At 34.3% G+C, this 57671-nt stretch carries 53 protein-coding genes, 1 tRNA gene and 2 pseudogenes; 23 read left to right on the top strand and 33 right to left on the bottom strand.

All coding sequences use genetic code 11. The features are described 5' to 3' along the window. Positions 1 to 180 precede the first annotated feature (180 nt). The 4 genes from lysA to A9G08_RS10915 are packed head-to-tail and all read left to right on the top strand — an operon-like array spanning position 181 to position 5604. Positions 181 to 1578, top strand: a complete 1398-nt coding sequence (gene lysA / locus A9G08_RS10930; protein WP_065563732.1) for a diaminopimelate decarboxylase — start codon at positions 181 to 183, stop codon at positions 1576 to 1578. Positions 1579 to 1631: 53 nt separating this feature from the next. Further along, positions 1632 to 3038 (top strand): APC family permease, encoded by a 1407-nt coding sequence (locus A9G08_RS10925; protein WP_065563731.1) that lies wholly within the window; start codon positions 1632 to 1634, stop codon positions 3036 to 3038. A gap of 19 nt (positions 3039 to 3057) precedes the next feature. After that, on the top strand, positions 3058 to 4164 hold the full coding sequence (locus A9G08_RS10920) for an alanine/ornithine racemase family PLP-dependent enzyme (RefSeq protein ID WP_065563730.1): 1107 nt from the start codon (positions 3058 to 3060) through the stop codon (positions 4162 to 4164). Positions 4165 to 4218: 54 nt separating this feature from the next. Beyond that, positions 4219 to 5604 (top strand): amino acid permease, encoded by a 1386-nt coding sequence (locus A9G08_RS10915; RefSeq protein ID WP_065563729.1) that lies wholly within the window; start codon positions 4219 to 4221, stop codon positions 5602 to 5604. Positions 5605 to 5697: 93 nt separating this feature from the next. On the opposite strand, the gene A9G08_RS10910 is transcribed toward A9G08_RS10915, so the two are convergent. The 13 genes and pseudogenes from A9G08_RS10910 to aas all read right to left on the bottom strand — a co-directional run bounded on the left by A9G08_RS10910 (position 5698) and on the right by aas (position 16332). Further along, positions 5698 to 6300 (bottom strand): MarC family protein, encoded by a 603-nt coding sequence (locus tag A9G08_RS10910; protein WP_065563728.1) that lies wholly within the window; start codon positions 6298 to 6300, stop codon positions 5698 to 5700. A 151-nt stretch (positions 6301 to 6451) separates the two neighbouring features. Next, positions 6452 to 6802, bottom strand: a complete 351-nt coding sequence (gene rplS / locus A9G08_RS10905) for a 50S ribosomal protein L19 (RefSeq protein WP_065563727.1) — start codon at positions 6800 to 6802, stop codon at positions 6452 to 6454. Positions 6803 to 6833: 31 nt separating this feature from the next. Beyond that, entirely contained in the window at positions 6834 to 7586 is a 753-nt protein-coding gene (gene trmD / locus A9G08_RS10900; RefSeq protein ID WP_065563726.1) for a tRNA (guanosine(37)-N1)-methyltransferase TrmD, read from the bottom strand. 16 nt (positions 7587 to 7602) lie between these two features. Beyond that, on the bottom strand, positions 7603 to 8130 hold the full coding sequence (gene rimM / locus A9G08_RS10895; protein WP_065563725.1) for a ribosome maturation factor RimM: 528 nt from the start codon (positions 8128 to 8130) through the stop codon (positions 7603 to 7605). An 18-nt stretch (positions 8131 to 8148) separates the two neighbouring features. Further along, positions 8149 to 8397 carry a 30S ribosomal protein S16 gene (rpsP, locus tag A9G08_RS10890; protein WP_065563724.1) on the bottom strand — a complete coding sequence of 83 codons (249 nt, stop codon included), beginning with the start codon at positions 8395 to 8397 and terminating at the stop codon, positions 8149 to 8151. A gap of 262 nt (positions 8398 to 8659) precedes the next feature. Continuing rightward, the gene (locus A9G08_RS10885; RefSeq protein WP_065563723.1) at positions 8660 to 9028 is read right to left on the bottom strand and encodes a DUF956 family protein; all 369 of its coding nucleotides are present in this window, start codon (positions 9026 to 9028) and stop codon (positions 8660 to 8662) included. Positions 9029 to 9178: 150 nt separating this feature from the next. Continuing rightward, positions 9179 to 10090, bottom strand: coding sequence for a PTS system mannose/fructose/sorbose family transporter subunit IID (locus tag A9G08_RS10880; RefSeq protein WP_065563722.1), 912 nt, complete (start codon positions 10088 to 10090; stop codon positions 9179 to 9181). A 16-nt stretch (positions 10091 to 10106) separates the two neighbouring features. Then, positions 10107 to 10907: a PTS mannose/fructose/sorbose transporter subunit IIC gene (locus A9G08_RS10875; protein ID WP_065563721.1), complete on the bottom strand. Its 801-nt coding sequence runs from the start codon at positions 10905 to 10907 to the stop codon at positions 10107 to 10109. A 21-nt stretch (positions 10908 to 10928) separates the two neighbouring features. Next, positions 10929 to 11471, bottom strand: a pseudogene (locus tag A9G08_RS11945) (PTS system mannose/fructose/N-acetylgalactosamine-transporter subunit IIB); the annotation flags it as partial. A gap of 59 nt (positions 11472 to 11530) precedes the next feature. Next, positions 11531 to 11903, bottom strand: a pseudogene (locus tag A9G08_RS11940) (PTS sugar transporter subunit IIA); the annotation flags it as partial. 186 nt (positions 11904 to 12089) lie between these two features. Beyond that, entirely contained in the window at positions 12090 to 13001 is a 912-nt protein-coding gene (gene murQ / locus A9G08_RS10865) for an N-acetylmuramic acid 6-phosphate etherase (RefSeq protein ID WP_065563719.1), read from the bottom strand. After that, positions 12988 to 14175, bottom strand: a complete 1188-nt coding sequence (gene lplT, locus A9G08_RS10860) for a lysophospholipid transporter LplT (protein ID WP_065563718.1) — start codon at positions 14173 to 14175, stop codon at positions 12988 to 12990. Before lplT ends, murQ begins: the two co-directional genes overlap by 14 nt. Positions 14176 to 14190: 15 nt before the next feature. Next, entirely contained in the window at positions 14191 to 16332 is a 2142-nt protein-coding gene (gene aas, locus A9G08_RS10855) for a bifunctional acyl-ACP--phospholipid O-acyltransferase/long-chain-fatty-acid--ACP ligase (protein ID WP_065563717.1), read from the bottom strand. 177 nt (positions 16333 to 16509) lie between these two features. On the opposite strand from aas, the gene A9G08_RS10850 reads away from it, so the two are divergent. After that, on the top strand, positions 16510 to 17484 hold the full coding sequence (locus tag A9G08_RS10850; protein WP_065563716.1) for an ornithine cyclodeaminase family protein: 975 nt from the start codon (positions 16510 to 16512) through the stop codon (positions 17482 to 17484). A gap of 147 nt (positions 17485 to 17631) precedes the next feature. On the opposite strand, the gene gpsA is transcribed toward A9G08_RS10850, so the two are convergent. The 3 genes from gpsA to A9G08_RS10835 are packed head-to-tail and all read right to left on the bottom strand — an operon-like array spanning position 17632 to position 19613. Next, positions 17632 to 18651 carry an NAD(P)H-dependent glycerol-3-phosphate dehydrogenase gene (gpsA, locus tag A9G08_RS10845; protein ID WP_065563715.1) on the bottom strand — a complete coding sequence of 340 codons (1020 nt, stop codon included), beginning with the start codon at positions 18649 to 18651 and terminating at the stop codon, positions 17632 to 17634. Between the two features lie 25 nt (positions 18652 to 18676). Next, positions 18677 to 19147, bottom strand: coding sequence for a protein-export chaperone SecB (gene secB, locus A9G08_RS10840; protein ID WP_065563714.1), 471 nt, complete (start codon positions 19145 to 19147; stop codon positions 18677 to 18679). A gap of 25 nt (positions 19148 to 19172) precedes the next feature. Continuing rightward, positions 19173 to 19613 carry a rhodanese-like domain-containing protein gene (locus tag A9G08_RS10835; RefSeq protein WP_065563713.1) on the bottom strand — a complete coding sequence of 147 codons (441 nt, stop codon included), beginning with the start codon at positions 19611 to 19613 and terminating at the stop codon, positions 19173 to 19175. A 130-nt stretch (positions 19614 to 19743) separates the two neighbouring features. Between A9G08_RS10835 and A9G08_RS10830 the strand changes: the two genes are divergently transcribed. The 12 genes from A9G08_RS10830 (at position 19744) to fruA (ending at position 33591) form a co-directional block, all read left to right on the top strand. After that, the gene (locus tag A9G08_RS10830; RefSeq protein ID WP_065563712.1) at positions 19744 to 20247 is read left to right on the top strand and encodes a DUF4952 domain-containing protein; all 504 of its coding nucleotides are present in this window, start codon (positions 19744 to 19746) and stop codon (positions 20245 to 20247) included. A gap of 269 nt (positions 20248 to 20516) precedes the next feature. After that, complete coding sequence (gene glnA / locus A9G08_RS10825; protein ID WP_065563711.1) at positions 20517 to 21926, top strand: glutamate--ammonia ligase; 1410 nt, start codon at positions 20517 to 20519, stop codon at positions 21924 to 21926. A gap of 74 nt (positions 21927 to 22000) precedes the next feature. After that, positions 22001 to 23050, top strand: a complete 1050-nt coding sequence (glnL, locus tag A9G08_RS10820) for a nitrogen regulation protein NR(II) (protein ID WP_065563710.1) — start codon at positions 22001 to 22003, stop codon at positions 23048 to 23050. A gap of 11 nt (positions 23051 to 23061) precedes the next feature. Beyond that, positions 23062 to 24495, top strand: coding sequence for a nitrogen regulation protein NR(I) (gene glnG / locus A9G08_RS10815; RefSeq protein WP_218058480.1), 1434 nt, complete (start codon positions 23062 to 23064; stop codon positions 24493 to 24495). Between the two features lie 200 nt (positions 24496 to 24695). Then, entirely contained in the window at positions 24696 to 25652 is a 957-nt protein-coding gene (locus tag A9G08_RS10810) for a siderophore ABC transporter substrate-binding protein (protein ID WP_065563708.1), read from the top strand. A gap of 8 nt (positions 25653 to 25660) precedes the next feature. Further along, the gene (locus A9G08_RS10805) at positions 25661 to 26620 is read left to right on the top strand and encodes an ABC transporter permease (RefSeq protein ID WP_065563707.1); all 960 of its coding nucleotides are present in this window, start codon (positions 25661 to 25663) and stop codon (positions 26618 to 26620) included. Further along, positions 26610 to 27581: an iron chelate uptake ABC transporter family permease subunit gene (locus tag A9G08_RS10800; RefSeq protein ID WP_065563706.1), complete on the top strand. Its 972-nt coding sequence runs from the start codon at positions 26610 to 26612 to the stop codon at positions 27579 to 27581. The genes A9G08_RS10805 and A9G08_RS10800 overlap by 11 nt, the downstream gene beginning before the upstream one ends. Further along, complete coding sequence (locus tag A9G08_RS10795) at positions 27578 to 28333, top strand: iron ABC transporter ATP-binding protein (RefSeq protein WP_065563705.1); 756 nt, start codon at positions 27578 to 27580, stop codon at positions 28331 to 28333. The genes A9G08_RS10800 and A9G08_RS10795 overlap by 4 nt, the downstream gene beginning before the upstream one ends. A 145-nt stretch (positions 28334 to 28478) precedes the next feature. After that, a complete protein-coding gene (gene cra, locus A9G08_RS10790; RefSeq protein WP_065563704.1) occupies positions 28479 to 29516 on the top strand; it encodes a catabolite repressor/activator in 1038 nt (345 codons plus the stop codon). 189 nt (positions 29517 to 29705) lie between these two features. Continuing rightward, a complete protein-coding gene (gene fruB, locus A9G08_RS10785) occupies positions 29706 to 30902 on the top strand; it encodes a fused PTS fructose transporter subunit IIA/HPr protein (protein ID WP_065563703.1) in 1197 nt (398 codons plus the stop codon). Positions 30903 to 30904: 2 nt separating this feature from the next. Then, positions 30905 to 31840 (top strand): 1-phosphofructokinase, encoded by a 936-nt coding sequence (gene fruK, locus A9G08_RS10780; RefSeq protein WP_065563702.1) that lies wholly within the window; start codon positions 30905 to 30907, stop codon positions 31838 to 31840. A gap of 8 nt (positions 31841 to 31848) precedes the next feature. After that, a complete protein-coding gene (gene fruA, locus A9G08_RS10775) occupies positions 31849 to 33591 on the top strand; it encodes a PTS fructose transporter subunit IIBC (protein WP_065563701.1) in 1743 nt (580 codons plus the stop codon). Between the two features lie 51 nt (positions 33592 to 33642). Here fruA and A9G08_RS10770 read toward each other — a convergent pair whose 3' ends face one another. Continuing rightward, positions 33643 to 34215: a TIGR00730 family Rossman fold protein gene (locus A9G08_RS10770; protein WP_065563700.1), complete on the bottom strand. Its 573-nt coding sequence runs from the start codon at positions 34213 to 34215 to the stop codon at positions 33643 to 33645. 142 nt (positions 34216 to 34357) lie between these two features. Between A9G08_RS10770 and A9G08_RS10765 the strand changes: the two genes are divergently transcribed. Then, positions 34358 to 34433, top strand: a tRNA-Asn gene (locus A9G08_RS10765). Between the two features lie 289 nt (positions 34434 to 34722). Here the strand turns inward: A9G08_RS10765 and A9G08_RS10760 are convergent. The 10 genes from A9G08_RS10760 to A9G08_RS10715 all read right to left on the bottom strand — a co-directional run bounded on the left by A9G08_RS10760 (position 34723) and on the right by A9G08_RS10715 (position 44347). Beyond that, positions 34723 to 36399 (bottom strand): toxin-antitoxin system YwqK family antitoxin, encoded by a 1677-nt coding sequence (locus tag A9G08_RS10760; RefSeq protein ID WP_065563699.1) that lies wholly within the window; start codon positions 36397 to 36399, stop codon positions 34723 to 34725. A 7-nt stretch (positions 36400 to 36406) separates the two neighbouring features. Next, positions 36407 to 36934 (bottom strand): N-acetylmuramoyl-L-alanine amidase, encoded by a 528-nt coding sequence (locus tag A9G08_RS10755; protein ID WP_141673975.1) that lies wholly within the window; start codon positions 36932 to 36934, stop codon positions 36407 to 36409. Positions 36935 to 37294: 360 nt separating this feature from the next. Continuing rightward, a complete protein-coding gene (locus tag A9G08_RS10750; protein WP_065563697.1) occupies positions 37295 to 37852 on the bottom strand; it encodes a hypothetical protein in 558 nt (185 codons plus the stop codon). Positions 37853 to 38019: 167 nt separating this feature from the next. Beyond that, entirely contained in the window at positions 38020 to 39012 is a 993-nt protein-coding gene (locus tag A9G08_RS10745) for a hypothetical protein (RefSeq protein WP_065563696.1), read from the bottom strand. A gap of 339 nt (positions 39013 to 39351) precedes the next feature. Beyond that, entirely contained in the window at positions 39352 to 40068 is a 717-nt protein-coding gene (locus A9G08_RS10740) for a hypothetical protein (protein ID WP_141673974.1), read from the bottom strand. A gap of 78 nt (positions 40069 to 40146) precedes the next feature. Further along, positions 40147 to 40683 carry a hypothetical protein gene (locus tag A9G08_RS10735; protein ID WP_065563694.1) on the bottom strand — a complete coding sequence of 179 codons (537 nt, stop codon included), beginning with the start codon at positions 40681 to 40683 and terminating at the stop codon, positions 40147 to 40149. 82 nt (positions 40684 to 40765) lie between these two features. After that, positions 40766 to 41767 carry a hypothetical protein gene (locus A9G08_RS10730; RefSeq protein ID WP_065563693.1) on the bottom strand — a complete coding sequence of 334 codons (1002 nt, stop codon included), beginning with the start codon at positions 41765 to 41767 and terminating at the stop codon, positions 40766 to 40768. Between the two features lie 278 nt (positions 41768 to 42045). After that, entirely contained in the window at positions 42046 to 43023 is a 978-nt protein-coding gene (locus tag A9G08_RS10725; RefSeq protein ID WP_065563692.1) for a hypothetical protein, read from the bottom strand. 109 nt (positions 43024 to 43132) lie between these two features. Then, positions 43133 to 43855: a hypothetical protein gene (locus tag A9G08_RS10720; RefSeq protein ID WP_065563691.1), complete on the bottom strand. Its 723-nt coding sequence runs from the start codon at positions 43853 to 43855 to the stop codon at positions 43133 to 43135. Positions 43856 to 43915: 60 nt separating this feature from the next. After that, positions 43916 to 44347: a hypothetical protein gene (locus A9G08_RS10715; protein WP_065563690.1), complete on the bottom strand. Its 432-nt coding sequence runs from the start codon at positions 44345 to 44347 to the stop codon at positions 43916 to 43918. A gap of 235 nt (positions 44348 to 44582) precedes the next feature. Between A9G08_RS10715 and A9G08_RS10710 the strand changes: the two genes are divergently transcribed. The 4 genes from A9G08_RS10710 to A9G08_RS10695 all read left to right on the top strand — a co-directional run bounded on the left by A9G08_RS10710 (position 44583) and on the right by A9G08_RS10695 (position 47526). After that, positions 44583 to 45143: a hypothetical protein gene (locus A9G08_RS10710; protein ID WP_065563689.1), complete on the top strand. Its 561-nt coding sequence runs from the start codon at positions 44583 to 44585 to the stop codon at positions 45141 to 45143. A gap of 116 nt (positions 45144 to 45259) precedes the next feature. Beyond that, positions 45260 to 45619 (top strand): hypothetical protein, encoded by a 360-nt coding sequence (locus A9G08_RS10705; RefSeq protein WP_176701548.1) that lies wholly within the window; start codon positions 45260 to 45262, stop codon positions 45617 to 45619. Between the two features lie 65 nt (positions 45620 to 45684). After that, the gene (locus A9G08_RS10700; RefSeq protein WP_141673972.1) at positions 45685 to 46332 is read left to right on the top strand and encodes a hypothetical protein; all 648 of its coding nucleotides are present in this window, start codon (positions 45685 to 45687) and stop codon (positions 46330 to 46332) included. 456 nt (positions 46333 to 46788) lie between these two features. Beyond that, complete coding sequence (locus tag A9G08_RS10695; protein ID WP_065563686.1) at positions 46789 to 47526, top strand: carbonic anhydrase; 738 nt, start codon at positions 46789 to 46791, stop codon at positions 47524 to 47526. Positions 47527 to 47808: 282 nt separating this feature from the next. Here A9G08_RS10695 and A9G08_RS11575 read toward each other — a convergent pair whose 3' ends face one another. Then, the gene (locus tag A9G08_RS11575; protein ID WP_081299577.1) at positions 47809 to 47976 is read right to left on the bottom strand and encodes a hypothetical protein; all 168 of its coding nucleotides are present in this window, start codon (positions 47974 to 47976) and stop codon (positions 47809 to 47811) included. Between the two features lie 144 nt (positions 47977 to 48120). Between A9G08_RS11575 and A9G08_RS10690 the strand changes: the two genes are divergently transcribed. Continuing rightward, positions 48121 to 49029, top strand: coding sequence for a DUF5655 domain-containing protein (locus A9G08_RS10690; protein WP_065563685.1), 909 nt, complete (start codon positions 48121 to 48123; stop codon positions 49027 to 49029). Between the two features lie 31 nt (positions 49030 to 49060). Here A9G08_RS10690 and A9G08_RS10685 read toward each other — a convergent pair whose 3' ends face one another. The 5 genes from A9G08_RS10685 to A9G08_RS10665 all read right to left on the bottom strand — a co-directional run bounded on the left by A9G08_RS10685 (position 49061) and on the right by A9G08_RS10665 (position 57523). Next, positions 49061 to 49849, bottom strand: a complete 789-nt coding sequence (locus A9G08_RS10685) for a hypothetical protein (RefSeq protein WP_065563684.1) — start codon at positions 49847 to 49849, stop codon at positions 49061 to 49063. A 210-nt stretch (positions 49850 to 50059) separates the two neighbouring features. Further along, positions 50060 to 53101 (bottom strand): type I restriction endonuclease subunit R, encoded by a 3042-nt coding sequence (locus tag A9G08_RS10680; protein WP_065563683.1) that lies wholly within the window; start codon positions 53099 to 53101, stop codon positions 50060 to 50062. 20 nt (positions 53102 to 53121) lie between these two features. Beyond that, positions 53122 to 54456 (bottom strand): restriction endonuclease subunit S, encoded by a 1335-nt coding sequence (locus A9G08_RS10675; protein WP_218058479.1) that lies wholly within the window; start codon positions 54454 to 54456, stop codon positions 53122 to 53124. A gap of 5 nt (positions 54457 to 54461) precedes the next feature. After that, entirely contained in the window at positions 54462 to 56843 is a 2382-nt protein-coding gene (locus tag A9G08_RS10670) for a type I restriction-modification system subunit M (protein WP_065563682.1), read from the bottom strand. 434 nt (positions 56844 to 57277) lie between these two features. Beyond that, on the bottom strand, positions 57278 to 57523 hold the full coding sequence (locus tag A9G08_RS10665; protein ID WP_065563681.1) for a helix-turn-helix domain-containing protein: 246 nt from the start codon (positions 57521 to 57523) through the stop codon (positions 57278 to 57280). Positions 57524 to 57671: the final 148 nt, after the last annotated feature.

Here is a 57671-nt window from a genome sequence, read left to right as displayed (position 1 = left end):
AAAAAAGTGACAAATTTTTGTCATAAAAACATATTTTTTACTAAATGACTAATATTAAATTTGTAATTATTCTGTTAAACAATTGATTGTTTGTGTTTTTTTAAGTTGGCACGTTGATTGCATTGTAAGTGAGTAATCTTTTTACTTACCTTTTTTATGTACTAATTAACTGGAGGTCATATGTCCGACACAATTATGTCAAATTATAACAAAATACGCACAGATCTTATAACTAAAGATCGTCGTTTCAGTGCTCAAGGCGGCAAACTTTGTTTTGATGGTGTGAATTTGGAAGAATTAGCAAAGAAATATCCAACACCTTTTTACGTATTTTCTGAAAAAGAAATTGACCGTAATATTCAGGAGATCAAAGATTCGTTTAAAGCTCATCCAAATACTAAGATTTTCTATGCGTCAAAAACATGTTCAGTAATGGGTGTGCTTAAAGCGATTAAAGATGCGGGTATCTATGCAGAAGCTAACTCAATGTTTGAAGTTCGTAAATGTTTAGAAATCGGTTTCCCAGGTAGCCAAATTGTTTTCAACGGTGTGGTTAAAAAACCGGTTGATTTAGAATTTGCTATCCAAAACGATCTTTACATCATCAACGTAGATAGCCTATATGAGCTTGATATTATTGATGAGATTTCTCGACGTTTGAAAAAAGTTGCAAATGTTTGTGTGCGTGTTGAACCAAATGTACCGTCAGCAACTCACGCAGAATTAGTAACCGCTTATCACGCTAAATCTGGTATCGACTTAGAACAAGCTGAAGAGACTTGCCGTCGTATTCTTGAAATGCCTTATGTTCATTTACGTGGTTTACATATGCACGTAGGGGATCAAGTACCAGAAGCAGAACCTTTTGCAAAAGCGACTAAAGTATTAGTTGATGAATCACGCCGTTTAGAAGAAGTTCTTGGCATTAAATTTGATTTAATCAACGTTGGTGGTGGTATTCCTGTTCCATATAAATATGACGAAGAAAATGGTAATCCATTAGAAGACAATATGTATGCTGGTATTACTGCACAAGATTTCGCCGATGCGGTAATCAGTGAAGTACATAAATGGCGTACTGACGTTGAAATTTGTATCGAACCAGGTCGTAAAGTAACCGGTTCAGCTGGTGTGCTTTTAACTGAAGTTGCTTGTGAAAAACGTAAAACTAACTACGATTTAGACGGTAACATCGAAGAACATGTTGAATGGAAATTTGTTGATGCGGGTTACAGCGTATTATCTGACAGTCAACACTTTGATTGGTTCTTCTATGTTTATGATGCATCAAGAATCACTGAGCAACATGATGAGTACATTAAATTAGCGGGTCCATTATGTGACGGTGGTGACTATTTCCATGTGGGTGTTAAAGGTGAAGAATTCTTATTACCTAAAGACACACAAATTGGCGATATCATTGCTTTCCTTGATGCCGGTGCTTATACCATCGAAAGCCAAACAGTTTATAACAACCGCCCACGTACTGCTGTTGTTATGATTGATAAAGAAGGCAAAGATCGATTGATTCGCCGTGAAGACACTTACGAGGATATGGTTGGATACGACGTGTATTAATCATGAACTGGCTGGGGCAATAACTGCCCCAGTTGTTATTATGTGAGGTTATTATGAGTGATTCTAAAGATTCAAGTTTACTTGGTATTAAAGACATTGTGTTTATGAATGTCATTGCAATATTGAGTTTACGTCAAATTCCTAATGTTGCTCCTTACGGAGCGTCAGCAATGGTGCTTTGGCTACTTGCTGCATTTTGTTTGTTTTTTCCATTAGCCATGGTTTGTGGTGAGCTTTCAACAGGCTGGCCAAAAGATGGTGGGATCTTTGTATGGGTAAAAGAAGCATTTGGTAAACGTGTCGGTTGGATAGTGGTTGTTTGCTTCCTGTTTTCATGTGTGCTTTTCTTCCCATTAATGTTGCAGTTTGGTTTTACTGCAATTGGTTATATGTTTAGCCCTGAACTTGCTCAGAATCAAGTATTTATTGGTGTTGGCTCCATGGCAGTATTCTGGATCTTAACGTTAATGAATATCAAAGGCATGAAATGGACTAAAATCATTAACAGTGTTAGTGCATGGTTAGGTGTATTTATTCCTGCTGCTATTATCGTGTTATTAGCTATTGTATGGTTAATGACTGGTCATCCAATGGCAACTGATTATAGCCATGTTAGTGATTGGATTCCGGATTTAAGTAGCTGGGATACTATTGTATTTTTATCAAGCATGATGTTTGCTTTTGCTGGGCTAGAAGTTGCACCAATGATTGCTGGTCGTACTCGTGATCCACAACGTGACTTCCCTAAAGCGATGGCGGTATCTGCAGTTGTTATCGTTGGTATCTATATGATTGGTACTTGGGCAATTAATACCTTATTACCAGCTGCTGATACTGATATTGTTGCCGGTGTAATGCAAGCGATGGAAGCTGCTGCTAAAGAGCTACACATGCCTTGGTTATTACCAGTAATGGCAATTTGTTTGTTCTTTGGTGCATTAGGTCAAATTAACTCATGGTTAGTTGGTCCTATCTATATGTTACAAGAAGCATCGAAAGAAGATAACTTACTTGGTGAACGTATTGGTCGATTACATCCTGTATATCAAACACCAGCATTTGCTTTAGTTATCCAAGCAATAATTGTAACGGTACTTTGTTTCTCAACATTCGTATCACCAAGTATTGCTGCTGCATATTGGATGTTAACTGCATTAACAACCATTTGTTACTTTATTCCTTATTTAGTGATGTTTATTGCGTACTATCGCTTACGTATTACTCAACCAGATGTACCACGTAGCTTCAAGATTCCTGGTAAAGTTTTACCAATTATTTTACCTGGTTTAGGTTTCTTATCTACGCTATTTGCGGTGATCTTAGTCTTTATTCCACCAGCACAAATTGATATGGGTGGATATGTTGAGTACATCGCTAAAATTGTTGGTGGTGCAGTGCTTGCAATTGTGTTAGCTGAATGGATATACCATCGCGCACAAAGACGTAACCGCTTGCAATAAGATATAGAGGAGTAAATTTATGTACAAACCTATATTGGAAATTGATTTAGGTAAATTAAAAGACAATGCCCGTGTTGAAAAAGAGCTTCTTGCTAAACACGGCATTGAAGTGATGGCGGTAAATAAAGTCTTTGATGGCTGTGTTGAAACCGCCAAAGCGGTGCTTGATGGTGGTATTGATGTTATAGCTGAATCAAGGACCTACAATTTGAAGAAACTTAAAGATGCTTTAAATTGTAAAACTTGTTTATTACGTAGTCCTTGTTTAAGTGAGATCAGTGAAGTAGTGAAATACGCAGATATTAGCTTAAACAGTGAAAAACAAGTTATCCAAGCACTTTCTGATGAAGCGGTAAAACAACAAAAAGTCCATCAAGTACTTTTAATGGTTGATATGGGCGATTTACGTGAAGGTATTTGGTTTGAACATGTCGATGATATCATCGAAACAGTCAAACTAATCTTATCTTTACCGGGTGTTGAGCTTTATGGGCTTGGGACCAACTTCAACTGCTATGGTACTGTTCTACCAACTGTTAAAAATGGTGTGGATTTTTTACACATAGCGCGTAAAGTAGAAAAAGCTTGTAATATCAAGATCAAGTATCTATCAGCTGGTAATTGTACAAGTTACCATCTGCTTGATAAAGGGATCTGGCCAGAAGGGCTTAATCACATTCGAATTGGTGGTTTACATGAGTTTGGTATTGAGTATGTGGATATGAAATATCTTGATGAGTTTCATCACTCAAACAAACCTGTAGAAAAAGCTTGTAGTGACATGTATAAATTGTATGCACAAATCATCGAGCTTAATAGTAAACCAACCGTTCCTGTTGGAGAATTAGGTGTTGATGCCTTTTTGAACAGCAAAACTTTTGTTGATCATGGTACTCGTAAACGCGCGCTTCTCGCTTTTGGCCGTCAAGATGTGCCAGCAGAAAGCTGTATACCGATTAATGACAACATTACGGTCTTAGGTCAAACCAGCGATCATACTATTGTTGATATTGAAGATGTTTCTGAAACATTACGTGTTGGCGATATGATTGGGTTTGAGCTTGATTATACAGCCCTACTTATGGCTTGCCAAACCAATGGTGTAGAAAAACGGTTTGTTTATTAATATCTATCAGCTGCTGGGCAACCAGCAGCTATTATTGATTACTAGGCGGTTTACATGGCAACATCAGAATCTCAAGAAAGTCCTTATCCCAGTACTTTAAAGAAAAACTTAAAAAATCGTCATTTATTGATGATTTCGTTAGGTGGCTCAATAGGAACTGGATTATTTATTGGTATTGCAGCACCACTTAGCACGGTTGGACCATTAGGAACGATTATCGCATATCTACTTGCGGGTAGTATTATGCTGTCGACCATGCTTTGCTTAGGTGAACTTTCTTGTGCATTCCCACATGCGGGTTCTTTTCAGCATTATGCACTAATGTTTATTCCACATCCTATTTGGAGTTATACCATTGGCTGGTTATATTGGTTAAGCTGGGTACTGTCTATGGCTGCTGACTTAACTGCAGCTTCGATGATCGCTCACCAAGTTTTTTCCTCTATTCCCATCTATATTCTTAGTCTAATTATTTTAACCGTTATTACTTGTGTCCATTTAACGTCTGTTAGAGCTTTTGGCGAAAGTGAATACTGGTTTTCAACGATAAAAGTATTGGCCATTATTGCATTTATAGCTGTTGGTATTTATTTACTCTATCATCAATATAATCAAACACATGTATTACCAACACTTAAAACCGAACAAGGTTGGTTTCCTAGTGGATTTTTATCAATTTTTGTTTGTATGACAATTGTTACTTATTCATTTCAGGGCGTCGAATTAATAGGTAGTGCAGCTGGTGAAGCGCAATCACCTCAAAGCGTATTGCCAAAAATTATCACTGGTGTGGCTTTTCGTATTATCTTGTTTTATGTGTTAGCGATTGCGGTGTTAGCACTAGTTTACCCTTATGGAGCAACCCATAATGAAATTAGCCCATTTGTTTGGGTATTCAATAAAGCCGGGATTACCTTTGCTTCATATGTGATGCTATTTGTTATCTTTTGTGCTGCAATATCGGCCGCTAATTCGGCTGTTTATGCCAGCTCGAGAATGCTATGGTCGATGGCTCAAGATGATTTAGCACCAAAATACTTTTCAGAAGTCAATAAACGAGGCGTGCCAACTAAAGGAATATTATTTATCGCAATTATTGCGTTAGTTTCGCTGTTTTCTAAATATATTGCTGCTGAAAAATTATACCTCTATCTGGTAGCGAGTACTGGACAAGTTGGTTGTTTTGCTTGGATTATTATTGCTTGGTGTCAATATCAATTTCGTAAGGGAGTGAATGAAGGCAAATACTCTGAAGATATGATCAAATTTAAATCTCCGCTATTTCCTTGGTTAGCGATGATTTCTATTACTGTTAACATTATTATTATTGTTGGGGTATGGTTTGGTGAATCAGGGCATTTTATTCTATTATCTGAGGTAATCTTAATTTTCGTAATTTTAGCTTCATATTACTTTTTCAAAAAACGTAAATCCGATTAACTTTATTATCAGTTTATGTAATCACCTTAACTATCAATTATAGGTGATTACTTACTGTTAGAATTGAACTTTTAATTATCAGAATTATAAAACTTATTTTAAAAATGCAGAGACGCCAGTAAATACAACTTGAGCGGCAATAGCTGATATTAATAACCCAGTAAGTTTTGACAAAATTGCAATACCAGTATTTTTTAAAACTTTAGCAATGCTTTTTGCGCATAGTAACATGGCATAAATACCGCTTGAGGCAATCAATAGCGAAAGGGCGCCAATCAGGTTTTGCATACCTACCGAACTTGTCCCCATAACAATAATCGTACCAATGGAGGCTGGTCCCATACATAAAGGTATTGCAAGAGGAACCACACTAATATCATCATCATCAGTATGAATTTTATTTTTTTCAGGTGAATCATTCATCAATGAAACAGCGGTAATAAATAGTAATGCTCCCGACCCAATTCTAAAAGCATCGAGTGTAAAACCAAACACACTAAACATGGCGTTACCAAAAAAGAATAACACAATACCAATAATAAAAACGGCACACGATGTTTTAAGTGCAGTCTTTCGGCGTTGTTGTTCATCATATTGTTTAGTACCACTTAAGAATGCACTTAGCACTGCTGGTGGTGTCATTAAAGCGAATAACTTGGTTGTGGTGGCGAGAATTTCAACAAGATAGTTATCCATAGTATTACCCTTTATAGCTTTAGATATTGCTTGAAATCTGTCAACAATTGTTGGCGGGAATCAACTATACACATAAAAACGGTCACCATAAAGGTGACCATATTTAATTGGATATAATTTTAATAGTTTATTAAATATTAACCAATTTGAATTAGTTAAGGCGCTCTTTAATACGAGCCGCTTTACCACGAAGTTCGCGTAAGTAGTAAAGTTTAGCTTGACGTACTTGACCACGACGTTTCACAGTAATTGAATCAACAGTTGGTGAGTGAGTTTGGAATACTCGTTCAACACCTTCGCCATTCGAAATTTTACGTACTGTAAATGCAGAATGTAAACCACGATTGCGAATTGCAATAACCACACCTTCATATGCTTGAAGACGTTTTTTGTTACCTTCAACAACCCATACTTTAACTTCTACCGTATCACCCGGACGAAAAGACGGGATGTCTTTTTTCATTTGTTCTTGTTCTAATTGCTGAATAATTGCATTTTTCATAATTTTGTCTCTTACTAGTTATACTGAAATATTAATGGCTCGGTTTATCACGATATTCACATTGGAATTCAGTGAGTAAACGTTGCTCTTCATCAGTCAGAGCTAGATTTTCAAGAAGATCTTCTCTTCTCAACCAAGTTCGTCCTAGTGATTGTTTCAATCGCCAGCGACGAATCGCTTCATGGTGACCAGACATTAACACATCAGGCACCGCCATTCCATCTAACACCTCAGGTCTGGTATAGTGTGGACAATCAAGTAAACCGTTTGCAAAAGAGTCTTCTTCTGCTGATGATTCATGATTCAATACACCTGGAATAAACCTTGCTAATGCATCAATCATTGTCATCGCCGGTAACTCACCGCCACTTAACACGTAATCCCCAATTGACCATTCTTCATCAATTTCGGTTTGGATAACGCGTTCATCTATACCTTCATATCGACCACAAATCAAAATCAATTTTTGATATTGTGACAACTCGCAAACACCTTGTTGGTTTAATTTGCGCCCTTGTGGGGAAAGATAGATTACTTTTGTATTTTCACCTGCTACTGCTTTCGCAGCATGAATCGCATCTCTAAGTGGTTGTACCATCATTAACATGCCGGGACCACCACCATAAGGCCTATCATCGACAGTCTTATGCTTATCATGCGCAAAATCGCGCGGGTTCCAATATTCTACTGTTAACAGTCCGTTTTTTACTGCTCGACCAGTTACACCATAACAGGTAATAGCTTGGAACATTTCGGGAAAAAGGCTAATTACGCCAATCCACATATTCTTACCTTACCGATTAAAATGCGGGATCCCAATCGACCACAATCATTTTTGTTGTTAAATCAACTTGTTTAATAAATTGTTCTTCAACAAAAGGAATTAAACGTTCTGTTGCTCCAAATGCATCTTTTAGATTTGCTTTAACAACCAACACATCATTAGAACCGGTTTCCATTAAATCAGTTACTTGACCTAAATCATAACCGTTAATTGTTTTCACTCTACAGCCAATCAAATCTTTCCAATAGAAATCGCCTTGATTAAGCTCAGGCAATTCTTCTGCATCAACGAATACTTCAGCATTAGTTAACGCATTGGCTTGATCTCGATCATCAACGCCTTTGAGTTTGACAATCATATCTTGATTATGAGGTTTAAAGCTCTCAACGATTACTTCCTGCCATTTTCCAGCACGCTGGATATACCAAGGTTTGTAATCAAAAATACTATCTGGAAATTCTGTAAACGAAAAAATCCTGAGCCATCCACGAATGCCGTAGCTTGAACCAAGTTTACCAACAACGATTAGATTCTCAGTATTCATCTTTACACTATTACTTAATTAAGCAGCTTTTTGTGCTTGTTTGATCAATGTATTAACACGATCAGAAATAGTAGCACCTAAACCAACCCAATAATTTACGCGATCAAGATCTAAACGTAATTCTTCTGCTTTACCTTGTGCAATTGGATTAAAAAAGCCAACGCGCTCAATAAAACGACCATCACGTGGGTTACGGCTATCAGTGACAACTACTTGATAAAAAGGGCGCTTTTTAGAGCCACCACGAGCTAAACGAATAGTTACCATAACATCCTCTTAAATTAAAAAATAATCTTTCTTTTGCCCAACACGGACAAAATCAAAGCCCCAAAATTATACTCTTTCTAGCAAAAAGTGCAATGGCTGATTGTGTGTGAAAAAGTTAGGTAGCATCAGTTATCGACAAGCTTAGTTATAAATGAACATAAATTCATCTTTTTAACTAGTTATATTATAAATAATTAGCTTCATTGATAATGGTGAGCTTGCTTGCTATATAATGATATATTTTAAAAGTGATGGTTGATCTTTAAGACTTTTTCCGGAACAAAGCTCGTTTTAACACGTCAAAAAATCCTAACGCTTTGACCATTTTTTTGCTATCAACATAGACACGTATTGCTTTTAATACTTTTTTCGGCTCTTTGGACGCAAAAGCGAACGTACCGTCTTTTTTTGTTTGTATGGAGTAACGAGATATCCACTTACCTTTAAAAAATACCGATGCGATAACATAATCGACCTCTTCCCAAGGAATTTGAATATATTTCCGAGGATCGCGTTGATGATAGAATTCGAACGCCTTATCACCAATCATAATCTGGCCATATTCTGAAAAACCTGAAAAAGCAGTCGCTTTTACTGTTAAATCTACTTTGGTATTTAATGATTGAACCATTCAGCTACTTATATCCATTATTTTAATCTGAGTTGCTAAGGCACCCTTTTCTCATTATTTATAAAGAAAAGGGTGATTTTTGTTTGAGGCAAAACAGCAATTTTGTTTAAAAAGTGCGCTCCTCAACTTTTTTAGTCAACATTGTTGGCTTTATAAAAGACCAATAACATGACCAGTAACACCGACTAAGAATAGTGCAAGAATAATTATAATAGGTGATACTTTTTTACGAAGTAACCACATACAGAAGAACGTTAATAGTAATGGTACAAGTCCAGGAATTAGCTGATCTAAGTTATTTTGTAAAGTCGTTACTTTGTCTTGACTAAGTGCGAGCCCATCTTGCATTTGTATCAATGCTTTTTGTATACCTTCGGCACCAGCAGGTAGGGAATTCCAATCAATAAATGCACCATTATCTAATTTTACTGTGGATACGACTGGTTGGAATTTTATTGATACCCACCTTTGTACTAAAGCTGCCAGAACAAACATCCCCAAGATAGATGCACCTTTAGTGATTTTTTGGAGTAAACCTCCACCTAAGTTATCGGTAATTTTAGAACCAGTACGGTAACCAAATTCTTGGGTAAACCACATAAAGCTCATGCGAATTATGTTCCAAAGCAGAAAGAATAGAATTGGCCCTAAAATATTACCACTCAAGGCAAGTGAGGCGCCTAGTGCACCAAGCATAGGACGAACGGTAAACCAGAATACTGGATCACCAACCCCAGCTAAAGGTCCCATCATTCCCACTTTTACCCCTTGAATAGTGACATCATCAACAGGCGCACCATTAGCACGTTCTTCTTCTAGGGCTAAAGTCACACCAAGTACAGGCGATGCTAAATAAGGATGTGTATTGAAAAATTCTAAATGGCGTTTAAGTGCAGCCGAACGATCTTCTTTTGTGGTATATAATTTTTTGATAGCAGGAATCATTGAATAAACCAAGCCACCATTTTGCATACGTTCGTAGTTCCAAGAACCTTGAAGGAAAGTTGAACGCCAAGCTACCGATAAACGGTCTTTTTTCGATAAATGAATTCGATCTGTCATGTTCTTCTCCAAGTTCTTAGTAATCATTTAAAATATCATCAAGTGGATCGCCTTTACTACCACCATTTGATGAATTGCCACGTTCAGAAAGATTTAGATAAATTAGTGCTAGAGCAATACCTAGAGCACCAATTGCAATCAAGGTTAATTGTGATATCGCGGCAACAACAAAACCGATAATGAAAAATGGCCAAACTTCACGATTTGCCATCATATTAATTACCATTGCATAACCAACAGCCACTACCATGCCTCCACCAATAGCCATACCTTCTGATAGCCATTTAGGCATTGAATTTAATGCGTCTTTTACCACTTCAGCAGGAATAAATAACAGCGCTGCTGCTGGTATTGCAATACGTAAACCTTGTAAACAAACCCCTAATATTTGTAACCATTCGATTCTACGGATATTACCTTGCTCTGCTGCAGCATCCATTAAATGCACTAATGGGACGGCAATAGTTCGCACAATCATCGTTAAAAATAAGCCAGCAACTGCTAGTGGGATGGCAATAGCGATAGCTGTCGATACACCAGCTTCACCTTGTCCACCAAGAACTAAAATAATAGATGAAGCAACAGCAGCAAGCGCGGCATCAGGTGCAACCGCTGCGCCAATATTTGCCCAGCCTAATGCTATCATCTGTAATGAACCACCTAACATTACGCCAGCTTCTAGATTTCCTGTTACTAAACCAATTAGTGAACAAGCAACTAGTGGTTGATGGAATTGGAATTGGTCTAAAATACCTTCCATTCCAGCTAAGAACGCAATAACTATCACTAAAATGATAGCAATAATTGATAAAGTCATAATAATAACCCCTTAATTAAACTAATTCTTTTGTTCAGCTAATTCTTGTTTCGCTTTCTTTAATAATTCATCCATATTATCCTCAGAATCATTAGGTACTTTGCGAATGTCGAATTTCACATTTTTCGCTTTTAATTTCTCGAATGTATCAACATCTTCAGCGCTCATTGACAGCACTTTGTTGACCATTACCTTGCCGACAGAATGCGCCATTGAACCAACATTTAATGTTTGAATATCGACACCGCCATCTATAGCGCGAAGTACATCTTCAGGGTTTTCGAAAAGTAATAAAGCTTTGGTGTTACCAAAACGGGGATCATGCGCAACTTCAATAATTTTTTTAATTGGCACGACATTGGCTTTAACGCCGGGAGGTGCGGCTTCTTCAATCAGTTTTTTCCTTAATTCATCTTTGGCAACTGAGTCTGAAACCACAATAATACGATTAGGGTTAGTCGTTTTAGTCCAAGATGTTGCCACTTGTCCATGTAACAAGCGTGAATCAACGCGAGCTAATACAATTTTCAATTTACCATCACCTAAAACAGTACCTTCAGGGATAGTGCTTGTTTGTTGATTGTTTTGCGTTGGTTTAGTTGCCACTTCAACCGTTGTTCTAATACCATCTTGGGCTGATTCAATAATGGCGGCAGCCACTTCTTTGGCGGTCTCCATCGATAAACGTGATGAGTATGCCTCAATCAACATTGGAAGATTCAAACCTGCAACGATAGCCCAATTTGGATGTTCACCACAGAGTGTATTGGCTTGGTTAAATGGTGTTCCACCCCATAAATCGACTAAAAAAAGCACTTCATTTTGATCATCGAAAGTAGCAATTGCTGCCAGCATCCGTTCCTTTAAGCTTTCAGGACTATCACTTGGATGCAAAGTAACGGCTTTAACGTTTTCTTGCTCTCCAAATATCATCGTCCCTGATTGTAAAATACCTTCAGCAAACTCACCATGAGTTGCCAAGATTATTCCAACCATAACGTACCTCCTAGTTTTTTATATTATTGCTAATATAAAGTTAATAAAATAAATCTATTTTTTTATTTTAGTTAACAATATGATTTATAAATTCGATCTTCATCAAGGTTTGATAAAATATATTGCTAAATTTTAGAATAATCTTTCTTTATCAGAACAGTAACATTTGTACGATGCTAAGAAAGATTATTTATTGCTTTGTTCTAATGCTTTACGGATAAAACCGTTATTTTGTTGTAATGCTGTTTTTGCTTGCTGAGCTGTTAACCCAGCAAGAATCATTAAAATAGCTGTTTTACAATTTTTGTTACATTGACTTAGTGTTGAAATAGCCGTCTCCCGGTTACAATCGGTTGCTTGCATGACAATTGATATTTGGCGTTCTACGAGTTTAGCATTAGTGGCCTCAACATCAACCATTAAATTACCGTAAACCTTACCCATTTTAATCATGCTGGCTGTGGTTAACATATTAAGTACTAATTTTTGTGCTGTACCGGCTTTCATTCTTGATGAACCGCTAACTACTTCTGCGCCAACAATTGGGGTAATGGCAATATTAGCTAAGTTAATCATAGGTGCATTGAGGTTGCAACATAAGCTAATTACTGTTGAACCCAGTGATTGAGCATATTGCATACCGCCGATAACATAAGGTGTGCGTCCACTTGCTGCGATACCTACTAAAATATCTTTTTTGCTAAAATTGATATTTTTTAGATCATTAACTGCTAGCTCTGGTGAATCTTCTGCATTTTCAACCGCTTTAAATATGGCAGGGTGCCCGCCTGCAATCAACCCAACGACTTGTTCTGGAGGCGTTCCGTAAGTAGGTGGGCACTCGCTCGCATCTAAAATACCTAATCGCCCAGAAGTGCCGGCACCAAGGTAAATTAAACGGCCATGATTTAAGAAAGCATCGCTAATTGCATCTACCGCATTGGCTATATTAGCTAATTGTTTTTCGACTGCGATTGCCACTTTTTTATCTTCATTATTGATAATTTGAAGTATTTCAAGGGTGGATGCGCAGTCGATGTTCTCGCTCGCACTATTGCGATTTTCGGTGATCATTGCCGATAAATTAATGTTTGACATGTGATTTTAAACCTAACCATACAAACCCGATAAGAATGGCAAATAGCATACCAAAACCTACACCGATAGTAATAACAGATAATCCACAAGCAATAGCTAACGTATAAGCACTGAGCATAATCATCATTGCACTATATTCGCTTAAGTTTTGTATTGAAATTACACTACCAGCACCAATAAGCTCTTTTCCCATTTTTTGAATTAACGCATTTAGTGGGACTAAAAAATAACCACCTAAAGCACCAATAATCACTAATAGAATATAAGAACTCGTCATATTGCTTTGTAAGGTAAATGCAATGACGGCAAACCCCATTAATATTCCTGCTGGAATACACCGTAATGTATTGGATATTGAAACCATAGCACTAGCAAGGCCAGCACCAACAACAATACCTATTGCCACAACGGCATTTAGATTTGTTGGGGTTGAGTTGTCAGTAATACCTAACACAATTGGCACCCAGCTAATTAATAAAAAGCGCAAGGTAATACCCGCTCCCCAAAATAGGCTAGTGCCGAGTAAAGTATAAAGTGCTTGTTTATTATTGAAAATAATTTTAAAGGTTTTAGCAAAATCCTTTATCATACTCATAAACTTCCACTCAATGTCTTTTCGAGCGACAGGAAGTTTAGGAATAAAAATATTTGCTATAACAGCTAGGCCATACATTATTACACAAGTAAGTAATGCAAATGTGATGTTTAAGTCAGCAATATGGCCTCCAGCAAGTGAGCCTAGTAAAATAGCTGCAATTGTTGATGCTTCAATTAAACCATTTGCTTTCACTAAATTATCGCCTGAGGTTAGCTCACCTAAAATACCATATTTTGCTGGTGAATAACCGGCTGCTCCCACACCAACTAGAAAATAACCTAAAAATGGATTGATATTTAGGCAAATAACAGCAGCACCTAATAATTTAATACCATTTGAGATCATCATCGCTCTGCCTTTAGACATGCTGTCAGCAAATTGACCAACAAATGGCGAAAGAAGGATGAAAGGGATGACAAAACCGATTTGTAATGCCGATTGGCTCCACTCTGGATAATTGAGTTGTTTAATAAAAGCTAATATTGCAAAGAAAATAGCATTATCAGCAAAGGCTGAAAAAAACTGGGCTAGCATGGTTGCAGCCATGCCAACGGTTAATAAAGGCTGTTTATTCATAGTGAATCCTTGCTATTATTCATTTTCATCAGCCATTTTGCGTAGCGTAATAAAATCGATTTTGCCAGTACCAAGCAATGGTAATTCTTTAACCACACGAATATCTCTAGGAATGGCTAATGCAGGAATACCTAAATCTTGTGCTGCCTGATTAAGCTGTTCTCGAGTTAATGTAGTTGAAGTAGTAAATAGCACAAGCGCTTCACCTTTAGCTGCGTCAGCTTTTACTGTAGCGCCATGCATGGCATCAGGATCGACTTTTCTAGCTAGCGCTTCAACACTTTCCAGTGAAACCATTTCGCCCGCAATTTTAGCAAAGCGTTTCAGTCGTCCTTTAATTGTCAAAAACTCATCTTTATCAATATCTACGATATCGCCAGTATCATACCAGCCTTTTTCTGCATTACCATTTTCATCAACGGCAACAGGCTCTTCAAGTACACCGGGTTTTTCAACTCGTAAATAACCTTTCATTACGTTAGGTCCTTTAAGCTGTAATTCCCCGCCAATCCCTGGGATAGGTATTAATCTTGATTGCATACCTGGCAATAGCCGACCAACAGTTCCTGCTTTAAATGCCATTGGCACATTAAGGGCAACAACTGGTGCACATTCGGTTACGCCATAACCTTCTAAGATTCGAATGCCATATTTATCTTTCCATTGTTCACGCACCGCATCGGAAAGTTTTTCAGCACCGGCAACCACATAACGTAATCGCATAAAATCATAAGGATGAGCGTAGCGAGCATAATTGGCTAAAAATGTTGGTGTGCCAAATAACACGGTACAGTTTTGGTCATAAATGATTTCTGGCACCATACGATAATGTAGTGGGTTTGGATATAAGAAGGTACGACTTCCAGAAAACAACGGTAAGAATAAACCAGCAGTAATACCAAAAGCATGGAATAATGGCAATGCGGACATAAAACGGTCAGCCGGTGTCGGATCGATAACGGTACGAATCTGTTCAACATTTGCCAATAAACTACCATGGCTGTGCACTACACCTTTAGGATTGCCTTCTGAGCCTGATGTAAATAACACTAAAGCTTCATCATCACTTGATTGTTGTCGTTTCACTAAACGTGGAATGTATTGGTGAAGTGCAACATAAAGTTTATCAACAAAAGTCAAACTACTACGCAAGTCCTCAAGGAAATACCAATTTACGTCCTTAATTTCTTCTAATAGATAATCAAGCTTACCTTTTTGAATAAATTTGCGTGAAGTAATGATCGTTTTTATTTCAGCCGCAGTAATTGCGCAGGTTAACCCTTTAGTTCCTGCTGTATAATTAAGCATGGCGGGAATACGATTTTTGACTGATAAACCAAAAATAGTTGCAACTGTAATCGTTGCATTAGGAAGCAATAAACCAACTCTTTCTTTTTGTTTGGTAATCTTAGAAATTATGCAACTAACACCGATAATTTGCTTAAGCAAGTTTCGATAGGAAGCTTCGTGAGTGGTAGGATCTTGAACCATTCTCGATTTTACCCCATAGCGAACTTGGGCTTCGAGCAACGCTTCAAAAAGTGTCAATTTTGGTCGGCTTGCCATTCTGGCATTCATCATAATTTGATGTAATTTTTCACCAGCAATATATCGTCGTTCACTTGCTTTTGGTGCATCAGGCATTGGGATTGATGTTGGTTCCAATACATGAATTGTAATTTTAGGAAATAGATGACGTTTAAATAAGCCTTTTAAACGGCTAGTCAACGTAAATTCTGCACCTTCAATCCAGACAGGTACAATCGTTGCTTGAGAACGAGCAGCAACAAATGCTGCGCCGTCATAAATTTTCATTAATGAGCCGGTTATGGTAATTCGACCTTCCGGGAAAATAACAATTGGTCGTCCTTTTTCAATTTCACGAACTAACCTTTTAATCGCCATTGGACTTAATGGATCCATTGGCACAAAATCAACGTAACGTTTGGCTAAACGGACTAGCCAATGATCAATGTAGCCTGCGTAGATAGCAAATACTGGTTTAATTGGTAAAAATACGCCGATTAAAATGCCGTCTAGGAAGGAAACATGATTAGGTGTGATAAGTAATCTGTCTTGTTTTAAATTATTGAGATTCCCTTGAATCTTTACATGAAATAAAATTTTTAAAAAAAACTTTAATATTTTAAATAACATCTGATTTCTCAATTTCCGTACAAAATTGTACTTTGTAATAATAATGAAAATAAATTAAATATACAAGAAAGTGAAAATTATCTATTTATATTAAACAAGAGTATTTATTTTTTTGTTGGTAAGATTAAATAATGGATAATAAATAATATGAAAATAAATATTAAATAAGGAATCGAAATGTTAATTTTAACTGCCCAAGATATTCAACAATTCTATACTATGAAAGATGCTGTTGCAGCGGATAAACAAGCACTGAAAATCTATACTCAAGGTAATAGTGAAGTTCCATTACGCATCAACTTTGACATGCAAAAAGGGCAATGTTTGATTATGCCTGCTCATATAAAAGAAAATGATGTGGTTGGCTTGAAAATTGTCTCGGTTTTTCCTGATAACCCGAAACTTGGTAAGCCATCTGTTCCCGCGCAAGTGTTTATGATCGATCCGTTAACAGGCGAAGTTTGTGCGATGTTAGATGGCACATTTGTGACCCAATTACGCACAGGCGCGGTACAAGGTGCAGCTACCGATTTATTAGCCAGAAAAGATGCTAAACGTGCTGTATTAATTGGTACTGGTGGACAAGCTGCGTCACAGTTAGAAGCGATGTTAACCGTCCGTCAATTGACTGATGTGGCGATCTTTGGGCTTGATGTCAATAAAGGCAAGCAATTTACTGAAGAGATGAAGAAACGATTCGCTCATTTCTCCGCTAACCTCTATTTTTCGAACGATCTAGATGAAGATATTTGCCAAGCAGATATCATTACCTCTGTCACCACATCAAAAGTTGTGACCTTCAATGGCGATTTGGTTAAACCAGGAACACATATCAATGGAGTAGGTGCTTACACGCCAGAAATGCACGAAATACCAAGTAATATTGTTAAAAATGCTGATATTCGCGTACTTGATACTAAAGATGGCGTATTTGCTGAGGCGGGTGATATTATCGATCCAATTAATCAACAATTAGTTACAAAACAAGATTTTTATGAATTAGGTGATTTAGTTATTGATCCACAAAAATGTCGCCAAAACGATCAGCAAATCACGTTATTTAAAAGTGTGGGAACGGCAGTTTTAGATGTCTATGTTGGTTATGATATTTACCAGAAAGCCAAGGAAAAGGGCCTAGGAATCAGTGTTTAAAACGCCTACCAAAAACCACGACATATCAAAAAAAGTTGAGGAACGGGGTTTTTGAGATCTTAAATCGGTGTTAGTCATGTTTTTATTAAACCCAGTAACAGACCATTCATTAAATAAAAAAATTTGAGGAGCGGGGTTTTTAAAGATCTAAGACTCGCTTTTTAATTCTTGTTTTTGTGAGCGACCCAATAATGACATGGCTGCAAGTTTTGGATCTTTATGTTCGTAAAGCACTTTATAGATTTGTTCTGTAATAGGCATATCAACATGATATTTTTGAGCTAATGCCCAAACTTCTTTAGTATTTCGGCAACCCTCAACCACTTGAGCAATAATATCTTGTGCTTCTTGAATGGATTTGTTTTGACCTAGTAAAATACCAAATCGACGATTTCGGGACTGATTATCTGTACAAGTAAGTACCAAATCGCCTAAACCAGCCATCCCCATAAACGTGGCAGGATCGGCACCAAGAGCTTCGCCTAATCGCATCATTTCGGCAAGTCCGCGGGTTATTAAAGCTGTTCTCGCATTAGCACCAAAACCCAGCCCATCGGATAAACCAGCACCAATTGCAATAACATTTTTTACCGCGCCACCAAGTTGAACGCCAATAAAGTCTTTACTGCTATAAACGCGGAATGATTTACTACAGTGAAATAAATTTTGGAGTTCAGTTAAAAATTGATCATCGGTTGAGGCAACGGTTACTGCTGTTGGTAAGCCTGATGCAACTTCTTTAGCGAAAGTAGGACCTGAAATAACCGCTAATGGGATTTTATCACCCAATACTTCTCTGGCAACATCTTGTAATAGTCGACCGGTATCGACTTCAAGTCCTTTGGTTGCCCAAACAATTTTGCTATCTTTTCTTAAAAATGGTTTGATTTGTTTAAGAATGCTACCAAATGCGTGGCTTGGAACAACAATTAATAAAATTGCTGAAGCTGAAACGGCAGTTTTAAGATCCGCTTCAACTTGAAGTTGGTCAGGAAAAGAAATATCCGGTAAAAATTGTCTATTTTGTCTATCATGTTGCAAAATAGCCATTTTATCTGGGTTATGTCCCCATAATAAAGTTGAGTGGCCATTTCGTGCCAGTAATATTGCCAGCGAGGTCCCATAAGAACCTGCGCCAATCACTGTCACTGCTGCATTTTTATTCATAAACATAGACTTTATTAACTGGTAATTACTGTAAAGTTTCAGTCGATTCGGTTTTAGCTTCTTGCTGTTGCAAATAGCTAATGAATAAAGCTTCAAAATTTACAGGTTCTAAATTAAGTTGTGGGAAAGTTCCTTTATTTACTAAGCTTGAAATAACTTCACGCGCATAAGGGAATAAAATATTAGGACAATAAGCACCTACACAATGTTGAATTTGAGCATCGTCAAATCCGATAAGCGAGAAAATACCTGACTGAGTCACTTCACAAATATATACAACTTCTTCTTGTTGTTTTACTGTTACTGTAACACGTAAAGAAACTTCATGTACACCTTCACTCAACGCTTGTGATGATGAATTTAGTTCTAAATTCATTTCTGGTTGCCATTGTTTTGTGAAAATTTCTGGGACATTGTTAGTTTCAAATGAAACATCTTTGGTATAAATGCGTTGAATAGCAAATTGTGTTTCAGGTGTATTGTTTTGTTCTGTCATGATAAAACCTTATTTTAATATTATATTATTTTCTAACTAATGGTAAGTTTTCGCCGTTCCATCCAGCAATACCATCTTTTAATGTAAATACATGCAAAAAGCCCTGTTTGACTAATACTTCACCAATGCTTGCTGATGTTAAACCATTATCATCAACCACGATGATAATATCTTCTTTAAATTTTTCAATGGTTTTTGCGCTAGCATTTTTAATGTCAACGGGTAAAATGTTGTGAGATTCAGTAATATGCCCTTTTTTGAAACTATCTGCTGAGCGAATATCGACAATAACTGCGTTTTGTTTGTTGATCATACTAATTGCTTGCGCGTTATTAATTATTTTCACTTTTGATAATTTACTTTTCACGGTCATTACAATGATTGCAACAAATAACACAATCCAACCTAATGAAAGTAAAAGGTGATTTTGGATAAAAGGTATAATTTCGATTGTAACAAAGTCCATACTTTTATGATTACCTAGTATTATTAAAAATAGGTTAAGATTATAACGATATTGTCTACTGAAATATAGACCTAAAGGGAGAAATCTTATTTTAAGCTAATAAGATTTAAAAGTTTTAAGGATTGAAACTATGTTATTTAAAAGATTTATTTTGTTGCCATTCATTTTCGTTACTTTAATTTCGTCAGCATTAGCAGAATCAAATAATCTTAATACTGACGAAATACTAAGCCTAGAGGAACTAAAGGAAGATAGTCAATCTAGTTCATTAGGGTTTGATCCGAATCTAACTTGTCGAGACTTTTTCCATGAAATTGATCCAAATGCCCCTGATTTTTTTCAATATGAAAAGTGTAGGACAACCGACTATGGGCAAACATGGCCTATTGAGGTTATTTATAAAGTTGAAGGTAAATATGCTAAGCAAGCTCATGAATATTTAATTAAGACTATGGGAATGGGCGATTTGAAATTCGTATGTTGTTATTGGGAACAACTAAAACCAGTAGCAATTGTCAATCCAAAAGATAATGTATTATATGAGGCTACATTTATTTCGGAAGAAACCCTAAAAAAGGATTGGGATAAAACAACCTTTTATTTAATAATAAAAGGTTATCGAAAAGAATCGTAGATCATTCAAAAGAGTTAGCAAATTCACTTTTCATTAATGGCACCAAAATGTAACACAAGTAGCAGTATGTTACATTTTGGTGCATTATTTTGGTGCCATGTGCATTATTTTGGTGCATTAATGTTAATTTTTGCTATTATCTAACCAATAAAAACCGTTCAAAAATAGTGGTTAAAAAATTGGCATCAAATTTGCATATAATTTAATAAATAGGCAAATATGCCTTTGAACTGAACATTTATTTTATATGTCCTCAATGGAGAAGCTACATGTCTACACAAAAAGTTTTTACACTAATAAAAGAAAACGATGTTAAATTTGTTGATTTACGTTTTACTGATACTAAAGGTAAGGAACAACACGTTACCATTCCTGTTAGTCAAATTGACGCAGATTTTTTTGAAGATGGTAAGATGTTTGATGGCTCTTCAATTGCAGGTTGGAAGGGGATTAACGAATCAGATATGGTGTTAATGCCAGATGCATCAAGTGCCGTGATTGACCCATTTTTTGAAGATGTGACATTGAATATTCGTTGTGACGTTTTAGAACCAGCAACATTACAAGGCTATGATCGTGACCCGCGCTCAATTGCTAAACGCGCTGAAGAGTTTTTAAAATCATCAGGCATTGCTGATACTGTTATTTTTGGACCAGAACCAGAATTCTTCCTATTTGATGATGTGCGTTTTGGAACGCCGATGTCAGGTAGTTTTGTTCATATTGATGATATTGAAGCTGCTTGGAACTCAGGTACTAAATACGAAGAAGGTAACAAAGGTCACCGTCCAGGTGTTAAAGGTGGTTACTTCCCGCTTCCTCCTGTTGATTCTTCACAAGATATTCGTTCTGAAATGTGTTTAATTATGGAGCAACTAGGTTTAGTTGTTGAAGCTCATCACCATGAAGTTGCAACTGCTGGTCAAAATGAGATTGCTTGCCGTTTCAATACATTAACTAAAAAAGCTGACGAAGTGCAAATCTATAAATATGTTGTACAAAATGTTGCACATGCTTATGGTAAAACCGCGACATTTATGCCAAAACCAATGTTTGGTGATAACGGTTCTGGTATGCACTGCCATCAATCACTTGCTAAAGATGGTGTGAACCTTTTTGCTGGTGATAAATATGCTGGCCTTTCTGAAATGGCTTTATTCTATATCGGTGGTATTATCAAACACGCTAAAGCAATTAATGCTTTTGCTAATCCAGCAACAAACTCTTATAAACGTTTAGTACCCGGTTATGAAGCACCCGTTATGCTTGCATATTCTGCTCGTAACCGTTCTGCATCAATTCGTATCCCTGTTGTTACTAGTCCTAAGGCTCGTCGTATCGAAGTTCGTTTCCCAGATCCAGCTGGTAATCCATACTTATCATTTGCTGCACAGTTAATGGCTGGTTTAGATGGTATTATCAATAAGATTCATCCGGGCGATGCGATGGATAAAAACTTATATGACTTACCACCAGAAGAGTCTAAATTAATTCCACAAGTTGCAGGTTCACTTGAAGAAGCGTTAAATGCTTTAGATGCGGATCGTGAATTCTTAACCCGTGGTAATGTGTTTACTAATGACACTATCGATGCTTATATCGATTTAAAACGCCAAGATGTTGATCGTGTACGTATGACTCCGCATCCGGTTGAATTTGAATTGTACTATAGCCTATAAGTCATTATTTTATTATTTGAAGTTTTAACCACCGCTATTTGGCGGTGGTATCTAATGAGAACGGAGTGCCTACGATGACATTTGATAATGAATCTGATGCGAATCTTGTTCTCGACTCTATGATAACCAATATTTTATTACTTGATAAAAAGCTCAATATTCTTTATGCCAATACTGCGGCACAACAATTACTAGCCCAAAGTTCTAAAAAAATATTAGAAAGTTGTCTTCCTGATTTGTTAGGGTATTTTTCGTTAGACCTTGATTTAATGCAAAATGCCTTAGATCAAAACCAAGGTTTTACCGATAGTGAAGTAAATTTAGTGATAAATAATGAACTACATATTTTATCATTGACGGCACAACTGCTTGCTAATGGCCATATTTTAATAGAAATGGCACCACTTAATAGCCATAAAAAACTAAGCCAAGAACAATTACAACAAGCTCAACAAAATGCAGCACGTGAGCTAGTCCGTGGACTTGCCCATGAAATTAAAAACCCATTAGGCGGGCTTCGAGGTGCAGCACAACTATTATCACGTGAACTGCCTAAAAATGAGTTGCAAGACTATACACAAATTATTATAGAACAAGCAGATAGATTAAGGAATCTTGTTGATAGGTTATTAGGTCCACAACAACGTTTACAACAAAAACAGCAGAATATTCACCAAGCCATTGAGCGAATTTATGCGCTTTTAAGTTTAGAAAAGCCGTCAAACGTAACGATTATACGTGATTATGATCCTAGTCTGCCTGAATTAGTACATGACTCTGAACAGATTGAACAGGTAGTTTTAAATATCATTCGTAATGCGATACAAGCGATTGGTTCGAAAACAGGCTCTATCATAATAAGAACGCGAACGGCATTTCAGGTTACTTTGCATGGTCAGCGTTACCGACTTTGTGCTCGCATCGATATTGAAGATAATGGACCTGGCGTTCCAGTGCATATTCAAGATACGTTGTTTTATCCGATGGTAAGTGGTTATGAAGGTGGTAATGGTATCGGTTTGTCGATTGCTCATAATATTATCGATCAGCACCATGGAAAAATTGAGTTTAATAGTTGGCCAGGCCACACAGAGTTTTCTATCTATCTGCCCATCAAACAATGAGGTTAATTGAAATGAATGTTTGGATTGTTGATGATGATAGTTCGATTAGATGGGTGTTAGAAAAAGCACTTACTAATGCTCATTTTAATTGCATCAGTTTTTCAAGTGGTCAAGAGGTGATTGATGCTTTAGTGAATCACCCACAAAAACCTGCCGTCATATTATCTGACATAAAAATGCCTGGAATTGATGGCTTATCTTTACTTAATTATATTAAAGAGCAAATGCCCAATTTGCCTGTGATTATTATGACGGCGCATTCCGATCTTGATGCCGCTGTTAATGCTTACCAAAAAGGTGCTTATGATTATATTCCTAAGCCTTTTGATGTTGATGAAGTTATTCAACTGGTGGAACGAGCTATTTTACAAACTCAAAGCAATAAACCGAGCAGTTCTTCTAGTAGTAAAGCTTCTACCGGTATTATCGGTGAAGCTCCATCAATGCAGGAAGTGTTTCGTATTATTGGGCGACTTTCAAAATCATCTATTAGTGTGCTGATTAATGGCGAATCAGGAACGGGTAAGGAGCTAGTAGCTAAAGCATTGCATACCCATAGTCCACGTTCTCAGTCACCTTTTATTGCACTGAATATGGCTGCCATTCCAAAAGATTTAATTGAATCTGAATTGTTTGGTCATGAAAAAGGCGCATTTACTGGTGCAGCCCAAATAAGGCATGGTCGTTTTGAGCAAGCCAACGGTGGTACGCTATTTTTAGATGAAATTGGCGATATGCCGTTAGATGTGCAGACGCGATTATTAAGAGTGCTTGCCGATGGTCAATTTTATCGAATCGGTGGTTATTCACCGGTTAAAGTTGATGTTCGTATTATTGCCGCAACCCATCAAGATCTTCAAGCGAGAGTAAGGGAAGGTAAGTTTAGAGAAGATTTATTCCATCGCTTAAATGTTATTCGTATTTTATTACCGCCATTACGAGATAGAGCACAAGATATTCCAAAACTGGCTGAACATTTTTTACGTACTACTGCCAAAGAGTTAGGCGTCGAAAGTAAAGTGCTGAGTCCTGAAGCGCTTAATTTATTATGTATGTTTAATTGGCCGGGCAATGTTAGGCAATTGGAAAATGTTTGTCGTTGGGTGACTGTAATGTCGTCAAATAATGAAATTTTTGTTCAAGATTTACCTCCAGAACTTTTACAGTTATCGGTGCCCGCTACATCTGTTAATTATGACGTTAATACCCATCCTCAGCCGTTAACAGATTGGAAAACGATGCTCGAACAGTGGGCTAAGCAAGCATTATTAGCGGGCCAAACAGGGATATTGACACAAACCGTTAGTGAAGTTGAACGGATTTTATTGAAATGCGCACTTAATTTTACTCGTGGTCACAAACAAGATGCTGCCAACCTTTTAGGTTGGGGACGAAATACGTTAACCAGAAAGCTTAAAGAATTATCCGAAGATTCCAATTATTAATTGACGTAGAATTGATCAATAATCAGCCTTTAATTTAATATTATTGGCTGATGTTTTTATAAGCTTATTAATTATTGATTTTTTTGTTTATCAAAGTTCATTGAACACTTATTTATTTTTAGTTACAATTCAGTCTAAATGATAATCATTCTATTTATCATTTACGCGCTTTTGAACTAAGCTAATAATTAGGAGTTACAATGTTTTCATCTATCAAATTTAAATTTTTAGTATTACTAACCGCTTTATTTGCTTTAGTTGGTTGTGATGATAAAAAAGAAGTACCTGCCGCTAATAAAGCTTCAATCGTTGTTGAACATGCTCAAGGTAAAACAGACGTTCCTGAAAATCCGAAAAAAGTGGTAGTGTTTAATGTAGCAACACTTGATATTATTGATGCATTAAATATTCCCGTTACAGCAGTTCCTCAATCTGATGTGCATTTTCCCGAGTTCTTATCTAAATATGCTGATAAAACTTATACCAATGTCGGTACATTATTTGAACCAAATTATGAAGTATTAAGTTCATTACAACCTGATGTGATTATTGCAGGTGGTCGGGCCAATGATGTATATAAAAAATTAAGTGATATTGCGCCGACAATTTCGCTTGATATTGATCCTAATAATTTTGTGGCTAGTTTGACGCAGCGTACTGAGCAGTTAGGTAATATTTTTGGTAAACAAGCAGAAGCTAAAAAACTAATTGCTGATTTTAATCAGAAAATTGATAGCTTAAAATCAAAAACTAGCACTGCTGGAACGGCTTTAGTGATTATGGTTAATGGCGGAAAAATGTCTGCTTATGGTCCTAAATCACGTTTTGGTTTTATTTTTGATGTATTAGGTTTTAAACCAGCAACAATATTCCAAGAAGCAGGACGTCATGGTAATGCAGTAACTTCTGAATTTGTATTAAGTGTTAATCCACAATGGATATTTGTGCTTGATAGAGATAACGCAATTGGTAATAAAGAAGCACAATCTGCACAACAGGTTTTAAATAACGAATTAATTCAAAAAACCGATGCATGGCAACAAAACCATATTGTTTATTTAGATTCTACTTCTATGTATATCTCTGGTGGTATTCAAACTTATAGTCGTTTGATGGATCAAATAAGTGATGTTTTACAAAAATCATCAGCAAATTAATATAAATCATGTCTAAAACGGTTTACTTTATTGCAGGTATTGTTTTTTTATTCGCAATGGCTGCATTAAGCCTTTTTATTGGTGCTGGGCATGTTACGTTAGCTGATTTATGGTCTGACAGTAATATGCGACAAATCTTTTTTGTTAGTCGAGTACCTAGAACAGTGGCATTATTATTAGCTGGCAGCGCGATGAGTGTTGCTGGTTTAATTATGCAACTCCTTACCCAAAATCGTTTTGTGGAACCGTCGTTAGTAGGTACAACTCAGTCGGCTAGTCTTGGTTTATTAGTGATGATGGTGCTTGTGCCTGGTGCAAGTGTGATGATGAAAATGGTGGTTGCCAGCTTATTTGCCATGGCGGGCACTATGTTATTTATGTTCATTTCTCGCAAGATTATTTATAAATCTGCCCTGATGGTGCCTCTTATTGGTATTATGCTTGGTGCGGTAATTAGTGCCATTTGTACTTTTTTTGCGATGTATTTTGACCTATTACAATCACTTGGTGGTTGGGAGTCAGGAGACTTTTCCGGAATCTTGCAAGGTCGTTATGAGTTATTATGGTTAGTTGGAGGTATTACTCTACTCGCTTGTTGGAGTGCAGATCGGTTCACTGTTGCCGGTTTAGGTAGAGACTTTTCGGTTAATGTTGGGCTTAATTATAATCGAGTCATGTTAATTGGTCTTGTTGTGATTGCTTTGATAGGTGGAATAGTCGTTGTGGTGGTTGGTGTATTGCCATTTTTAGGACTGATTGTTCCCAATATTGTCAGTTTATTATTTGGTGATAATGTTCGAAAAACGATTCCTTGGATCTGTTTATTAGGCAGTGGGCTTGTTTTGCTATGTGATATTATTGGACGCGTTATCCGTTATCCATTTGAAATACCAGCCAGTGTCATTCTTGGTGTAGTAGGGGCTATTATTTTTTTAGTATTGTTGAGTAAAAAACGTCATGCTAGTTAATCAAAAACGCCATATTTCTAGCCGAAAAACAGTATGGTTATTACTTGGTTTTGCCGTGCTTTGTGTTGTTTTTTTCATGACATTTAATTTAAAAGGCAACATCAGCTACATTTTGACACACCGGACTTGGATTGTATTAACAATGATTTTAGTCGCCTTTTCGGCGGCAACGTCAACATTACTATTCCAAACTGTTACGAACAATCGAATTTTAACACCTTCAATAATGGGGTTTGAATCACTGTTTGTGTTGATTCAAACAGTGGTAATATTTTTTATTGATGTACAAGGTATCCCTTATATTGGTATTGTCGGTAAATTTATCTTTGAGTCATTACTATTAATTTTATTTTCTCTATTTTTGTATCGAGGATTATTTAACAAACTTAAACAAAATCTTCATTTAGTTTTATTAATTGGGATTATTCTAGGAACGCTGTTCCGTAGTTTTTCCAATTTATTACAACGTCTAATGACGCCGACTGAATTTGCTGTATTACAAAGTCGAATTTTTGCAACTTTTACTCGAGCTGAACCCGTACTAATTGTCTTTTCATTAGTTATTTCCAGCATAATTGGTCTATTTTTATGGCGAATGCGTTTTCGGTTTGATGTACTAGCATTAGGTCGTGATAATGCGATTAATCTTGGTATCGATTATCAAAAAAGTGTCACCATTATTTTATTATTAGTTTCGGTACTAGTTTCAATATCGACCGCATTAGTTGGTCCATTTACGTTTTTAGGCTTACTTATTGCAAATTTAGCTTACAGTATTAGTGGTTCCAGCCAACATCGCTTTTTATTGCCAACCGCATTTTTATTAGGAATTATTTTCCTTGTTGGTGGGCAAATGTTTTTAGAGCATGTTTTAAACATGGTTGGTGCATTATCTATTGTAATTGAGTTTATTGGTGGTTCGCTGTTTATCTTCTTATTATTGAAAAAGGTTCCAATGTGATAGAAATTGATAATATTAGTAAAAAATATCAAACCATATCTGTATTAAAAAATGTTAATGCGACCATATCACAAGGTGGAGTGACAGCTATCATAGGTCCTAATGGTGCAGGTAAATCGACATTATTATCAATTATTAGCCGTCTATTACTGGCTGATGAAGGACAAGTAAAAATACAAAGTATGGACGTGGTTAATACGCCAAGTGACAAACTTGCCACCTACTTATCGGTATTGAGGCAAGAAAACCGTTTTACTAGCAGATTAACTGTTTTTGAATTAGTAGGATTTGGACGTTATCCTTATTCAAAAGGGCGATTAAATAAAGATGACTTAGCACATATCCATCGAGCACTGGAATTTTTAAATTTAACTGAGTATAAAGATCGGTTTTTAGATGAACTTTCTGGCGGGCAACGACAACGTGCTTATGTTGCTATGGTGCTTTGTCAAGATACTGAGTATGTTTTGCTTGATGAACCGCTAAACAATCTTGATATGAAACACGCAGTTTCGATGATGAAACAGTTACGCCGAGCGGCCGATGAGCTCGGTAAAACGATTGTTATTGTTATCCATGATATCAATTTTGCCTCAGTTTATTCTGATTATATTTTAGCCATGAAAGATGGCCAACTTGTTTATCAAGGTAGCCCAAAAGAAATTATGAATTCAACTATTTTAGAAGATATATTTGATACGCCAGTAAAAATAGAAACTATCCATAACCAAAGCATTGCTATTTATTATTAATAAAAGATTTTTTAACTAAAAGGGTTTAGATTCACACTAAATCCTTTTTTTCTTATAATTCGTTAAGTTTAAATAATAAGTTTTGTTTACATTTAATTTGTGTTCAGTTTAAATAACTGATGAATTTTTTTATTGAGATATATTCATGAAATTAGAACAAATTGCACTGTTAGCTGGCGTTTCAAGAACGACAGCCAGCTATGTAATAAATGGTAAAGCTAAACACTACCGAGTTAGTGATAAAACCATTGCTAAAGTGATGGCAGTAGTGAAAGAATATAATTACCAACCCAATGCTGTAGCTGCAGGTCTAAGAGCGGGGAAAACACGTACTATTGGTATCATCATTCCAGACTTTGAAAATATAAGTTATACCCGAATTGCAAGTTACTTAGAGCAGTTGTTAAGAAAAGAAGGCTATCAATTATTGCTTTCTTGTTCTGAAGATAATCCGGAAATTGAAAAAGAGTGTGTAAAACATTTAAAACAACGCCGTGTAGATGCTTTAGTCATTTCTTCATCGTTTGTTAATGATTCTGATTATGCGTTTTACAACGGTTGGCAAAATAGTGATACTCCTTTGTTTGCATTAGACAGAACACTCTCAACATCTGAATTTAGGAATGTTGTTGGATCTGACAAAGAAGATTCTAAAATGCTAGCTCAAGCTTTTAATCAATTTGTTGATGGAACAGTCGCTTATATTGGTGCATTACCTAACTTGTCTGTTAGCCAGCTACGAATGGAGGGTTTTAAGGAAGTTGCTCTAAATCATAGCAATAAAGTTGATTTTTTGTGTGCAAATAATTATAGTCGTCGCGATGCAGAGGTTACTTTTAGTCAATGGTTGGCAAATAATGATTTACCAAACGGCATTTTTTCCACTTCTTTTTCTTTATTACAAGGCACCATTGATGCAATTCTGAAAAAGTTTGGTCGTTTACCGGATAATCTAACAATTGCCACCTTTGGTGATAATGAATTACTCGATTTTTTACCGTGTAAATTGATTGCGTTATCTCAAGATCATAAATCAGTATCAAAAGTAACCATTGAATTATTATTAAATAGTTTGCATAAAAAGAACTATCAACCAGGAACAACAATCATACCGCGACGTTTAATTTATCGAGGTAGCCTGAGTCGAGAAAAATTGCTAAAAAGTCAAATTAAATCGTCATAGAGCTAAAAAGATTTACTCAAAAAGCTGATCTAGATCACATTTTAGGAATTAATAGATATAATTTATTTGATAATTAGGACGTTTATATTCATTATCGCTGAAACGATTCAATCATGATTCAATAACGATTATGGGATTGCTGAGTTGTTTTTAGTACATCCAATATTATAACCCAGAGGTATTTATTATATGTTTCATTTAGTTAAAGAAGATATCCATTTAAATGAACAAGCAGCCAACAAAAGTGAGGCAATTAAGAAGATTGCAGCCGCATTAACTAGCGCTGGTTATGTTGAAGAAGGCTACGTTGATGGTATGCTTGAACGTGAAAGTCAAGCTGCAACTTATTTAGGTATTGGTATTGCTATACCTCATGGCACACCTAAAACTCGCCACTTAGTTAAAAAGACAGGGGTTCAAGTTTTTTGTTTTCCTCAAGGCGTTGAGTGGGGTGATGATGGCGAAAAAGCTTATCTAGCTATTGGTATCGCTGCGAGTTCTGATGAGCATTTAGAATTACTTCGCCAATTAACTCATGTACTTGGTGCTGATGGGGTTGAAGAGCGAATCAAAAAAATCCAAACTGCCGATGAAGCTTTAGCTATTTTAACTGGCAAAGAAAGTGTAGAAGATAGTCAATTTGTAATTGATGAATCCTCATTATTATTGGATATACAAGCTGATAGCTTAACTACATTACAAGCTTTAAATGCTTCACGTTTAAAACAACACGATGCGGTTAATGTCAGCTTTATTACGAACGTACTTGATAATAAACCAAGTTATTTAGGTAATGGGGTATGGTTAAGTGACAGCCGCGAAGGCAATTTAAAAAATGCGATTGCTATTAGCCGTACGGTGAATGATCTTAATCAAGATGGCAAACCAGTTAAGCTTCTTATTACTATTTCAGCTGTTGATGATTCAGTTACAGCTATCGTGAATAACATTGCATCATTAGCTTATAACCAAAAATTAGCGTTATTAATTTCTGCAAAAAGTGATGATTTTAATAATCTACTCCTTTCAGGGGATCATTCTGTATCATCTGAAACATCAGAAAATGTAACACCTAATGATTCATCAAACAGTGGTGCTAATGGTGAAGAATTAAGCCGAGTATTTGTTATTCCAAATGAAAATGGCTTACACACTCGCCCATCATCAGTTCTTGTCAAATTAGTTAAAGAGTTCAATAGCAAAGTGACGGTAGCTAATCTAGATGGTAAAAATGAGCCAGTGAGTGCAACTAGTTTAATGAAAATTGTTGCGTTAGGTGCGAAAAAAGGTAGCCGTTTACAATTTACTGCTGTTGGTAATGATGCAGAACAAGTATTAGATGCAATCGGTAAAGCAATTGAAAGTGGTTTAGGAGAGGGTGCTTAATCATGACTTATCGTGTTGCAACGATCACTTTAAATCCTGCTTATGATTTATTAGGTTTTTGTCCAAAAGTTGAGCTTGGTGATGTTAACTTAGTTCAAACTAACGCTTTGCTTGCTGCGGGTAAAGGTATCAATGTTGCCAAAGTATTATCTGATCTTGGTATTAAATTAACCGTGGGTGGTTTTTTAGGTAAAGAGAATCGTGATGGTTTTAATTTACTTTTTAAATCTCTGAATGTTGATGATAAATTCCAGACCGTTGATGGTCGTACCCGAATTAACGTTAAACTCACTGAAGAAAATAGTGAAGTCACTGACCTAAATTTTTCAGGTTTCACGATTAACGATCAAGATTGGCAAACTTTCGTTTCCAATTCTTTAGAATGGTTGAAAGAGATAGATATGGTTGCCATTAGTGGTAGTTTACCTGCTGGAGTATCACTGGAAAAATTCACAGAATGGATGAAACAAGTTAAAGCAATTTGTCCTAAAGTGGTATTTGATAGTAGCCGTGATGCTTTAGTAGCAGGGCTTAAGGCCAACCCTTGGTTAATTAAACCAAATGATAAAGAACTGGAAATGTGGGTAGGCAGAAAACTATCCACATTATCAGAAATTAAAACAGCAGCCATGGAACTTATCGATGGTGGGGTAGAGAACGTAGTAATTTCACTGGGCAGCAAAGGTGCTTTGTGGGTGACTAAACGTGAAGCATGGTTAGCCAAACCACCTAAATGTAAAGTGGTTAGCACTGTTGGTGCTGGTGATTCAATGGTCGGTGGGTTAATGTATGGTTTATTAAATAATAAATCAATTAAAGACACTCTAGTATTTGCATCAAGTGTTGCCGCTTTATCTGTTGAACAAGCTGGTGTTGGTGTGTCAGACCGTCAAGCGGTTACCAACATGTCGGAAAAAATTGAAATAATCGCTGGATAGGAGTATTCATGAATATATACATTGTTGAAGGTAGCAATTCAGGCCCAGTTAATGGGCGATTAGCTAAAGCGGAATTAGCGTTAGCTGCTAATTCTTTAAATTTTAAAATTGTTGATAATGCAACATCAGCCGATACTATCATTTCGGTTGGTAGCGGTAATATTAGTGACGAATCAGTTATTGGCAAGAAAGTTTATGTTGTTAATGATATAAATGATGTTTTTGCTGATCCTAAAAAAATCTTAAATGATGCACAAAGTAAAGCAACTGTTTATGAACAATCGACTGGTGATACTAGCACTTCTGTGGCAAACAGTGGACAAAAACGTATTGTTGCGGTAACTGCTTGCCCAACAGGTGTTGCTCATACATTTATGGCAGCTGAAGCGATTGAAGAAGAAGCGAAAAAACGTGGTTGGTGGTGTAAAGTAGAAACTCGTGGTTCTGTTGGTGTTGGAAATGAATTAACACCAGAAGAGATTGCTTCTGCTGATGTAGTTATAGCTGCATGTGATATTGATGTTGATTTAAGCAAATTTGCTGGTAAAAAACTTTATCGTACCAAAACTGGCCCAGCTCTTAAAAAGACCGCTCAGGAATTAGATAAAGCATTTGAAGAAGCAACAATTTATCAACCGTCTGGTTCTACTTCTGTTGCAACATCAAGCAATGAAAAGAAAGGCTTTTATCAACATCTACTAACAGGTGTGTCTTACATGTTGCCAATGGTGGTTGCAGGTGGTTTGATCATTGCGCTTTCTTTTGCTTTTGGTCAGTTTCAAGAAGTATTAAAAACAGTTACTGTACTTGAAAATGGCGTAGAAGTTGTTAAACAAACTCTTGTAAATGAGCTTGTTGGTGAACCTCATTTAGCTCAAATAGGTGGTTTAGCCTTCTCGTTAATGGTTCCATTGCTTGCTGGTTATATTGCTTACTCAATTGCTGATAGACCAGGGCTTGCTCCTGGCCTAGTTGGTGGTTTACTTGCAGTTTCAACTGGTGCAGGATTCTTAGGTGGTATTATCATTGGTTATTTTGCAGGTTATGTCGCATTAGCTATTACAAAATACTTACCATTACCAAAAAGTATGGAAGCATTGAAACCAATATTAATTGTGCCTTTACTTGCAACTTTAATTACTGGTCTTGTTATGCAATTTGTTGTTGGTACGCCAATCGCATGGTTAATGAAAATTATTACTGTATGGCTAAATACCATGAATGGTGCTAATGCTGTTATGTTAGGTGCATTATTAGGCGGTATGATGTGTACTGATATGGGTGGACCAATTAATAAAGTTGCTTATGCTTTTGGTACTGGTATGATTTCTTCACAAGTTTATGCACCTATGGCTGCAGTTATGGCGGGGGGAATGGTTCCTCCATTAGCGATGGGATTAGCTACTTTAATCGCTCGTAAAAAATTTGCTAAAGCAGAACAAGAGAGTGGTAAAGCGTCTTTAGTTTTAGGCTTATGCTTTATCTCTGAAGGGGCAATTCCTTTTGCAGCGCGTGATCCGTTACGTGTTATCCCTTGTTGTATTGTTGGTGGTGCAATCACTGGTGGTATGGCATTGGCATTTGGTTCAACGTTAATGACGCCACATGGTGGTTTATTTGCATTAGCAATCCCTGGCGTAGTTAAACCTGTTGGTGGATATATATTATCAATCGTTGCAGGCTCTGTAATTGCAGGTGTTGCTTACGCATTGATTAAGAAACCTGAATCACAAACAGCAGCTATCGCATAATAATTATGCAACTAAAAACGCCATCAGTTGATGGCGTTTTTTTATATTAAATTATTTTTTTACCCAGCGTTGTAAGTTTTTTGGTATAAAGTTGTCCATTTTTTCTAACATTGAATCAGCAGTATCTGAGATAATTAATGTTTGATAAAAACTTTCTCGAATAAAACTTTCTTGTACTGCGTGCTTTAAGAAGTTCAATAAAGGTTGCCAAAATTGGCTATTAAATAGTGCGACGGGTTTTTCATGATAACCAATTTGCATCCCTGTCCAAACTTCAAAAAGCTCTTCTAACGTGCCCGTTCCCCCTGGCATTGCAATAAATCCATCGGCAAGCTCAGTTAGTCTTGCTTTACGTTGATGCATATTTTCAACAACTTCTAATCGAGTAATACCAAGGTGTGCAGTTTCGGCTTTGACTAATTTTTCTGGAATGATGCCAATAACCTCACCACCATGATCTAAAACGGAATTAGCAATTATGCCCATTAATCCTTTATTGCCTCCGCCATAGATTAATCGTCTATTTTGATTGGCAATAACCTTGCCTAATTGCATAGCCGCTGTACGATACTCTGGACGATTCCCTTCACTAGCACCACAAAAAACACAAATATTCTTTTTCATAAATTTTACTCTACTTGTTAATCTGTACTATTTTAGCATAGTATTCACGCTATTTGCTTACAAGCTGAGCAGTTAAACTTAATTAGTGTTTTATAGATTGACATAATCGTCATAGATAGTTAATATTCTGTCCGTCAAGTGTTCCTCCATAGTTCAGTCGGTAGAACGGCGGACTGTTAATCCGTATGTCACTGGTTCAAGTCCAGTTGGAGGAGCCAACTTTTCACTTTATCTCATATCTATACATCTCTATTTGTTTATAAATCAATAATGTCAAAATCAAATTGATGTAACACATCAGAAACAATTTGGTTAGGATTGGCTGAATAAGAATCTACTCGTTTGGGTTGATCTTTAGAGGATTTTATATTTTCTGTATGAAGGCTTTAGTTTTCCATTATAGGATGATTAAGTAATTATTTATATTTTTTAATTTATTGTTTACTTATCACCGTTCATAATTATGAGGGTGATAGGCAAAATAAAAAGCAGTTTAAAATACTATCATTACTTCATTTCATCAATTTCATTATCCACAAATTTTCGTTCGATAAGCTCACCGTCTTTATAGGTTTCTGTGTACAAAAGTTTGCCTTTTTTAGCAGAAGATAGATCAACAGATCCTTCTGGCATCTCTTGGTAATCTAATTTATAAAACTTCCAAATTCCAATCGGTAACCCTTTTTGGTAATTTGCTTCAAGATAAGTATAACCGAGAGGATAAGTATAATAACCATTCGGCTTCATCTCAATCCACAAACCTTCACGGGTATGATTTTCGACTAATCCTTGCTCTTCTTCATTTTGGAAAAATCCGTTTTGGTCGTAATATCGAATAAATTTGCCTTCAGGCGAAATTTGGAATTTTTCATAACGGATAAAATGCGTATCCTCTTCATCTTCTTCAAAATATTTAATATGAATAATATTGTTCTTATCTATAAAAAATAATTTTCTATAACCATTAATTACCCATGATAAAGAATAATAAACATTTAATTTATCGATAGTGTTAGTACTATCTGTTGTGATTAAATCCATTCTAGAATAATTATAAGGCTCGTATTCACTATTATAAACTGGCTTGTCTTCAAGTGTTGTATGAGAAGATGTTAATAGAAATAGATTTAGATTTTTATCATTAATATTTATTTTGCTTACTGGTGAAAGATAATTATCTTTTTTAATATTTTTATCAAAAAAATGTGATAGTTTATCATAGTAAAAATTACTCATTTCAGATTCATAAAATCTGTCTTTAAGAGTTGTTAATTGAGGGTTTAAATATAATTCTGGATATAAATAATCATTTGAATATTTACTCAAATAAAAAATTACTGAATCATAATTACGTTGTATCCTACTGTTATTCCTTTCAACTTTTTCTTGCCAAAATTGGGTTGTCCATTTCTTAGGAAAATGTGTTGATATCAGTTCTTCTTTACCAAAAGAAAGCTCGTTCGTATAGGGCAACTCACTATAAATATTTACTGAATAAGTATTATTCGGTATGGTGAAAAGCTCTTTTAACTCAGTCTCATATAAATCATCAAAATTGTAAATTTTCTTTGAAACAACTTTTCCATTCTTATATTGAGTTACGATTTTATAGTCTTTGCCTAATTCATCAGGATGATAATAGGTGGTTTCGATTAAATCGCCTTTTTCATCGTATGTTTTCCATAATCCTACAGGTATTGTGGTAGCATTATACATATCCATAAACCCTTCATATTGCTTAACGCCATTTTCAAAGTAAATAGTAGTGAGTTTGGGTAATTCTAAAGAGTCAGTAACTATTGTTTCTATAAGATTTATTTGTCCATTAGGATAATAAATAACATATAATACATCTCCTTTTTTAACTTCATCTCTTACATAACGGATGAATTTTAGTTTTCCATTTGGGTAAAATCCTTGAGAAGAAATGCCGTCTCGTTGATATGATGACATATAATACACAGATTCTAATTGACCGCCTTTAGTATAGTAAGTTTCTATATAATCCGCTGCTTTATTGCCATTGATATAATATTCATACCGTAGAAAACCCTCAGGAGTATTGGATTCTTTAATTCGTACTGAATTTGAAGGGGTAGCTTCGGAAATATTTTTTGCTTCAATGCGTTGAATACATGCCAAAATGCCAACAAAAAAAATAGATACTATTAGTAATTTTTTCATTTTATTCTTAAAAATGTTTATTAATGTTGATTACTAACCCTTGAGCAAGTTGCTCTGCTATTAAATCCATATTGTCGTAAATACTTTTTGCATCTTTAGGGGGGGTAATATAACCAAGCTCGATTAAAACTTTATCTTTCGTTTGATTTTTTCCCCAAAGAACTCCTACATTATTTCTAGCATCAGGGTGTTTCTTTCCTATATTGACAACAGTATAACAATTAAAAATATCATTAGCTAATTCTAGCCCTTTTTTATCTCCTTCATTACAGATAACATGAGCGCCGGAAGTAAAATTGGTTAAGCCATCCACATGAATTGAAATAAAATAATCCGCTTTGTTATTAGTAGCTATATCACAGTGAAAATAGATAGCTTCTTTATTATTGGCAACTTTAACAACGTTTTTACTATTTCCTTGATATAGGTAATGGAGCCGTCTACCGTGCATTCCATTTCTGTTTTTTCTTATCCATTGACTAAAAAGGAAATGGATTATTTGAATACAGGTTTTGGGGAGTATCGGTATTTTCAATTTCTCTGAGTCTGAGCACTAATTTACCTTTTCGGGGAGTATCGTAACATTTGGCAACAAAGATAAATTGTGTCACCCAAAGAGGCTTGATTTAATTTTAAATAGGTATATTCATTAGGTATATTCGGAGCATTTACTTTTTTTACAAAATAGACATTTGCTACATTAATATCAAAATCAGATTGAAGTAACAAATCATAGACAATTTGGTTAGGATTAGCTGACTAGGAATCGGTTTTAGGTTGTAATACCTTGTTGTCGGGTTGATTGGATTGTGATTGTTTATTGTCCGGCGAGGTTGCTCCTTTTCCCATTTTGGGTTGTAGACTTATTTTTTGTTTATGTATCTAACTTTTAATATTATTTATTTTTGATGTTGAAACATTTAGGATCATCAATTGAATTTATGATTAAATTAATTTCATTTCCTTTCTTTCTTGACATACTATATTTACAGATTTGAATAGTATTTCCTGATTGGATTTGTTCCATGGATATTAATTCTAATAAGTTGTTTTTATCCTTTTCAAAGATGAATTTATCAACCGTTAAATGTCTGGTTTCTTGTATAATTTCTAAGGTATATTCTTTTTTACTTACTTTTGTCAAAGTAAATGTTAGATCATTTCTATCACCATAGTTACTAATTAATAATTTATAGTTTTCTTTAAATTTTATATTTCCTTGTTCTATTTGAATTATAAAATGATCATAAGGTTGATCCGATACTAAATTTTTATGGAGTTTCCCTGCATTATCAAATTGAATATGAAAAATATTATTTTTAATAATATCAGCTTCGCTCTCATTTTGAATCTTTTGTTTACTATAAACATTTTTAACTTGTCCTTGACAAGAAAAAGTTAATATCATTATTAGAGTAAAAAAGATTCCTTTATTTTTTATTAATACACTCATTATATTTCATTATACCTTTTAATATTTCTGTAAACTTCTTTCTTCTTCTAAACCATTGGGGACTTTTACATTTCATTAATTGCTCATGATACCAATAAAATTTGTATGATTAATAGATAAATTAAATCAAAAATAATTATATTATACTAAGCGTGTTTAACATTGTCCTATTTTTCAAATTCACCGATTAAAATTCTTCCCCCTCGATCTTCAGGATCTGGTTTATCATGGAATGATGCACGTAAAATGATAAATTTATCTTTATAAAATCCGACAGGTCTAGAAGTAGCAAACATACCTTTTAACTCATACTTATTCCAAGTTTGTCCATAGTCATATGAATATCGAATTGACGGGTTAATAGATGATAAAAGTTTATAGTCGCATACAAAATTTTTATATCGGTAAAAGTTCACATTTTTTGAATCAAGTGTATATAACTCTTTTTCCTCTTCATTATAAAAAGTTGCAGACGTTTTTAACAGGTTAGCTTTACCCAAAATAAAAGTGTCATCTTGATATAGTAAGACATCATAGTTATTTTTGAAACTTTTGATGATTTGCTGGTTTTGGGTTTTAGGGTCATAACTAATGATCTGATTTTTTTGTAAAGTTAGAATGTTACCCTGTGCGGTTAAATAAAATGGCTGATTGTTTAAATCGTCTGGCAAGGGGTATTCTTCTTCTCGATTCAATAAATTAATCAGTTTTAAATTTCCTCGATTGGAATATATGACATATTTACCATTAAACTTTTTATAATTGATGTCATCGTCATATAAATATTCATCTATTTTAAGGAATTTTAAATTATTATTATCTAAAAGATATAGGGAAATTTTTTCACTGTTATCGGGTAATCTATTTTGAGCTTTTACTAAAGAATAATCATTGCCGGTCTTAATCGATATCATCTCTTGTTCGGGAAGCGATAACTCTTGATAACTTTTGCCCCGATCTTTCGATACATGTATTACTGCTTGATACCCTCTTTGGCTTGAATCAAAGGCATTAAGATCTTTATTTCCAATCAAAATAATGGTGTTTTCATTGGGGGCTATAAAATCTTCAAAACGAAAAGCAGACATCGGATCTAAGACAGTTGCTTGGTCGGTTAATTGGTATAATTGATTAAAATCGTATTTGGCTATCCATTTCATATTTCCTTGTTTATTGGGGTTACAGCTGAATAAAAAAAGGCTTAATAGAGTAGTGATAATCAATTTATTATTTAGGGATATCATCATAAAAAACACTCTAGTTACATATCCTTTGTTATCGGACTGGTGTTATTAAATTTCAAAAAAACTACCGCCATTAATAAGGATTAGTTTTGAATGATTATTCTTTTTAATTTACTCATTTATATCGGCTTGCTTACCACCGTTTATATTAATAAAGGTGATAAGTAAAATAACCAGTATATTTAATATACTATTGTTACTTCAATTCATCAATTTCTTTATCCACAAATTTGCGTTATAATTTTCATCAGGAAGTTAGTTGATTTTTTCAATAATCAATTTTTTATATTTATAATCAGTGCTATAAAAACCTTTTTCGTTCCATATAGTATTAGTTACTTTTATGTATAGGATATTGTCATTCCAAACCAAATCCCAAATAATCCATTTTTCTGTTTCGAAACGAAAATTATGCTTTATATGATTATTTTTAATCTTGTATAAGTCTATAATGGACTTTGATGCTTCATAATCATAATCTATGTAAAAGGTAGTAAAATACGTTTTTGCCTTATTTATATAGGGTATTCCTTGTAAAGTAATTGTATTATTTTTGTTATCCTGAATTTTAACCTCACTATCTTCATAATATGAAACTTTAATAATATCCTTATTCAAGGGTTTCCAATAACCATAATAGTCATAAATTTTCATGGATTCGTTATCGTTCAAATTATTTATATAGGTTTTATTGTTCACTTTTAGGTATGTTTCTGTTTTTATAAATCTTTTATCATTTTTTTCAATCATTGGGTCATAAATTTTTTTCATATGACTGAATTCTTGTGCGCTGCTTTTTTCTTCTATAAAGTTTATTGAAAACTTTTTTAGATTATTAGTTTCACTATTTGTTAATTCTATTTTCAATGGTTCGTGACAAACTCTGTTATTAGATAATGAATAAATACCTTGAATGTTACTATTTACACATCCTATAACTAAAAAGCTTAATATTGTTAAAATATATTTCATTGGTTTAGTCTTCTTTTTCAATTATCGGTTATACTTTCCAAATAAATTTTTCACCTCATTATTCTTTTGTTTTAATATTTATTCAATAGGTTTTACATCATTAATAGCCAGTAAATTATATCTAGCTCCGTTTGAATAAACCTTTAATAAAAACGCGGTATTTAGTGTTCGTATATTTGTTTTACTACAATATTTTGTAATTATTTCATGGTTAGTAACAGTTAAGTAAAGATTTGTATTATCTTGTTTAAAGTTAAATGCAGTGGGTTCTGTATTAGTCTTTTTATATTGATAATAAAGGATAAATTCGATTTTTTTAGATAAAAAACCATCCATTTTTTCTTCATCATATATATAGTTTCCTTTCCCACAATAATCAGATAATGTTGCTTCAAATTGCACATTCTCCACTTGTATAGAATCTATATTGTTAGGTATGGCATATATATTTGATAATGAGATTTTTTCACCATCTATTAAGGTAAGGGAATGACTAAGAATGAAGTTTTCATCTTTTGATTCTATATTTCTTTGAACTGGATTAGTGTTAGATACATTTCCTCCACTGCAATTAACGATAAAGGGAATGAGTAAACAGCGTGCTATTTTTTTCATTTTATTTTAGATTTCTTCATGTATTTAGTTATATTTTTCGGATTAAAAGGTAAATCTCTTTACTTGTTCCCATGAGGTTTTTTTATTTTTCAAACTCACCGATTAAAATTCGTCCCCCTCGATCTTCAGGATCTGGTTTATCATGGAATGATGCATGAAAAATGATGAATTTATCTTTATAAAATCCAATTGGATAAGAGGCTGAAAAAAAGCCTGTAAACTTTTGTTCAAACCAAGTTTGTCCATAGTCATAAGAATATCGGAAAATAGGATAAAGGGATGAAATAAGTTTATAGTCGCATACAAAATTTTTATAGCGATAATATCGGCTTCTATCCCCTTTTTCGAAAGTATATAAAAGCTCTTCTTTATTATTATAATAAGAACCTCCACCTTTAGACTTATTTTCATTGAATTTAGTAAAAAAATATTCACCATCCTTATAAGTCAGCACATCATAATTATTATGTAATTGCTGTATGACGGTTTTTGTATTATTTTTCGGGTCGTAGCGAAAGAGTTGTTTGGCATCTAGAATAAGTAATGTATCATCAGCAGTAACCCAAAAAGAACGGTTGTTTAATTCGTAGGGTAAAGGATACTGTTCCTCTCGATTCAATAAATTAACCAGTTTTAATGCCTTGTTATGGGAATACACGGCATATTTTCCATTAAAATTATAATAGGAGATATCAGCTTCAGAATCATATTCATCTATTTTAACGATTTTTAAACTGTTGTTATCTAAAAGATACATGGAATTTTTTTTACTGTTGTCTGGTAATCTACTTTGAGCTTTTATTAATGAATAATCATTGCTGGGATAAATCCATCTCATCTCTTGTTCGGGAAGCGATAACTCTTGATAACTTTTGCCCCGATCTTTCGATACATGTATTACTGCTTGATACCCTCTTTGGCTTGAATCAAAGGCATTAAGATCTTTATTTCCAATCAAAATAATGGTGTTTTCATTAGGGGCTATAAAATCTTCAAAACGAAAAGCAGACATCGGATCTAAGACAGTTGCTTGGTCGGTTAATTGGTATAATTGATTAAAATCGTATTTGGCTATCCATTTCATATTTCCTTGTTTATTGGGGTTACAGCTGAATAAAAAAAGGCTTAATAGAGTAGTGATAATCAATTTATTATTTAGGGATATCATCATAAAAAACACTCTAGTTACATATCTTTTGTTATCGGACTCTTGTTATTAAATTTCAAAAAAACTAACGCCATTATAATGATTAGTTTTGAATGATTATTCTTTTTAATTTACTCATTTATATCGGTTTACTTACCACCGTTCATAATTATGAGAGTGATAAGCATAATAATCCTTTGTTTACTACACAACCTTTAATTCAATTCATCAATTTGTTTATCCACAAATTTGCGTTCGACAAGCTCACCGTCTTTATAGGTTTCTGTGTACAAAAGTTTGCCTTTTTTAGCAGAAGAATAGGGAACATAATAGGGAATAGAGCCGTCTTTTAACTTATATTCTAATTTATAAAACTTGCCTTCACCCTGTATTAACCCATTTTTATATTCGGCTTCAAAATATGAAGTACCAATTAAATGGTTTACTTTCTTCTCAATCCATAAACCTTCGCGAGTATGGTTTTTAACTAAACCTTGCTCTTGATTATCTTTATAGTTACCATTTTTAGGATAGTAACGAATAAATTTGCCTTCGTCATTTAGTTGATATTGATAAAACGGTGTTTGTGTTATTCCGTCCTCAGTAAAGGAATAGTCTCGGGTGGAAATGATCAGGTTTTCATCTATATAAAAAATTTTACCATCTGTAAAACCCATTTCTCCTGAGCGATTATAATAAATTCTTCTAGAATCAACCTGTATTCCATTTTTTAAGGATAACAGATATATAGATAGATTTAGATAACTGTTAGATTCTGATTTTTGTATTGCTAATTTTAAGATTTTATCGCCTTTTTTGAGGTATTTGAATGAAATAATAAAAGGTATCGCTTCTTCTTTATATAAATTATATCTGCTAAAAACCTCATCAGAATCTGAATATTCTATTTTAAAAAGTTTAGGATTATAATTTACGGTTTCCTCACAACCAAGTAAGGAACAAAAGCTATCCCTACTTCCATATCTATGAACAAAATTATCGTACAACTCTGCAATTGAATCTTCGTTTTTTGCTTTATGGAGTATTGCCCGCTGCCCTAATGGTGGTGATATAAGTGCACCTGACAAATCTTTTGCTGTGTCGGGAGTGGCAGGTGTATAAGTTATTATCGGTTGCCCATACGAACAACCCAACCATAGAGTCAATGTAAGTAAAATAATTATTTTATGCATAGATATTAGGGATTTCTCGAAAGTTAGAAATAGATAAATGAATATTATATACGGTATGTATTTTATTTCTATTTAGTTAAACTAATTTAATCCGCATAATCACTCATTTTTATTCAGGAACAAAATCACTAATATTATTAAAGACGATATGATAACCATCACCCATGTTTAACGTTATTTTTTTATAGGTAAATTCAACAAACAGGCTTTGTAATGAGTGAACATCACGCTCTTTTTTTGATAAAAACTTTTTTGCATATTCAATATACTCAGGGCAACAATCCTTATATTTTTCTGGGTTATCGATTATTTCATTCTGATAGAACTGTTTTTGAACCAAATAAGACTCTTTTCGGATCTCATCAAAATATCTTTCATGGCAAATGGCTTCTAGCTGTGGTGTAGTTTTAATCGCTGTTGATAAAATAAATTTACCTTTATTGTTATGTAGCAGTATATCTTCTTCAAAAGAAAATGGTAAAAATACATTTCCCCTATCAATATCATCAATTAAGTTTTGAGAAACCGCATATTCTATTTCACCAGTTAATAGGAAATCTTGATCCTTGTTATCTATAAATTCTATTTGGAGATCATCTATACCCAGATACAGCTTTTTAATGATAAAAAGCGTCTTACCTTTTTGTACCAGTGAAAAGTCTTCTGGGTTTAATCCTTTTAATGCTAATTTTTTACTGCCTAACTGAATTAAAACAGGATCATGGTCTAACACAATGACTTTGCTAGAGTTTATGCTTGTTTTTTCCTCTTTATGCGCATAAGCACAAGAAGTCAAAAAGCTAATGAGTAAAAGTATAGCTATCGTCTTCATTATTTTCCTAATTAAATAGTAGTATGTATAAAATCTATATTAAATCCCCAATGTTCATGATCATAATGATTTTGAACACCAGAGTTTACACCGGAAAACTCTGCCAAACCTATCAGAACGCTTGTTCACACGCAGTAAGGCATAAAAAAATAGAACAAATACGAGAGGGCGATCTGTGATTGTATCAAAACCAAACCAGTGGCAAAATAAGCCTAAAAAAGTAACGTCATTATCCGCTAAGAGACAGACACTACCGTACAAATAGAGCTGGAAGGCGAAACCATTGAAACTACCGCCGAACACCCTTTTTACACCAAAGAAGGCTGGAAAGATGCCGCCGACCTCACCGAATAATACCACATACAAACCAAAAATAAAAAATGGTATCGTGTAAAAGGGTAAAACTATCTTTATACTAAGAAAGAAGTTTATAATTTTGAAGTTGCAGGCTGGCACACCTACTTTGTCGGCAAACTCGCTTGGCTGGTGCATAATGCACAGCCTTGTTTTTTCTACAAGGATAAGAGAATCCCAAACATGGTTTCAAAATATCATGAGAGGGAGAAGTTTTAATATGGTAATGAATAGTGCTTTGAGAGAATTACATGGAAAAAAAGTTACTATAATAGATGACATTTCTAAATTACTGGGATTATAAAATTTATAAAAATTAAACAATATGTATACATTAAAATTCTTAGAATACAATGACCTTATGAAAGAGGTTATGTCTGAAGAAGGCACTTTAGACAATATATTAACCCTTAGTCTTGAGAATAAACCCACAGCAGAAGACAAAAAACATCTCAATAATGCTGAGGATTGGGCTAAATATTCTTTTGATAATGATAAAGAATACTATGTTACTTTTTTTAAAGATGGTGAACCTATAGCATGCGTAAATAATTATTTTAGAAAGATAAGTGTAACTTTTTTAACTTATAATAATGGAGAACTATTTGTCTATCTTTATATGATTTATAATAAAGAAAAGGGGGCGTATAATAAAGACGTTGATGGTAGGATATTTTTACGCCAGTTTGAGTTATATGATGAAGATGCAGATAAAAGAATAACCAACAAAGTTCTTTTTAGAGATAATGGCATTATGAATGTTGAGACCATTACAGAAACAAAAAGGCCGGAATTTAGTATGAATTATGAAGAAAAAGAGACAAAAGTAAACTTATCCCATAACTGGATAAGAAAACCTCAGAATTACAAAGATTATGAATATTTATTAGATTATCAGAATATTTTAAAGCCCGAATATTTAGATTTACCATAATATTTATTGTTCATTTTTTTATATTTAATTATTCCATTCGAAATTGGCATACCTAATTTGTCGGCAAACTCGCTTGGCTGGTGCATAATGCGCAGCCTTGTTTTTCTACAATGATAATGGAATCCCAAACATGGTTTCAAAATATCATGAAAGGACGAAATTTTAATTTAGCAATGAATCTATTTACAAAAGGATTTGCTGATGATGCAGGAAAAGCATTTTATAAAGAACTATATGTAAAACTTGCAAAAGGAGGAACAAAAAGTGGAATAGGATATGTTGATAGTTTTGTTGAAGGAATTGGCATAATAGAAAGAAAAACTACAGACCTATCAAAAGTGGCTAAAAAGACAGCTGAATCTTATATTAGGGCCGCTGCTAAATATAAAAATGCAATAAGTAATGAAATAGGTAATCTTGGTGATAAAGTTTACCTCCATGTAGATAATATGAAGGGGTATCGGAGGATATTTTAAAATATGCATCTAATAAAGGTATAAGTATAATTGATGATATTTCAGTATTATTCAAAAAGTGATTAATGATGAGCAAATATAACTTTCAGTTTAAACAGTACAATTGGATAAAGAAGAGTTTAGATTCAGAAGAAAACACACTCAACAATATCAAAGAAAACTATTTAGATAATAATCTTAACAAAGATGAATTAGAGTTAATTAAAAATCCTAAAAAATGGGCTGAATATGCCTTTTCAAGCCTTAATCATCAACAATATTATGTGACAATCTTTGCCGGAGAAACTCCCTTAGCTTGCATAAACAATTCATTTTATGGAATAGACATTAGCTTTTTAGAATTTAATCACGAAGGAGAATTGGTAAAATACTTATGGATGGTATACAACAGATATAATATGGATTTATATTTTAAAACAAATAAATTAATAAATTGGGATGATAATAATTTATTTTTATCTCAAGTGGAAGTAACAAAAGAAGATATAAAAAATAAAATCCATAATAAAGCATTATTTAAGTATAGTAAAAAATTGCTAAAATGGACATCAGTTCTTAACAATAAACAAGATGGTACTTATAAACGAGAAGATAAAGAAACAAAAGTCAATTTGACTGGTAATTTTATTCGTTCACCTAAACATTATTTAGATTACGAATATTTGTTAGATTATCAAAACATTTTAAAACCTGGATATTTAAATTTACCATAATATTTTTTTGTGCATTCTTTTAGTCATAAAAAAACCAAACGTAATGCGGAAAAATTTTCACAGAAGTTTTAAAATGATCGGTGGTTTCATCCGTAATAGGAGAGCTGGGATGATTATTAACTCGGTATTTCATGTTTAATTGAATCTTTACTTCATAAATACATGTATCAAGCTAAAACTATTTACCTTTTGAGTTTAGCCATACATTTTTCCAGTATTATTATCATCTACAATTTTGATATTTTGATAAGACTTGTTCATTTTGATCAAATAAAATAAGAATATCTGCACTATCAATCACACTTAACTTATTGAAAATTAGCATGAATAATACAAGAAGTATGTTCATGGCTTTTTATTTAGGTTTAGAGGCAAAAAAGTATATTTTATTGAGACATCTTCATAAATGAGGTATAAAATTTATACACTTAAATTTAATTCTCATTGAAGGCTAACATGAAACGTAACGTAATTATCGCAATGTTTATGGCAACAAGCTTATCTTGTTCTGCAGCTGAACATCACCCACATTGGGGGTATGAAGGGCAGGAAAAACCAGAAAACTGGGGAAAACTTTCACCGGAATATTCAACTTGTGAAAATGGTAAAAATCAATCGCCAATCAATATTGATCATGTATTAAAAACAGAACATAGCAAGCTTAAACTTACTTTTGAAGCCGGTCAGCAAAATATTATTAACAACGGCCATACTATTGAGATCGATGTTTCCGGAAATAACCAATTAGAAATAGACGATGAAATATTCACATTACAACAATTTCATTTCCATACACCGAGTGAAAACACCATTAAAGGCAAATATTTCCCAATGGCAGCACACTTTGTTTATAAAAACAAAGATAATGAATTGGCCGTAATCGCATTAATGTTTAATAAAGGTGAAGCTAATTCAGAATTAGCAAAAGCATGGCAACAAATGCCGACAGAATCAGGAAAAAGCGCCATTTTAGCAAACGCCGTTGATATTAAGGCGTTATTCCCAAAGGAATTGAATTATTACCGTTTTAGCGGATCGTTAACAACACCTCCATGTACAGAAGGGGTAAGATGGATCGTGTTACAACAACAATCTCAAGCTTCAGCAGAACAAATCGAAAAATTCCACTCGATTATGCATCATGATAATAATCGCCCAATTCAGCCATTACATGGAAGGGTTATTGTTGATTAAAAAGAAGATTGGGGTTTTAGGTTTTAGAAGAAGCGATCACTAAAGCTTCTTTAAAATATATCTGTGCAAGATAGTTGCTTATAAAATAAATAAAAGTTTGTTTTTGTAACAAAAGAATGCTTATTCGTTGAATTTTGAAAAAAACCGCAGTTGAGCGGTTTTTAAGTAACTAACTAAATCAGCGAAATTTTAACTGAATGTTAATCTTTAACTGTGAATTACCAACTAAATTACCTGTTACTATTGAATTTGAGTCAGACATCTCTAATGTCTAAGTCCAAATTAAAATTTTTTTAAATTAGCAAATCCTGAGGTTGTTTGTGTATTATTAAGAGTAACACGAAGATTTATCTTAGATCCTTTAATTTCACCTTGGTAGTAACGAGCATAATCTCCACCATTTTCTTTATTTTCATGGATTATAATAATTACCACTCCACAATCAGACATGTTGCTATAAAATCTTGCAAGATAAAGGCCAATTTTTATTATTTTGTTTCCTGCTTTAATATATATAATATTTTTATGGATAATGCAAAAAAACACGGAATCGTTTATTCTATGAAAAGTGATGTGATTGATTAGGAAGTAATAATGCAAGTTTTCGGAAATAAAAATCAAAAATTGACTATCTTAAAAGAAAAGCCGTTCAAACTAGAAAAAGAGATCCAGTCATTATTCGAACATAATTTAGATATTATTGGTAATTTAACCTTTGTAAAATCTGAATTCAAAATCAAAGATTACCGTATTGATACCTTGGCTTATGATACTGAAGCGAAGGCATTTGTTATTATTGAATATAAACGTGAACGTAATTTTAGTGTTATCGATCAGGGTGTGACCTACTTAAATCTTATGCTGGATTATCAGGCTGATTTTATTGTCGAGTATAATGAATCTTGCCAAGCGAATTTAAAACGTCATCAAATTGATTGGTCGCAAAGTAAAATTATTTTTGTTTCCCCTGCATTTACTGATTATCAAAAACAATCGACTAACTTTAAAGATTTAGCCATAGAACTATGGGAAATTAAACGGTTTGATAATGACTTAATTTCGATTAACCCTATCAAACGTTCTAAGTCGGCACCAAGTATTAAACAAGTACAACATACTAAAGATTCGGCATTAGATAAAGTAACTAAAGCGTTAGTTGTTTATGATGAAGACTATCATTTGAATGATAAATCAGATGATGTTCTAGAGCTTTATGAAAGCTTTAAAAATTCTATTTTGGCGTTATCGACAGATTTAGAAATTTCACCTAAAAAATTTTATATTGCTTTTAAACAGGGTAAAAATAATATTGTTGATATTCATATTCAAAGTAAATCGTTAAAGATATGGATTAACGCCAAAAAAGATGAACTGGATGATCCCAAAAAACTCACTAAAAACGTTTCGAATGTTGGTCATTGGGGAAATGGGGATTATGAATTGACTGTGTCTGATACTAAAAATTTAGAATATATTATGAGTTTAGTAAAGCAGGTGTTGTAACCTTTTTAAATAGATGTGTATTAGTTTAAAGCTAATTAAAAATCTGTTTAATTTTTTCCCAAAAACTCATAGACTTTATTTCTTCAATTCTTTTTTTTAAAGCATTTTCGTTTTCTTGGCTTTTAGATAATGCTTGTTGTAACTGTTGGTTAGTTAATTTTATATTATCTAAGCTATTCCTAACGTTATCATACCGTTTAATTGCCTCTGTTAATTTAAGCTTACATAATTCTTGGAACTCATTAAATTTCTGTTGATTATCATCAATTATTTTATCCTTTTTGAGTAATTGTTTTTCATAGTAATGAGATGATGTAGGGTTTGAACGTATGTGACCATAAACTCTATTATTAAATAATTTTTTTAAAAAATTATAGTAGTTTTCGACATTATTAGCATCATAAACTTTTCCGTTAAATTCCTTAGAAAACCAAATTTTATCTGAAATACTGACTTCAATTATTGGTATTCCATGTTCTAAGAAATCACGTATTTTTTGTGACGTGCATTTATGTTTCACAGTAATTTCGATAACGACTTTTCCATTCCATTTCTCTGCTAAATCACATTCAGAAGAAAAATAACCAATAAGGTCAGGAAAATAAACATTACCATTTTCAAACTGCAAGCGTGGTTCAATAATAAACTTTGAAAAATTCAATAAATAAGTTTTATCTTTAATAATAAATTTAATATTTTTTAATTCAGATAAAACAAGTAAAGCTGTTGAATGGGAAATAGTTTCATTATCACCTTCGCTATTATTGCCACCTTTCATATTTTCTATATATCTAAAAAAACCATTCTTAACTGGCGCCATTCTTGATCTGTTTGACGGATTCGCTTGCGTACTATAAAAACTAATTTTTTTATAATCTTCTGGTAAAGTATTTTTTAATTTTAGTACTTCCCAAATATAGAAAGTTCGAAATCTAGATGGATCATTTTTATCTTGTATGAACTCATCCTGTTCATTCTTTGCATACGCCCATGTTTTTTTGCCATATTCAATCCACCTTTACTTTTACTTTTACTTTGATAAAAGACCTACTTGTCTTTTAATACTCTCTAAAAATGCTGACCGAAAGGCTGGATCGTGAGCATAGAGTTGATAGAGTTGCATATCTTTCTGGCGATTTTCCAGCATGATTTCGCGCATGATTCTTTCGAACGCCAATTCTCGATTATAGGGATCGTGATTATTTTTATATTTCATATCAAAATCTTTATGAGCAGTGACATCTTGCACAATGGAAATAAATTTCACCCGTTGATCTTCTGGAGTAATGCTCCAACCCTGAAACCAACGTTCATTAAACATATTCACAATATCGTCTAATGTACTTTCTTCACTTTCGCCAGTATGCGCACCTCTTGGATTAGCATTTTGAGGGTCGAGTTCGGCATCTTCAGTATCTAATTGAATTTTATGATTCAATTTTACCCGTTGTAAACCATATGAATTAAGATCTACAGATTCAAGGAGTTCATCTAATTTATCCATGTCTGGATCTTTCACTTTTAGTTTAGGGATTAAGAATTTTAAGAACCAAAACAGTTTTTCCCATATTGGCATTTCAAAAGGTATGATAGCCGCCATTTGGCTATAAATTTTTACAAATTGCTTCGCTTTAATTTTAAAATCAACTTTATCGTCGTTATCTAATTCGAGTTGAACATTAAAACGATCTGCAGCAAGGTCAATAATTGGGCTAAGTAATTCGGCTGCACTACCTTTAAAGTAAAGTTGATTAAACGTTTCAACCTCATGCCATTCATAAATGCCAGGTTCATCAAGCATATCTTTCAGTTCGTGTAATACATTAATATCGGTCGCATGAGATAATGAGGTTGCAGTATAGAAAGGATCAAACGCCTGCTTAATATCTTCAATACTATTAAAAAAATCAAGCACAAATAGATCTTCGGTTTTCTTGCCCCATTTAGGTGCTGCTCTATTAAGACGAGAAAGAGCCTGTACAGCTAACACATGTTGTAATTTCTTATCCACATACATGGTACAAAGTTTAGGTTGGTCAAAACCAGTCAAATACTTGTTGGCAACAACCAGTAATCGATACTCATCAGAGTCAAATTTTTCGGAGGTATCATTATCTGAAAACCCGTTGATACTGGCTTCACTATATTCAATTCCATCAATCTCTTTATCGCCGGAAAATGCAATTAGTATTTTAAATGGATAATTGAGTTGTTTAAGCTGTTCATTAAGAGCAAAATAATAGTGGATAGCACTTTCAATATTTTGTGTAACTACCATACCTTTGGCTTTTCCTTTCAGCTTTTTACTATTCACTACCTGATTAAGGAAATGATCCAACATAATTTCAGCCTTAACGGCGATGGTTTGCTTACTTCTCTCAACAAAAGCGCGTAATTTTTTTTGTGCTTTTTGAGTATCAAACAGTGGATTATCTGAAATCGACTTTTCTATTTCGTAATAAGATTTATAGGTAGTGTAATTAGTCAGTACATCTAAGATAAAGCCTTCTTCAATGGCTTGTTTCATTGAATACAAGTGAAATGGTTTAAAGGTACCATCAGCTTGCTGATCACCAAATTTTTCTAAGGTAATGTTTTTAGGCGTAGCTGTGAATGCAAAGTAAGACGCATTGCCTCGTAGTTTTCGCGCCTGCATGGTTTTGATAATGACATCTTGAATATCTTCATTTTCATTGGTATCGACATTAGCCGTTTTGCCCATAGTTTTATTCATATTATCGTGAGCTGAACCACTTTGTGAACTGTGCGCTTCATCGATGATGACTGCAAAGCGTTTATCACTCAGATCGTTAATACTATCAACAATCACCTGAAATTTTTGGATAGTGGTGATAATAATTTTTTTACCATTTTCAAGTGCTGCTTTTAAATCTGATGATTTTTGAGCATGAGCAATAATATTTTTTACTTCTGAAAAACCACTGATATTATCACGCAGTTGCTTATCTAAAAGACGGCGATCCGTCACCACAATCACTGAATCAAAGAGCGGCAAATCAATACCTTTTGCGCCAGTCACTGAATTATTATGAGGACAAACTTCGATCAATTGGTATGCTGCCCATGTAATGGAATTGGACTTGCCTGAACCGGCTGAGTGTTGAATAAGATAGGTATGACCAGTCCCGCGACTAGCCACATCTTCAATAAGTTTACGCACAACATCTAATTGATGGTATCGTGGAAAAAACAGCATTCGTTTGGTTAATAAATCTTTACTGCTACCGTCCAAACGTACAAAATGCTGAATTATATTGGCAATGCTTGCTTTCTTAAAAATACTTTCCCATAAATATGCCGTTTTATGACCACTAGGATTAACCGGATTACCTTTACCTTCGTTATTACCTTTATTGAAAGGTAAAAAGACGGTATCCTTACCAGCTAATTTAGTAGTCATATACACTTCGTCAGTATCGACGGTCATATGAACTAAACAACGAGCAAAGGTTAATAGTGGTTGATTGATATCTCGATCTTCGCGGTACTGTTTTTGACCATGATATTGAGCCGTTTGACCTGTCCACGGGTTTTTTAACTCAAGGGTGATAATGGCGATACCATTAATAAACAGCACCATATCAATTTCTTGTAGAGGATTGAGCTGCGAATAACGTACCTGACGTGTACAGCTAAAGATATTTTGTGCAAAATTATTATGTACTTGTTCACCACTGCTGGCAAGCGGTACTGGGTACATTAGTGTTAAATGAATATCATCTATGGCTAAGCCTTTTTTAAGTAAATGTATAATGCCATATTTTTTAATTAACTTATCAAAACGATCAAGCACTTTACGTTGCCAATCGTGGGGGTGATTCTTCTGTAGTTTATTCAACTCATTGGCTTGGGTATTATGTAAAAAAGACCAGAAGAAATGGTTATCAATAGCATACTGGGCGTTAAAATCGCTTGCCAACCCTAATTGATAATAGTCTGAATAATGATCCAAATTAGGTTCCTTTACACCCTTAAGTTCTTCCAGACACGTGCCGGTTAACTGTTTTTCAATCGTTGCTTCAAGGGCTTGCTCATTGGTTTGACTGACCATATGTTCTTCCTTATTAATATTTATTCTTCTGGCGTAATTTTAATTTTTCCTGTTACTGCGCTGTCAATTAGGGTAGTTTTATATTCTTTAAGTTTTTCGATTTGTTGTGTTTCTATATCAATTAAATTGTTATATTTTTTCATCTTTTGTTCTATGTAATCAACTATAGTTGATTGTTCTTCTTTTTCTGGAAAAAATATACTAATTGAATATAAATCATCAGTATATAAACGAATAAAACCATCCATTACTCCTGTAACCCTCTTTTTAAACTCAGCAAGAAATTCGGGACAAAGTAATAAATGGCAGAGAAAATTTATATTAATAATATTACTATTTTTTTCTTTATATACAGAATAATCAGGACTAGTTATTCCATTAAAATTAGAGACAGCTAATAGCCCGTTTACAGCTTGCATTTTATTTATAACTAAACACCCTTTTTTAACAATTTTATATCCAACCAATGACTCTGCATAACCGGCTCTTTCTGCCAAAGATGATTTGGGTATGACCCCTTGATATTTACTTAAGGATAATAGTTCTTCACTACCAGTTGCTGTTCTGATATTTATTTCGTCTAATAAATACTTAAGCTTAGATATTTTCCAATGTTCAGGGATCATCCCAATCCACTCAATACCGGAATCTTTCATTGGCACATTAGGATCTAACCCTTTTGTTACAGCTTGTTGAATAATAATTTGCTGACGCTCTTTAAGTAGTTCAATCTGCTTTTGTTTTATGGCAATCGATTGATCGATCTGGGCTGTTTTTTGATTAAGAAAATCGGTAATTAAAATTTGGGTTTCAATACTTGGTTTTGGAAACAAGAGTGACTTCATATCGTTTTGAGAAATTTTCATACGAATTGTATTCATTTTTCCCGAGTCGCCAATTTTAATAAGAATACCTTTTCCCAAACGAAGAAGCCCTCGTTGAAAACCTATATGTTGAAAAATTTGTTCATAAAAAGAAATAAATACACTACTACTTTGTGCATATAGAGCGTAATAAACAGGACTAATTGCTCCCAAATACTTAGAAAGTCCAACTGCACCAACAATAATATTCATACTATTCATAACAATATCATTAGGTCTTGCTATTTTATAGGCTGTTAAATCATCCTTTCTTTTATTCCCACCTCTTCCTTCATCTGAGTATTGGGTAACTCCATTTGCGATAGATAATGATAGTATATCCTCTGTAATTATTGGATCGTTCTTTTCATTACGAAAATTGAGTATCCCTCTTAATGGTACTAACTCCCACCCTTCAGGTATTTCCCTCAACCAATCAACTCCTGAATCTTTATAAGCCGAATAACGAGGCATCTTAGTGACTGTTTTCATTGTCATTATTCCATTTTATCCGATAAACCTAAAATTTCAGCAATCAAACCATCCGCTTGTTGCTCTAAAGATAAAATATCCTGAGTCACCTCTTCTAATGAACGTAAAGGCTTGTGACGATAAAAATATTTATTAAAGCTAATTTCGTAACCGATTTGAGTACTATCTAGGTTAATCCAAGCTTCTGCGACATATGGTCGCACTTCTGCTAAAAAGTAGCGGTGAATATTGTCTTTCAGTGGGATAGACTCCGCATCGCGTAAATCAGAACAAGGTTCATAAGTAATATATTCGTTAGTCTTACCTGTTGGAAAATAACCAAAATCAGCTAATTGCTCCACTTCACAATCTAGATGCACTAATAGCTTTTCGAGTTTATCTTTATTGAAACTATGCACTTTTTGAATCACTTTTTCGGCATTTTCGTCATACCAACTCACCGCATTTAAAATGGCATTTCTCTCACTAGATGATAGTTTTAGACTCAATGTCTTAATTGTTTTATCAACATCCCGTTTAAATAGTTTAAAATCACGGTACTCTTGCTCACCAACCTGCTGCATGATAGCTAATGCAGATTGATAAAGAGTTTGTAGCTTTAACCAATATTTGGTATCAAAAATTTTATCTTTTGCTTTGCTATTCAAACTAATACCATTATCTTCACACCAGTCTAGAATCGATTTTTGTTGCGGTTTTAAAAATCCAGTCTGATAAACATGCTCACCATAAATACTATATAAATGGCTCATCACGTCACGTAATGATTTATCAAACCGCAGTTCAGCAAGGGATTCAATATTAAATTGTGCCTTACGACGATCGGGGCGTTCAATATTAACTTTATAATAACCAAAATCACTATTATCAAAACATTGACTGGCAATACCAATCGGGTCGTTATTATTATCAAGTTGCCGTTCGATAGTCGCCATATTCAAATAGGTTTGAGTGATTTCTCGGATATGTTCAGGTGAAAACTCACAATTTTTATCACCTAAATTTTTACGCAATTTTTGAAATAATAGACTCGCATCAATTAATTGTACTTTACCTTGACGATGCGGAGCTTTGTTACTACTTAGTAACCAAATATAGGTGGTTATGCCGGTATTATAAAATAGATTATTAGGCAGTTGAACAATAGCCTCAAGGCGATCATTTTCAATAATATAACGACGAATATTACTTTCGCCACTACCTGCATCACCGGTGAACAAGCTAGACCCATTATGAACGGATGCGATACGAGATCCTTGCACACCAGCTTGTGGCAATTTCATTTTACTGACCATTTCCATTAAAAACAGTAATTGCCCGTCACTCGATCGAGGAATAGCATCAACCTCTTGTTCGTTACCCCAATAATCTTTTAACTTCACTTTAAAACGATTATCGATGACATTTTTGCCATCTTTGATATATTTTTGTTCCGATGCCCAACTTTTTCCATAAGGTGGATTTGACAACATAAAATCAAAAGGACGACCTGCAAACTCATCGGTAGAAAGTGTTGAGCCAACTTTGATATTTTGTGGATTATTACCTTTAATCATCATATCGGATTTACAGATAGCATAGGTTTCATCGTTGATCTCCTTACCATAGAGTTCAATCATACGATCCGTTCCTTCAAGGGGGTATTTTTCTTCGATGAAATTCTGTGATTCGGTAAGCATGCCACCACTACCACAAGCAGGATCGTAAATAGTTAAAACCCCCGGTAACTGATCTTTTATCGGGTCAAAGACCAAATGGGTCATCAGTTCAATGACTTCACGTGGCGTAAAATGTTCGCCAGCCTCTTCATTATTCTCTTCATTAAATTTACGAATCAGCTCTTCAAATACATACCCCATACCTAAATTGGTCAAAGCTGGCAGACGGTTACCGTCTGGATCTTCAGCCTCTTGTGGTGTCAAATTAATTTTAGGTGACACAAATTTTTCAATAACATCTAATAACACATCTTTATTCGCCATATGGCGAATCTGTGCTTTTAAATTGAAGCATTGAATAATTTCTTTAACATTTTTGCTAAAGCCATTAAGGTATTCTTCAAAATTAGTTAATAAAATTTGATTGCTATTATTAGCTGAAAGGTGAAGCTGTTTTAGCGTCCATTTGCTCGTGTTATAAAACACATAACCGGATGCTTTTTCCAATGGGTAATCATCGAGATCAGTATTTTTATAGGTTGTTTTTTGAACATGATATTCTGTTAATACCGCTTGCTTAGTCGGTTCTAATAATGTGTCAATACGCCGTAAAACTACCATAGGCAAAATCACATCACGGTATTTTCCCCGCACATAAACATCGCGTAAACAATCATCGGCTATAGACCAAATAAAAGAAATAAGTTTATTGTGTACGCTGTGATTCATTTTTTACCTTAGTTATGAGTAACTTTTTAACTTAAATTTATGCAATAAATGATAGCATAATCCTTATATTAACAATAGAAGGTAAAACATGAGAAATAGTAGATGGACAAAAAATAGGTAGAAATAAATTAAAGTCAGATTTGTATGTTGTCTAAATAATTTAATGAAATAAAAGGAGATTTAGGCATTTATAAAAAGCCAGTATTCAATACCAAAACCCCCCGATAATGTCTAAATTCTTTGCTAATTATCTGCCGAGCCCATTGATCTTGGTTTACTACTCCAGCATTAGCTCTTTATTAGTTAATTCCCTGTTCTTGTTGATTTTCAACTAGTAAGCGTTTTTTATCGTGTAAAGTATAAGCGTGCCGTAAACTGTGCATTTTATTGAACCCGACTTTTTAGTATTGTCCGTAGTAGATATTAGATTGTTTCTATTCACATTTTTTACTTCGCAATACTCGGATTTTCTTTCTATAACGAGAGGGGCAAATCCGTTTAGCCTCTACACCTAATGCATTGGCAATAATCAGCTCGCCTTTTGTCCATGGACGTACAAGTGCGTTGGCCAGTGTTGAAGGTGCATAGCCAGATTGTCTAGATAACGCAGATAGCGTTGTTCCTTTCTTTTTCAATGCAGTAATAATATCGGCAGGATGCCAGTCCTTTTTGCTATTCATAATACCTCCTAAAATCAGAAATCACATGAATTATTAATGTAAAACTTTAATTGTGATTAAATTAAAATAAAAATTCAAGTTATACATGATTTATTAAAGCATTCTATTACGAAATTCAAATCGAAGAAGAGGATAATTATTAATCAAA

The organism is Gilliamella sp. wkB195 (assembly GCF_001690445.1).
Classification (GTDB): domain Bacteria; phylum Pseudomonadota; class Gammaproteobacteria; order Enterobacterales; family Orbaceae; genus Gilliamella; species Gilliamella apicola_E.
Note: the sequence above shows the minus strand (reverse complement) of the source record. Positions and strands in the feature narration are given on the sequence as shown.

What these genes read in the sequence shown, in the direction of transcription:
- A9G08_RS10710 (WP_065563689.1), top strand. Translation starts at nt 44,583, where the DNA reads ATGTCTGAAGAAGGCACTTTAGACAATATATTAACCCTTAGTCTTGAG.
- aas (WP_065563717.1), bottom strand. Translation starts at nt 16,332, where the DNA reads ATGTTATTTAAAATATTAAAGTTTTTTTTAAAAATTTTATTTCATGTA.
- cra (WP_065563704.1), top strand. Translation starts at nt 28,479, where the DNA reads ATGAAATTAGAACAAATTGCACTGTTAGCTGGCGTTTCAAGAACGACA.
- A9G08_RS10695 (WP_065563686.1), top strand. Translation starts at nt 46,789, where the DNA reads ATGAAACGTAACGTAATTATCGCAATGTTTATGGCAACAAGCTTATCT.
- A9G08_RS10665 (WP_065563681.1), bottom strand. Translation starts at nt 57,523, where the DNA reads ATGAATAGCAAAAAGGACTGGCATCCTGCCGATATTATTACTGCATTG.
- murQ (WP_065563719.1), bottom strand. Translation starts at nt 13,001, where the DNA reads ATGTCAAACATTAATTTATCGGCAATGATCACCGAAAATCGCAATAGT.
- A9G08_RS10835 (WP_065563713.1), bottom strand. Translation starts at nt 19,613, where the DNA reads ATGGACTTTGTTACAATCGAAATTATACCTTTTATCCAAAATCACCTT.
- A9G08_RS10830 (WP_065563712.1), top strand. Translation starts at nt 19,744, where the DNA reads ATGTTATTTAAAAGATTTATTTTGTTGCCATTCATTTTCGTTACTTTA.
- A9G08_RS10805 (WP_065563707.1), top strand. Translation starts at nt 25,661, where the DNA reads ATGTCTAAAACGGTTTACTTTATTGCAGGTATTGTTTTTTTATTCGCA.
- A9G08_RS10910 (WP_065563728.1), bottom strand. Translation starts at nt 6,300, where the DNA reads ATGGATAACTATCTTGTTGAAATTCTCGCCACCACAACCAAGTTATTC.
- rpsP (WP_065563724.1), bottom strand. Translation starts at nt 8,397, where the DNA reads ATGGTAACTATTCGTTTAGCTCGTGGTGGCTCTAAAAAGCGCCCTTTT.
- A9G08_RS10690 (WP_065563685.1), top strand. Translation starts at nt 48,121, where the DNA reads ATGCAAGTTTTCGGAAATAAAAATCAAAAATTGACTATCTTAAAAGAA.
- A9G08_RS10720 (WP_065563691.1), bottom strand. Translation starts at nt 43,855, where the DNA reads ATGAAGACGATAGCTATACTTTTACTCATTAGCTTTTTGACTTCTTGT.
- glnA (WP_065563711.1), top strand. Translation starts at nt 20,517, where the DNA reads ATGTCTACACAAAAAGTTTTTACACTAATAAAAGAAAACGATGTTAAA.
- A9G08_RS10715 (WP_065563690.1), bottom strand. Translation starts at nt 44,347, where the DNA reads ATGCACCAGCCAAGCGAGTTTGCCGACAAAGTAGGTGTGCCAGCCTGC.
- A9G08_RS10735 (WP_065563694.1), bottom strand. Translation starts at nt 40,683, where the DNA reads ATGAAAAAAATAGCACGCTGTTTACTCATTCCCTTTATCGTTAATTGC.
- glnL (WP_065563710.1), top strand. Translation starts at nt 22,001, where the DNA reads ATGACATTTGATAATGAATCTGATGCGAATCTTGTTCTCGACTCTATG.
- lysA (WP_065563732.1), top strand. Translation starts at nt 181, where the DNA reads ATGTCCGACACAATTATGTCAAATTATAACAAAATACGCACAGATCTT.
- A9G08_RS10880 (WP_065563722.1), bottom strand. Translation starts at nt 10,090, where the DNA reads ATGACAGATCGAATTCATTTATCGAAAAAAGACCGTTTATCGGTAGCT.
- lplT (WP_065563718.1), bottom strand. Translation starts at nt 14,175, where the DNA reads ATGAATAAACAGCCTTTATTAACCGTTGGCATGGCTGCAACCATGCTA.
- A9G08_RS10705 (WP_176701548.1), top strand. Translation starts at nt 45,260, where the DNA reads ATGGAATCCCAAACATGGTTTCAAAATATCATGAAAGGACGAAATTTT.
- secB (WP_065563714.1), bottom strand. Translation starts at nt 19,147, where the DNA reads ATGACAGAACAAAACAATACACCTGAAACACAATTTGCTATTCAACGC.
- fruB (WP_065563703.1), top strand. Translation starts at nt 29,706, where the DNA reads ATGTTTCATTTAGTTAAAGAAGATATCCATTTAAATGAACAAGCAGCC.
- A9G08_RS10925 (WP_065563731.1), top strand. Translation starts at nt 1,632, where the DNA reads ATGAGTGATTCTAAAGATTCAAGTTTACTTGGTATTAAAGACATTGTG.
- A9G08_RS10875 (WP_065563721.1), bottom strand. Translation starts at nt 10,907, where the DNA reads ATGACTTTATCAATTATTGCTATCATTTTAGTGATAGTTATTGCGTTC.
- A9G08_RS10810 (WP_065563708.1), top strand. Translation starts at nt 24,696, where the DNA reads ATGTTTTCATCTATCAAATTTAAATTTTTAGTATTACTAACCGCTTTA.
- glnG (WP_218058480.1), top strand. Translation starts at nt 23,062, where the DNA reads ATGAATGTTTGGATTGTTGATGATGATAGTTCGATTAGATGGGTGTTA.
- A9G08_RS10885 (WP_065563723.1), bottom strand. Translation starts at nt 9,028, where the DNA reads ATGGTTCAATCATTAAATACCAAAGTAGATTTAACAGTAAAAGCGACT.
- A9G08_RS10800 (WP_065563706.1), top strand. Translation starts at nt 26,610, where the DNA reads ATGCTAGTTAATCAAAAACGCCATATTTCTAGCCGAAAAACAGTATGG.
- fruA (WP_065563701.1), top strand. Translation starts at nt 31,849, where the DNA reads ATGAATATATACATTGTTGAAGGTAGCAATTCAGGCCCAGTTAATGGG.
- A9G08_RS10670 (WP_065563682.1), bottom strand. Translation starts at nt 56,843, where the DNA reads ATGAATCACAGCGTACACAATAAACTTATTTCTTTTATTTGGTCTATA.
- A9G08_RS10770 (WP_065563700.1), bottom strand. Translation starts at nt 34,215, where the DNA reads ATGAAAAAGAATATTTGTGTTTTTTGTGGTGCTAGTGAAGGGAATCGT.
- fruK (WP_065563702.1), top strand. Translation starts at nt 30,905, where the DNA reads ATGACTTATCGTGTTGCAACGATCACTTTAAATCCTGCTTATGATTTA.
- A9G08_RS10730 (WP_065563693.1), bottom strand. Translation starts at nt 41,767, where the DNA reads ATGAAATGGATAGCCAAATACGATTTTAATCAATTATACCAATTAACC.
- A9G08_RS10750 (WP_065563697.1), bottom strand. Translation starts at nt 37,852, where the DNA reads ATGAGTGTATTAATAAAAAATAAAGGAATCTTTTTTACTCTAATAATG.
- A9G08_RS11575 (WP_081299577.1), bottom strand. Translation starts at nt 47,976, where the DNA reads ATGTCTGATTGTGGAGTGGTAATTATTATAATCCATGAAAATAAAGAA.
- A9G08_RS10740 (WP_141673974.1), bottom strand. Translation starts at nt 40,068, where the DNA reads ATGAAATATATTTTAACAATATTAAGCTTTTTAGTTATAGGATGTGTA.
- A9G08_RS10725 (WP_065563692.1), bottom strand. Translation starts at nt 43,023, where the DNA reads ATGCATAAAATAATTATTTTACTTACATTGACTCTATGGTTGGGTTGT.
- A9G08_RS10760 (WP_065563699.1), bottom strand. Translation starts at nt 36,399, where the DNA reads ATGAAAAAATTACTAATAGTATCTATTTTTTTTGTTGGCATTTTGGCA.
- A9G08_RS10685 (WP_065563684.1), bottom strand. Translation starts at nt 49,849, where the DNA reads ATGGCGCCAGTTAAGAATGGTTTTTTTAGATATATAGAAAATATGAAA.
- A9G08_RS10680 (WP_065563683.1), bottom strand. Translation starts at nt 53,101, where the DNA reads ATGGTCAGTCAAACCAATGAGCAAGCCCTTGAAGCAACGATTGAAAAA.
- A9G08_RS10920 (WP_065563730.1), top strand. Translation starts at nt 3,058, where the DNA reads ATGTACAAACCTATATTGGAAATTGATTTAGGTAAATTAAAAGACAAT.
- A9G08_RS10850 (WP_065563716.1), top strand. Translation starts at nt 16,510, where the DNA reads ATGTTAATTTTAACTGCCCAAGATATTCAACAATTCTATACTATGAAA.
- A9G08_RS10745 (WP_065563696.1), bottom strand. Translation starts at nt 39,012, where the DNA reads ATGAAATGGATAGCCAAATACGATTTTAATCAATTATACCAATTAACC.
- A9G08_RS10675 (WP_218058479.1), bottom strand. Translation starts at nt 54,456, where the DNA reads ATGAAAACAGTCACTAAGATGCCTCGTTATTCGGCTTATAAAGATTCA.
- gpsA (WP_065563715.1), bottom strand. Translation starts at nt 18,651, where the DNA reads ATGAATAAAAATGCAGCAGTGACAGTGATTGGCGCAGGTTCTTATGGG.
- trmD (WP_065563726.1), bottom strand. Translation starts at nt 7,586, where the DNA reads ATGTGGATTGGCGTAATTAGCCTTTTTCCCGAAATGTTCCAAGCTATT.
- rplS (WP_065563727.1), bottom strand. Translation starts at nt 6,802, where the DNA reads ATGAAAAATGCAATTATTCAGCAATTAGAACAAGAACAAATGAAAAAA.
- A9G08_RS10915 (WP_065563729.1), top strand. Translation starts at nt 4,219, where the DNA reads ATGGCAACATCAGAATCTCAAGAAAGTCCTTATCCCAGTACTTTAAAG.
- rimM (WP_065563725.1), bottom strand. Translation starts at nt 8,130, where the DNA reads ATGAATACTGAGAATCTAATCGTTGTTGGTAAACTTGGTTCAAGCTAC.
- A9G08_RS10700 (WP_141673972.1), top strand. Translation starts at nt 45,685, where the DNA reads ATGATGAGCAAATATAACTTTCAGTTTAAACAGTACAATTGGATAAAG.